The 57,671-nt window shown below is 34.7% G+C and carries 42 protein-coding genes (2 of these 42 cut by a window edge); 24 read left to right on the forward strand and 18 right to left on the reverse strand.

The features are described 5' to 3' along the window. The 5 genes from AC3Y25_RS15535 to AC3Y25_RS15555 form a co-directional block, all read left to right on the forward strand. Positions 1–178, forward strand: partial view of a YcxB family protein gene (locus AC3Y25_RS15535; RefSeq protein ID WP_489903346.1) — the end only. It extends 356 nt beyond the left edge of the window; only the last 178 of its 534 coding nucleotides appear in the window; its start codon lies off the left edge, out of view; it ends in the stop codon at positions 176–178. 107 nt (positions 179–285) lie between these two features. Continuing rightward, positions 286–774: a hypothetical protein gene (locus AC3Y25_RS15540; protein WP_489903347.1), complete on the forward strand. Its 489-nt coding sequence runs from the start codon at positions 286–288 to the stop codon at positions 772–774. Between the two features lie 202 nt (positions 775–976). Beyond that, positions 977–2,266, forward strand: coding sequence for a DUF4861 domain-containing protein (locus tag AC3Y25_RS15545; RefSeq protein WP_489903348.1), 1,290 nt, complete (start codon positions 977–979; stop codon positions 2,264–2,266). 25 nt (positions 2,267–2,291) lie between these two features. Beyond that, complete coding sequence (locus AC3Y25_RS15550; protein ID WP_489903349.1) at positions 2,292–3,614, forward strand: rhamnogalacturonidase; 1,323 nt, start codon at positions 2,292–2,294, stop codon at positions 3,612–3,614. Positions 3,615–3,921: 307 nt separating this feature from the next. Beyond that, positions 3,922–4,098 (forward strand): histone H1, encoded by a 177-nt coding sequence (locus tag AC3Y25_RS15555; RefSeq protein WP_008467640.1) that lies wholly within the window; start codon positions 3,922–3,924, stop codon positions 4,096–4,098. Between the two features lie 236 nt (positions 4,099–4,334). Here AC3Y25_RS15555 and AC3Y25_RS15560 read toward each other — a convergent pair whose 3' ends face one another. Further along, entirely contained in the window at positions 4,335–5,090 is a 756-nt protein-coding gene (locus AC3Y25_RS15560) for a response regulator transcription factor (RefSeq protein ID WP_489903350.1), read from the reverse strand. A gap of 222 nt (positions 5,091–5,312) precedes the next feature. On the opposite strand from AC3Y25_RS15560, the gene AC3Y25_RS15565 reads away from it, so the two are divergent. Then, positions 5,313–6,491 (forward strand): serine hydrolase domain-containing protein, encoded by a 1,179-nt coding sequence (locus AC3Y25_RS15565; RefSeq protein ID WP_489903351.1) that lies wholly within the window; start codon positions 5,313–5,315, stop codon positions 6,489–6,491. A gap of 151 nt (positions 6,492–6,642) precedes the next feature. Here the strand turns inward: AC3Y25_RS15565 and AC3Y25_RS15570 are convergent, their stop codons facing one another. Further along, a complete protein-coding gene (locus AC3Y25_RS15570; protein WP_250837173.1) occupies positions 6,643–7,683 on the reverse strand; it encodes a GntR family transcriptional regulator in 1,041 nt (346 codons plus the stop codon). Between the two features lie 388 nt (positions 7,684–8,071). Between AC3Y25_RS15570 and rhaT the strand changes: the two genes are divergently transcribed. The 7 genes from rhaT (at position 8,072) to AC3Y25_RS15605 (ending at position 17,266) form a co-directional block, all read left to right on the forward strand. Then, on the forward strand, positions 8,072–9,121 hold the full coding sequence (rhaT, locus tag AC3Y25_RS15575; RefSeq protein ID WP_250836435.1) for an L-rhamnose/proton symporter RhaT: 1,050 nt from the start codon (positions 8,072–8,074) through the stop codon (positions 9,119–9,121). A gap of 26 nt (positions 9,122–9,147) precedes the next feature. Next, entirely contained in the window at positions 9,148–11,292 is a 2,145-nt protein-coding gene (locus tag AC3Y25_RS15580; protein ID WP_489903352.1) for a bifunctional aldolase/short-chain dehydrogenase, read from the forward strand. Between the two features lie 202 nt (positions 11,293–11,494). Beyond that, positions 11,495–12,769: a sugar isomerase gene (locus AC3Y25_RS15585; protein ID WP_427874266.1), complete on the forward strand. Its 1,275-nt coding sequence runs from the start codon at positions 11,495–11,497 to the stop codon at positions 12,767–12,769. Between the two features lie 138 nt (positions 12,770–12,907). Next, positions 12,908–14,269, forward strand: coding sequence for an FGGY-family carbohydrate kinase (locus tag AC3Y25_RS15590; RefSeq protein WP_489903353.1), 1,362 nt, complete (start codon positions 12,908–12,910; stop codon positions 14,267–14,269). Positions 14,270–14,365: 96 nt separating this feature from the next. Further along, positions 14,366–15,106, forward strand: a complete 741-nt coding sequence (locus AC3Y25_RS15595; protein ID WP_489903354.1) for a (Fe-S)-binding protein — start codon at positions 14,366–14,368, stop codon at positions 15,104–15,106. 179 nt (positions 15,107–15,285) lie between these two features. Continuing rightward, entirely contained in the window at positions 15,286–16,686 is a 1,401-nt protein-coding gene (locus tag AC3Y25_RS15600; protein WP_489903355.1) for a lactate utilization protein B, read from the forward strand. Beyond that, on the forward strand, positions 16,679–17,266 hold the full coding sequence (locus AC3Y25_RS15605; protein WP_111289576.1) for a LutC/YkgG family protein: 588 nt from the start codon (positions 16,679–16,681) through the stop codon (positions 17,264–17,266). Before AC3Y25_RS15600 ends, AC3Y25_RS15605 begins: the two co-directional genes overlap by 8 nt. A gap of 69 nt (positions 17,267–17,335) precedes the next feature. On the opposite strand, the gene AC3Y25_RS15610 is transcribed toward AC3Y25_RS15605, so the two are convergent. After that, on the reverse strand, positions 17,336–17,668 hold the full coding sequence (locus AC3Y25_RS15610) for a YegP family protein (protein WP_489903356.1): 333 nt from the start codon (positions 17,666–17,668) through the stop codon (positions 17,336–17,338). Between the two features lie 145 nt (positions 17,669–17,813). Further along, positions 17,814–18,563 (reverse strand): DUF1349 domain-containing protein, encoded by a 750-nt coding sequence (locus tag AC3Y25_RS15615; protein WP_489903357.1) that lies wholly within the window; start codon positions 18,561–18,563, stop codon positions 17,814–17,816. Positions 18,564–18,697: 134 nt separating this feature from the next. On the opposite strand from AC3Y25_RS15615, the gene AC3Y25_RS15620 reads away from it, so the two are divergent. The 4 genes from AC3Y25_RS15620 (at position 18,698) to AC3Y25_RS15635 (ending at position 21,832) form a co-directional block, all read left to right on the forward strand. Continuing rightward, a complete protein-coding gene (locus AC3Y25_RS15620) occupies positions 18,698–19,441 on the forward strand; it encodes a response regulator transcription factor (protein WP_489903358.1) in 744 nt (247 codons plus the stop codon). Between the two features lie 55 nt (positions 19,442–19,496). Then, positions 19,497–19,967 carry a copper resistance protein NlpE gene (locus tag AC3Y25_RS15625; protein ID WP_489903359.1) on the forward strand — a complete coding sequence of 157 codons (471 nt, stop codon included), beginning with the start codon at positions 19,497–19,499 and terminating at the stop codon, positions 19,965–19,967. Positions 19,968–20,115: 148 nt separating this feature from the next. Then, on the forward strand, positions 20,116–21,240 hold the full coding sequence (locus AC3Y25_RS15630) for an XdhC family protein (protein WP_489903360.1): 1,125 nt from the start codon (positions 20,116–20,118) through the stop codon (positions 21,238–21,240). Next, positions 21,215–21,832, forward strand: coding sequence for a nucleotidyltransferase family protein (locus tag AC3Y25_RS15635; RefSeq protein WP_489903361.1), 618 nt, complete (start codon positions 21,215–21,217; stop codon positions 21,830–21,832). The genes AC3Y25_RS15630 and AC3Y25_RS15635 overlap by 26 nt, the downstream gene beginning before the upstream one ends. 370 nt (positions 21,833–22,202) lie before the next feature. On the opposite strand, the gene AC3Y25_RS15640 is transcribed toward AC3Y25_RS15635, so the two are convergent. Beyond that, complete coding sequence (locus AC3Y25_RS15640; RefSeq protein ID WP_489903362.1) at positions 22,203–23,372, reverse strand: cysteine desulfurase family protein; 1,170 nt, start codon at positions 23,370–23,372, stop codon at positions 22,203–22,205. A gap of 413 nt (positions 23,373–23,785) precedes the next feature. On the opposite strand from AC3Y25_RS15640, the gene AC3Y25_RS15645 reads away from it, so the two are divergent. The 3 genes from AC3Y25_RS15645 to AC3Y25_RS15655 are packed head-to-tail and all read left to right on the forward strand — an operon-like array spanning position 23,786 to position 27,613. Beyond that, positions 23,786–24,424 carry a 2Fe-2S iron-sulfur cluster-binding protein gene (locus AC3Y25_RS15645; protein WP_095930758.1) on the forward strand — a complete coding sequence of 213 codons (639 nt, stop codon included), beginning with the start codon at positions 23,786–23,788 and terminating at the stop codon, positions 24,422–24,424. Further along, a complete protein-coding gene (locus tag AC3Y25_RS15650) occupies positions 24,421–25,401 on the forward strand; it encodes an FAD binding domain-containing protein (RefSeq protein ID WP_489903363.1) in 981 nt (326 codons plus the stop codon). The genes AC3Y25_RS15645 and AC3Y25_RS15650 overlap by 4 nt, the downstream gene beginning before the upstream one ends. 7 nt (positions 25,402–25,408) lie before the next feature. After that, positions 25,409–27,613 (forward strand): xanthine dehydrogenase family protein molybdopterin-binding subunit, encoded by a 2,205-nt coding sequence (locus tag AC3Y25_RS15655; protein WP_489903364.1) that lies wholly within the window; start codon positions 25,409–25,411, stop codon positions 27,611–27,613. A gap of 326 nt (positions 27,614–27,939) precedes the next feature. Here the strand turns inward: AC3Y25_RS15655 and AC3Y25_RS15660 are convergent, their stop codons facing one another. From AC3Y25_RS15660 to AC3Y25_RS15715, 12 genes are all read right to left on the reverse strand, one after another. Next, positions 27,940–28,503 carry a DUF2911 domain-containing protein gene (locus AC3Y25_RS15660; RefSeq protein ID WP_489903365.1) on the reverse strand — a complete coding sequence of 188 codons (564 nt, stop codon included), beginning with the start codon at positions 28,501–28,503 and terminating at the stop codon, positions 27,940–27,942. Between the two features lie 99 nt (positions 28,504–28,602). Then, on the reverse strand, positions 28,603–30,402 hold the full coding sequence (locus tag AC3Y25_RS15665; protein ID WP_489903366.1) for a glycoside hydrolase family 2 protein: 1,800 nt from the start codon (positions 30,400–30,402) through the stop codon (positions 28,603–28,605). Between the two features lie 220 nt (positions 30,403–30,622). Then, complete coding sequence (locus AC3Y25_RS15670; protein WP_489903367.1) at positions 30,623–33,037, reverse strand: glycoside hydrolase family 2 protein; 2,415 nt, start codon at positions 33,035–33,037, stop codon at positions 30,623–30,625. Positions 33,038–33,108: 71 nt separating this feature from the next. Then, entirely contained in the window at positions 33,109–34,299 is a 1,191-nt protein-coding gene (locus AC3Y25_RS15675) for a glycoside hydrolase family 88 protein (RefSeq protein ID WP_489903368.1), read from the reverse strand. Between the two features lie 281 nt (positions 34,300–34,580). Beyond that, positions 34,581–36,101, reverse strand: a complete 1,521-nt coding sequence (locus AC3Y25_RS15680) for a RagB/SusD family nutrient uptake outer membrane protein (RefSeq protein WP_489903369.1) — start codon at positions 36,099–36,101, stop codon at positions 34,581–34,583. A gap of 12 nt (positions 36,102–36,113) precedes the next feature. Continuing rightward, positions 36,114–39,116: a SusC/RagA family TonB-linked outer membrane protein gene (locus AC3Y25_RS15685; RefSeq protein ID WP_489903370.1), complete on the reverse strand. Its 3,003-nt coding sequence runs from the start codon at positions 39,114–39,116 to the stop codon at positions 36,114–36,116. A 216-nt stretch (positions 39,117–39,332) separates the two neighbouring features. Beyond that, a complete protein-coding gene (locus tag AC3Y25_RS15690; protein WP_489903371.1) occupies positions 39,333–43,424 on the reverse strand; it encodes a two-component regulator propeller domain-containing protein in 4,092 nt (1,363 codons plus the stop codon). Between the two features lie 167 nt (positions 43,425–43,591). Then, positions 43,592–45,220 carry a hypothetical protein gene (locus tag AC3Y25_RS15695; protein WP_489903372.1) on the reverse strand — a complete coding sequence of 543 codons (1,629 nt, stop codon included), beginning with the start codon at positions 45,218–45,220 and terminating at the stop codon, positions 43,592–43,594. Between the two features lie 287 nt (positions 45,221–45,507). After that, a complete protein-coding gene (uxuA, locus tag AC3Y25_RS15700) occupies positions 45,508–46,692 on the reverse strand; it encodes a mannonate dehydratase (RefSeq protein ID WP_489903373.1) in 1,185 nt (394 codons plus the stop codon). A 29-nt stretch (positions 46,693–46,721) separates the two neighbouring features. After that, positions 46,722–47,534 carry an SDR family oxidoreductase gene (locus tag AC3Y25_RS15705; protein ID WP_427874243.1) on the reverse strand — a complete coding sequence of 271 codons (813 nt, stop codon included), beginning with the start codon at positions 47,532–47,534 and terminating at the stop codon, positions 46,722–46,724. A 146-nt stretch (positions 47,535–47,680) separates the two neighbouring features. Continuing rightward, the gene (locus tag AC3Y25_RS15710; protein ID WP_489903374.1) at positions 47,681–48,343 is read right to left on the reverse strand and encodes a bifunctional 4-hydroxy-2-oxoglutarate aldolase/2-dehydro-3-deoxy-phosphogluconate aldolase; all 663 of its coding nucleotides are present in this window, start codon (positions 48,341–48,343) and stop codon (positions 47,681–47,683) included. Positions 48,344–48,346: 3 nt separating this feature from the next. Further along, positions 48,347–48,796, reverse strand: coding sequence for a NanQ anomerase/TabA/YiaL family protein (locus tag AC3Y25_RS15715; protein ID WP_489903375.1), 450 nt, complete (start codon positions 48,794–48,796; stop codon positions 48,347–48,349). 184 nt (positions 48,797–48,980) lie between these two features. Between AC3Y25_RS15715 and AC3Y25_RS15720 the strand changes: the two genes are divergently transcribed. Then, entirely contained in the window at positions 48,981–49,988 is a 1,008-nt protein-coding gene (locus AC3Y25_RS15720) for a substrate-binding domain-containing protein (protein WP_489903419.1), read from the forward strand. Positions 49,989–50,194: 206 nt separating this feature from the next. Here the strand turns inward: AC3Y25_RS15720 and AC3Y25_RS15725 are convergent, their stop codons facing one another. Beyond that, positions 50,195–51,364: a BT3233 family polysaccharide utilization protein gene (locus tag AC3Y25_RS15725; protein ID WP_489903376.1), complete on the reverse strand. Its 1,170-nt coding sequence runs from the start codon at positions 51,362–51,364 to the stop codon at positions 50,195–50,197. A gap of 214 nt (positions 51,365–51,578) precedes the next feature. On the opposite strand from AC3Y25_RS15725, the gene AC3Y25_RS15730 reads away from it, so the two are divergent. The 3 genes from AC3Y25_RS15730 to AC3Y25_RS15740 all read left to right on the forward strand — a co-directional run. Further along, positions 51,579–52,223, forward strand: a complete 645-nt coding sequence (locus AC3Y25_RS15730) for an HAD family hydrolase (RefSeq protein ID WP_489903377.1) — start codon at positions 51,579–51,581, stop codon at positions 52,221–52,223. Positions 52,224–52,829: 606 nt separating this feature from the next. After that, complete coding sequence (locus tag AC3Y25_RS15735) at positions 52,830–55,757, forward strand: triple tyrosine motif-containing protein (RefSeq protein ID WP_489903378.1); 2,928 nt, start codon at positions 52,830–52,832, stop codon at positions 55,755–55,757. A 286-nt stretch (positions 55,758–56,043) separates the two neighbouring features. After that, on the forward strand, positions 56,044–57,671 hold the 5' end (the start) of the coding sequence (locus AC3Y25_RS15740) for a family 16 glycosylhydrolase (protein WP_489903379.1). The gene runs 1,684 nt beyond the window's last position; 1,628 of the gene's 3,312 nt are visible here — the first part of the coding sequence; the start codon lies at positions 56,044–56,046; the stop codon falls past the right edge of the window.

The following is a 57,671-nucleotide window of genomic DNA, read 5'->3' on the forward strand; positions in this document are numbered from 1 at the left end:
AAAACATAAATGGACAAAAATTGAAAAAGTTATTTCGACTAAAAATTTCTTATTTCTCTACGTAAAAGAAAGAAATGCTTATATAATTTCTATTTCAAAGAAAGATCACAATTGTCAAAAGATTGAAGAGTTGGTTTCGTTTGTTGAAAATCATGTCATGCATGTGATAAAAGTCTAATGCATTTTTAATAACCACATCAAAAAATACCTTATTCTGATTGTTTTATGGCTTATTGGAGCTACTGAATTGTCTATGCCACTCTAATTTTGCTACATAGTTTAGCAGTGAATCCTTCAATTAATCAAGGGTTTGCTCTTTTAAAAAACAAAAGGATGCAAAAGGAGCGAGTTTTAGTGGTTGATAATCAAGGTTTTTTTCTAAAAATGTTTAAAAGAAAACTTAAAGATGAGTTTGAATTTTTAGAAAAATCTTTTACTGATCAATGTGAAGCGACAATAAATCAATATGATCGAACTATTTATGTAGTTTATAGGAGAGAAGAATTGCTTAGTTTTTTACAAGAGGAAAAAAGAGCAAATACTCTGGTTTGTTTGTTTAATGGGCAACTTTACAGGAGCTTATCTTTTCTAGAGGGAATCAATAATTTGATTTTGTTTGATGAATCAAAAACGAGTCGTGAAATTTTTAAAGAAGTAAAGCTCTTTTTGAAAAAGAATTTAGATTTCAAAAAAGAAAAAAAGACAGTGAGGACATCAAATCCATCACAATCAAAGTTTAATGAATATTATAAAGCAATGTATTTTTTAATGTGATGTAATTTATTTTATTTTTTATATTTTTTTCGATCACATTATTTGATAGTAATGTGTTTAAATTGCAGGGTAATTGTTGTTCGTTATCCTGCTTTTTATTTTATTCTACTTTTTAGTTTTATTAAAAGTTTTTGATTTTTAAGTGTTATTATAACAATTAAAAATCTTAAATTGTTCTGAAAAAATAAAGAATAAAGAAAGTATGAAAAAAAGAGTTTTATTTTATCTTCCAATTACTTTAGTTACAGTATTATTAGCGAGTTGCAAAGTTTCTCAAAATGTATCAGAAAAAACAATTGTTTTAAAAAATAGTAGTTCTCTGGCGCTCTCGCAAAAAGCAATTTCTATTAAAAGAGAGAATATAGGAGAAAGCAATTTAAAAGGAGGTTTCCCTATTTTGCTTTCAAAAAAAGATACAATTCCAGCGCAGACAAACGATCTTAATGGCGATGGAAAATGGGATGAACTTTTCTTTACAACTGATTTTTCACCAAACGAAGAAAAAATCATTCAGTTAAAATGGTCTGATATAGATCCGAAGTTTACGATAAAAACCAGTGCACGTTTTGGAAAAAGAGAAGGAAAGGATCTTCCTGTTCATCCAGATACACAAGAGGTTTTAATGGCGAATCAGGTTCATAAAAAATTAGGTTATCAAAAATACCAGACAGATGGACCGACTTGGGAGAATGACAAAGTTGGTTTTAGACATTATCTAGACGGAAGAAATTCTAAAGATGTGTTTGGAAAAAAACTTCCGGGAATAACACCAGAAAACGTTGGGATAAATAGTAAAGGCGCGGTTGAAGATAATTATCACGTGATGTACGATTGGGGAAGAGATATTTTTCCAGTTGGGAATTCTGTTGGTTTAGGCGGTTATGCATTGCTGATTGATAATAAAATAAACCGACTTGGAATTTTAGGCAATGACACCATAAATAATGTAGAAAAGACGACTTTTAAAATTGTAGCAGAAGGACCGGTAAATTCTGTTTTAAGCTACCACTATCAAAACTGGAAAGCCTCTGAAAATCTTTATCAAGTACAGGAAATAACTTCTATTTGGCCAGGAATGTATGGTTATAAAAATACTGTTTCGATAGATGGCATTAAAGGTAAAGAAACATTTTTGGCTGCAATTTCTAATTTGAATAACAAAAATCCGCTACAGGTTATAGAAGCTGGAGATTGGATATGTCTAATTCAGCACGATTATTTGACTTATGAACGCCAATGGATTTTGGGAACAGCGATTTTAGTTCCTGCAAATATTTATCAAGGTTATATTGAAGCTCCTAAAACAGGACAGCTGACTGATTCGTATTTGGCAAAATTAAAAGTTGATAATAAAAAAGAGATCAGTTATTATGCGATTGCAGCTTGGGAATTGAGTGCCGATAAAGGTTTTAATGATTCTGCATTTTTTACTAATTATGTGACCAATTTGGCCAAACAGCTTTCTGCTAAAATAAAAGTCGAAATAAAGTAATTTGAAACGATAGGCTGTTGTACAAATGAGAGAGTTTTTTATTGTTTTAGCTTTTATAAGCGGATTGAATTTTTCTTTCTCGCAACAGGTAACTGATGTTTTTCCTGATGGCACCCCCATCAGCAGCTGGTTTAAAAATGATCAGAAATTGCAATTAAAGGATTTAGGAAAGCAATATCGTATAACAGATTTTGGAGCTAAAAAAGACAGCACAATAATCCAAACGAAAGCCATTCAGACAATAATTGATCTTGTATCGGCAAATGGTGGCGGTGTAATTGTAGTACCGAAAGGAGTATTTTTGAGTGGCGCTTTATTCTTTAAACCTAAAACAGCTTTATATTTAGCTAAAGGAGCAGTTTTAAAAGGTTCAGATCATATTATTGATTATCCAATTATGGCTTCAAGAATGGAAGGACAAAATCTGGATTATTTTCCTGCATTGGTGAATGCTTATGGGGTAGATCATTTTTCTATTTCGGGAGAAGGAACAATAAACGGAAATGGAAAAAAGTTTTGGGAAGCTTTCTGGAAAAAACGTGGTGAGAATCCTGATTGCACGAATCTTGAAGTCTCTAGGCCAAGATTAATTTTTGTATGGAATTCAAAAAATGTTCAGTTTCAGGATGTAAAATTGATTAATTCAGGATTTTGGACGAATCACTTTTATAAATGTAATAATGTAAAACTGCTGAATCTTTACATCTTTTCGCCACATATCGAAATTAAAGCGCCAAGTACCGATGCCATTGATCTTGATGTCTGCGAAAATGTTTTGATAAAAAACTGCTACATGTCCGTAAATGATGACGCAGTTGTTTTGAAAGGAGGAAAAGGCCCTTACGCAGATAAAGATCCAAATAACGGCCCTAATAAAAATATCATAATTGAGGATTGTACTTTTGGGTTTTGCCATTCGGCTTTAACCAATGGAAGTGAAGCGATTCACAATCGAAATATAATTTTTAGAAATAGCCAAATAAAAGGCGCTTCTAGAATGTTGTGGTTAAAAATGAGACCAGACACGCCACAGCGATACGAATATATTTTAGTCGAAAACATTCAAGGCGAAGCAGAAACTGGACTTGCCATTTTTGCGTGGCGACAGTTTTATGATTTGAAAAACCGTCAGGATATTCCTTTATCTTATGCCGATCAGATTACTTTAAAAAATATCAATCTTAAGTGCACTAATTTTTATGGTGTGGAAAAAGATCCCAATGTGAGATTGAGTAATTTTAGATTTGAAAATCTAAATATAGAGTCTGTAAAAACTAAGATGGATAAAAGCATTATAGACGGACTTGTTTTAAAGAATGTTTACCTAAATAAGACTCTTATTGAGTAAAATTTTCCTTTTTTGAGGAATTTTTCCACTCAAAAATTAACAAATAGAAGAGGTATGAGCCATCTTTTTGGATGAAACTAGTTTTAATTTAATACTTTCTGGAGAGTATTAAAACAGTTGTTATAAAAACACTTTTAAAGTAAGTGGTTGATTGCTAATATATTGTATTTGCTGGTTTTTAATAAAGAACAGAAGTCAATTTATTGTAAAGGAAATGAATGAAAAACTGCATTAAATTTAACAGCAAAATTGTTGTAACTATCACACAAACTTTTATTTTTGTGGCTTAATTTAACAATATATAAGCATGAAAGATTTATTAGTAAAAATCAACGCCGAAATTGAAACATTCAAAGCTGAAGCTGAATCTTTGACTGAAAAAGGAATTAAAGCTGCTGGACCAAGAGCACGTAAATCAACTTTAGAAATTGAAAAACTTTTAAAAGAGTTTAGAAAAGTTTCTATCGAAGAATCAAAAAAATAATACAACTAAAACCTCGTCAATTGACGAGGTTTTTTTTGTCGAAAAGTTGTTGAGAGTTAGGTGTTAGGGGGTAAGGGTTAAGAGTTAGGAATTAGGAATTAAGAATTAAGAATTAAGAATTAAGAATTAAGAATTTCTCTTAACTTCAAAACTTTGAACCTTTGTTCCTATGCAACTTTGCACCTAAAAAAAACTTAGAATCTTAGCATCTTAGAACCTTAGCATCTTAAAAAAAACTATATCCACTTTAGCTTCGTGGCAATGGAGCATGCTTCAGCGGTATTATTAACTTTCATTTTCTCCAAAATATTTTGCCGATGACGGCTTACAGTATTGATGCTAATAAATAGGAGCGTTGCAATCTCTTTACTTTGTTTTCCTGCTTGAAGCATTTTAAGAATTTCTTTTTCTCGTGCAGAAAGAAAGAATTCATTTTCCTTCACATTCTGTTTTACAATATTTCCAGTTGCAGTATTTATTATTGCACCTTCATAGTCAAGGGCTAGTGAAAAATCAAAATTATAAAAGCAAAGCGCCAATTCTACATCTTCGTACTGATTTGAAAAATAGAACATCTTGTGTAATAGAGATTTCCCTGCGGTTTCGTCATTCATTCTTAATTTACTGATTACACAAAAGTTTCTTCGTTCCTCAGTTGGAATCGTTTTTATGAACTGAAAAAAATGAAGTTCTAAAAGATATTTTTGCAGTACATCATCTGAGTTTAATTTGCCAAAAAGCTCTTCTTCCCAAATACTCTCAATTTCTTGCACTTGATCTTTTTTGAAAATTTCAAGTTCTTGAGCAATTTTGCCAGAATAGATGTAACTTTTATTGTTGTATAAATCGCTTAAAACGGCAATGCCATTTTCTAAATCAGCAAAATTCTGTGCCATTTCCTGACACGTTTTCAAAACCTTTTTATTATTTAAGTTTCCTGAGTTTTTTTGCTCCAAAAGCTGTTTGCTCAAATCATCTTTTATGTTTTTCATAAAAATGGTTATTTATAAGTATTGTCTTATGCTCTTCTGCCGAATATATTTGTATGATTATATGGATTGAAATATAATAAAAAATGGGGTTTAAAATAATTATAAAATTCTTAATCATTTTACTTGACTTATTATCAAGTTGTTTGAGATAAACGTATTGCTCAAAAGGCTCTGTGTGAAAGTTGAGTGAATTGATTAATTAATGCTTAATAAATCAAAATCATGAAAAATCTTCTTTTAATTATTTTTTTTATAAGTATAATTCCTGCTCAAGCACAAAATTCCACCATAAAAAGACTTGACGGAAGTACAATTTCAACCGATAGTTTGACCGCCACTATTGAAAACCTGATGAGCAAAGCCGATGTGAAAGGATTGGCTATAGCCGTGTTTAATGCCAAAAAACCTGTTTACATGAAGACTTTTGGCTTTAGTAATGTCGAAACCAAAAAGAAGTTAGAGCTGCAGACCAATCTTTATGGAGCTTCTTTGAGCAAAGCGGTTTTTGCTGTTTTGGTTATGAAACTAGCAGAAGAAGGAGTCATAACCTTAGACAAACCACTTCAGGATTATCTTCCGAAACCAATTTATGAATATGATTTTAAAGTATGGCACGAAGATTTTACAGAATTAAAATCATATCCAGAATATAAAAAAATAACTGCTAGAATGTGTCTCGATCATACTTCTGGCTTGCCGAACTGGCGTTGGTTTGAATCTGATGAAAAGCTCAAAGTTAAGTTTGAGCCAGGAACTAGATACAGTTATTCGGGTGAAGGGCTTACGTATCTTCAGGTCGTTTTGGAAAAAATTACTGGAAAAACCTTAGAAGAAATGGCTCAGCAAAGGATATTCAAACCTCTGGGAATGTCAAATTCAAGTTATAAATGGCAAGAAAAATTCGAAAAAGATTATGCTTTCGGATATGATAATGATGGAAAAATTCAAGAAAAAGACAAAGACAATGCACCCAGAGGAGCAGGAACGCTAGAAACTACAATAGAAGATTATAGCAAGTTTATAACGGCAATTTTGAATAAAAAAATATTGAATGCTAAATCATACAAAGAAATGTTTAGTCCACAGATTCGCATTCATTCTAAAAATCAGTTCGGACCAGGAGCATTAGAAGATGGAAACTGGAATGACAAAACAGAACTTTCATACGGTCTAGGCTGGGGATTAGTAAAAAGCCCGTATGGTTATGGCGCTTTTAAAGAAGGGCAAGGTTCAGGTTTCCAACACTACGGAATTGTTTTTCAAGATAAAGGAACTGCAATGGTCATCATGTCGAACAGTTATCCAACAGGAAAAATAATTAAGTATTTACTGGAAACAGGAATAAAAGACACCTATACACCATGGGAATGGGATCAATATATTCCATATGATAAAAAATGAGTTTCTAAGTTTCTAAGTTTCTGAGTTTCTAAGTTTCTGAGTTTCTAAGTTTCTAAGTTTCTGAGATGCTAAGCTTCTAAAGCGCTAAGAAAAAAAACTCAGTATCTTAGTATCTCAGTATCTCAGTATCTTAGAACCTTAGCATCTTAGATTAGATCGAATTTCTATCAATAAAATTAAAAGGTACTTTTACCTGACCTTTTTCTTTGTTCAAAATCATTCTCGCAGCGGTTTCTCCCATAACATTAAAATCGGTTGACATTACAGTAATGCCAAGTAAATCTTTTAAAGGGGTATCGTTGTATGAAATGACACCGATATCTTTTCCTAAAACAAACTCTTCATCGCGAATCTGTTTTACTAAATTTACCAGATCAGATTCTTCAATAGTGATAAATAAATCTCCTTTTTTCAGAATCATATCATCGTAAACTTCACTCAGAATTTCAAAATTGATTTCGTGTTCCACACAGAATTTTCTAAATCCGTGCAAAATTCTTCGCGGATAAGGATAAACCGCTTTGTCTGGATATACTAGAATTAAACGTTTGTATTTTGAGATTTTAGAAAGACCTTCTTTTAATGCATTATAAATGTCATTTTCAAAATCCTGGTAAATCTTAATGACATCGTTACCTGTTCCTAATTTTATATTATCTAAAACTACGAGTTTTTCTTGCGGGATTTTTTTAATGGCATTTACAACATCATCAGTAAAGCTCAAATGTTTTAATTCATCTGTTTTAAAGTGCGTTGTAATAACATAATAATCGTAAGCGCCTTCAAACTTATCTAAGATATTTAAGAATAAAGTCTCATCACAGTGATAAATCTGTAGATCAACATGTGCATTTGCGCCCAAAGTATCAATAAATGAGCTGTAGGTTTTCATTTTATACGAACTCAATTTATTGGTCAAAAACAAAATATTGACCTTAGATTCCAATTTTGTTCGAGTAATGTAATAGCCTTTCCCTCTAATGGAAGAAATGATTTTTCGCTCTTTTAAAATATTATAGGCTTTCTCAACAGTATCGCGAGACATATAGAATTCTTCGCTGAAACTATTTATAGAAGGAATTTTTTGATTGATTTTTAAATTTCCGTTGGCGATGTTCTGCAGAATAGAGTCAACAATTTGTTTGTATTTGGGAACTCGAGAGTCTTCGTCTATTTTAATAAGTTTAATCATGTTCATTGTGAGGAAATTTATCCCGCATTTCAGCGAAACTCATTTTAATTCTAAATATTTTTTAAAAAATCTCTTTTTTCAAAAAGAATCTAATTCACAGAATCATTTTTGTCATAAAAAAGAGAATTCGTCAAGGCTTGTAATCTTTTTTTTATGATTTCTAAATTTTGACCTTAATGTAGAATCAATAATTACGAAATCGATTGCTAAAATAGCCATTTTAAATTTATTTACCCAATAATTGTAGGCCGTTATTTCTAATAATCTTTAGTTTTAACAAAAAATATAAAATCTGTAAAGGATAGTACAGGACAGTTTTGTTTTTGACATTCTCTTATTTTACAAAACCAAATCACTATCTAACAAACCAAAAACTAAAATTTATTAAATGGAATCATTATTAGGAATCATTTTTCATTCTATCGGAGGATTTTCTTCAGGTAGTTTTTATATGCCTTTTAAAAAAGTAAAAGACTGGGCTTGGGAAAGCTATTGGCTTGTAGGAGGGTTTTTCTCTTGGCTGATCGTGCCGCCAATTGCAGCGTACTTAACGATTCCAAATTTTACAGAAATTATTGCAGCAGCTTCTCCATCAATAAAAACCTTCACTTTTACAATGGGTTTAATTTGGGGAATTGGCGGTTTAACTTATGGTTTGGGCGTTCGCTATTTAGGAATGTCTTTAGGAAATTCAATTACGTTAGGATTCTGCTCTGCATTTGGAGCTTTAGTTCCATCCATTTATTATGATATTGTTCCAACAGAGGGTAAGATTTCGTTTTCTCACATGCTTACGAATACTGGCGGTCAGATCGTTTTATTGGGTGTGGTGGTATATCTAATCGGAATTGCCATTTCTGGAAAAGCAGGAATGCTGAAAGAGAAGGATTTTGCAACAGGTCACGAAGATAAAGATAAAGATTTCAACTTAGTAAAAGGTTTGATTGTAGCCGTGATTTCAGGAATTTTAAGTTCCTTCTTTAATTACGGAATCGAAGCTGGAAAATCTATGGCAGAACATGCTGTAGTAAATGGTGCAAATCCGTTATTTCAAAACAACGTGACTTATGTGGTTTTGCTTTGGGGAGGATTAACGTCCAATTTTATCTGGTGTCTATATTTGAATTTTAAAAACAAATCAATTAAAAATTACACCGACAAATCGACTCCAATTACTAAAAATGTCTTGTTTTCTGCTCTTGCTGGAACCATGTGGTTTTTACAGTTTTTCTTTTACGGAATGGGAGAAAGCAAACTTGGAAATGGTGCAAGTTCATGGATTCTGCATATGGCAACCATCATTTTAACAGCAAACTTTTGGGGATTTTATTTGAAAGAATGGAAAGGAGTTTCTAAAAAAACTCTAAGAACTTTTTTCTGGGGAATCGGACTTATTATGCTTGCAATCGTTTTGGTAGGAATTGGTAACTCATTATAAATACAAGAAATAATTTAAAATACTATATGTCGAATACAAACACAATTAATAATATGAATTTTAAGCATGTAAGCTACCTTTGGGATGAAGCTAAGGCAGCCGCATTAGCAGGTGATGAAGTAGCGCTTTTTATTTATCGTTCTAACTTGTTAGGGGCTGATTTAAGATTGACCAATTATGGAGGTGGAAACACTTCTGTGAAAATTACAGACAAAGATCCTCTTACGGGAGAATCTTCTGAAGTAATGTGGATTAAAGGTTCTGGTGGAGATATCGGAACGTTGACAAAATCAGGTTGTGCGGCTTTGTATTTAGACAGACTTCGTAATCTTGAAAATGTTTACAGAGGAATTGAATTCGAAGACGAAATGGTAGAATTATTCAACCACTGTATTTTCGATTTAGCGTCAAAAGCGCCTTCTATTGATACACCTTTACATGGTTTTCTTCCGTTCAAACATATCGATCACTTACATCCAGATGCGGCAATTGCTATTGCTGCTGCTAAAGATGGAAAGAAAATCACAGAAGAATTATTTAACGGAGAAATTGGTTGGGTAGGCTGGCAGCGTCCAGGATTTGATCTTGGTCTTCAGTTGAGAGCTTGTTTGGAAGAAGCAGAAAAAAACGGTAAAAAACTACGCGGAATCATGTTAGGTTCTCATGGTTTATTTACTTGGGGAGATACTGCGTTTGATAGTTATATTAATACGCTGGAAGTAATCGAGAAATGTGCTTCTTACTTAGAAGATAATTACGGAAAGAAACGTCCAGTTTTTGGAGGTAAAAAAATCGACAGTCTTCCAGAAGCAGACCGTAAATTAAAAGCAGCAAAAGTAGCGCCAATCTTAAGAGGTTTCTGTTCGTCAGAGCGTCAGATGATTGGTCATTATACAGACGATGCAAGAGTTTTAGAATTCATTAATTCTAATGATCTTTCAAAATTAGCTCCATTAGGAACTTCTTGTCCAGATCACTTTTTGAGAACTAAAATCAGTCCATTGGTTTTAGAATTGGATCCAAACGAAGATTTGTCTGATGTTGCAGCTGTTAAAGCAAAATTAACTCCTGCTTTTGAGGCTTACCGTGCCATGTACAAAGACTATTACAATGCCTGTAAAAAATCAAACTCGCCAGCAATGCGTGACCCAAATCCAGTTGTGATTTTATATCCAGGAGTTGGAATGTTCACTTTTGCTAAAGATAAAACAATGGCGCGTTTGGCATCTGAATATTATATCAATGCAGTAAACGTAATGAAAGGCGCTGAAGCAGTTTCAGAATATACTTCTTTACCGCACCAAGAAGCTTTTGATATTGAATATTGGTTGCTAGAAGAAGCAAAATTACAGCGTATGCCAAAACCAAAAGCATTGTCTGGAAGAGTAGCTTTAATTACTGGTTCTGCGGGCGGAATTGGTAAAGCTATCGCTAAAAAATTCGCTCAAGAAGGTGCTTGTGTCGTAATTAATGATATTAATGAAGAGCGTTTGCAAGGTGCATCTGCTGAGTTTATTAAAGCTTTTGGTAAAGATGCCGTTTCTAGCACTTTATTGAATGTTACAGACGAAGTAAGCACAGAAAAAGCATTAGACGAAGCTTCTTTAGCTTTTGGAGGCGTTGACATTGTAGTGAATAATGCTGGAATCAGTATTTCTAAATCTATTGCAGAACATACTCTTGAAGAGTGGGATAGATTATATGATATCTTGGTAAAAGGACAATTTATTGTTTCTAAAGCAGGAATCGAAGTAATGCGCAAACAAGGTTTTGGAGGAGATATTGTAAATATCGTTTCTAAAAACGCTGTAGTTGCTGGTCCGAATAATCCTGGTTATGGTTCGGCAAAAGCAGCGCAAGCACACTTAACACGTTTAATGGCTGCAGAACTTGGAGCTGACAAAATTCGTGTCAATACAGTAAATCCTGACGCTGTAATTTCAGACTCTAATATTTGGTCTGGCGGATGGGCAGAAGGTCGTGCAAAAGCATACGGAGTTACAGTTGAAGAACTTCCGGCTTACTATGCAAAACGTACGTTATTAAATGAAATCATATTGCCAGATGATATTGCTAACGCTTGTTATGCTTTTGTTGGAGGTTTACTTGGTAAATCTACAGGAAACGCATTAAACGTAGACGGTGGCGTAGCCATGGGCTTTTATAGATAAAGATTGTTTAGGTTTTTTATATAAGTTTGTTTAAGCAAAAGTGGTTTTTTGTGGTCTAGCGTTCGATTCTTTCGAACGTTAGATTTTTTTAGCATATAACAATTCGCTTTAACAAAGAAAACTTAACAAAAAAGTGAAGTAAAACAGGAGTTCACAGCTTATAAAGTTATATCTTGTAAACTCTATTAAAATATCAATAACTATGTTAATCGGATCAAACCACATCGAATCTCATAACGAAGATTTAATCAAAAAACACCAGAATAAATTAGTTTTTACAGCCTCAGAAATTAATGGTACAGAGGCAATTATTCAAAAATTAATCGATTTTCAAATTGCAATTCCATCTTGGGCTTTAGGAACAGGAGGAACAAGATTTGGACGTTTCGCTGGAGGAGGAGAACCTCGTTCTTTAGAAGAAAAAATTGAAGATGTTGGTTTGCTTCACAAATTAAACAATGCTTCAGGAGCCATTTCACTTCATATTCCGTGGGATATCCCGACTGATTATAAAGCAATCAGAACACTTGCCAATCAGCACGGGTTAAAATTCGATGCTATGAACTCGAATACTTTTCAAGATCAAGCAAGCTCTGAGCACACTTACAAATACGGTTCTTTACAAAATGTAAACAAAGCGGTTCGCAAACAAGCAATTGCTCATAATATTGAAGTTATTAAACACGGAATCGAATTAGGTTCTGAGTCTTTAACCATTTGGTTAGCTGACGGTTCTAACTTTCCAGGACAGTTGAACTTCAGAAAAGCATATCAAAATACTTTAGAAAGTTTAGAGGAAATCTACGATGCATTGCCTTCAAACTGGAAATTATTTTTAGAATACAAATGTGCTGAGCCTAACTTTTATTCTACGACTGTAGCAGATTGGGGGCAGTCTTATTCGTATGTTAAAAAGTTAGGCGACAAAGCGCAGACTTTAGTCGATTTAGGGCACCATCTTCCAAACGCTAATATTGAGCAGATTGTTTCTTTATTATTGATGGAAAACAAATTAGGAGGTTTCCACTTTAATGATTCAAAATACGGTGATGATGATTTAACAGCTGGAGCTTTAAAACCATATCAATTATTCTTGATTTTCAATGAATTGGTTGAGGGAATGGATGCCAGAGGAATGAATCACGCCAAAGATTTAGGTTGGATGATTGACGCTTCTCATAACATCAAAGATCCATTAGAAGATTTACTGCAGTCTGTTGAGGCAATTATGATTGCTTACGCACAAGCACTTTCTGTAGATAGAAAAGCATTGGAACAAGCGCAAGAAGAAAATGATGTGGTCAAAGCACAAGAAATTCTTCAAAATGCTTTCCGTACAGATGTTCGCGCATTAGTTGCCGAAGCGCGTCTTCGTTCTGGAGCGGCTTTAAATCCTGTAGCATTATACCGTTCGATTCAAGTAAGACAAAATCTTATTGAAGAAAGAGGTTTAAAAACAATGGCCACTGGGTTGTAGTTATAAGTTATGAATTATGAGTTATAAGTCGAGTCTTTTTGTGTTTTGTACTAAAAACATAAAAAGACTTAGCTTAAACATAAAAAATCATAATTCAAGAACTCATAACTTATAACTCATAACTCATAATTAGAATAAATGAATGTAGTTGCGATTTTTGATATTGGTAAAACAAACAAAAAGGTTTTTTTATTTAACGAAAATTATAAAATTGTCTGGGAGAAATCGGTTAATCTGGAAGAAACTACAGACGAAGACGGATTTCCGTGTGAAGATATCGAAGTACTTAAAAATTGGATTTTAGATCGATTATCTGAAATAAAAGAGCTTAAAGATTATGTTTTAAAAGCCATCAATTTTAGCACTTACGGAGCAAGTTTTGTTTATATAGACGAAAACGGAAAAGTTTTAACTCCTCTGTATAATTATTTAAAAGATTATCCAGAAGAATTAAAATCTCATTTCTATGAAAAATACAAAGGAGAAAAAAAGTTTGCTGTAAAAACAGCTTCTCCTGTTTTGGGCAGTTTAAATTCGGGAATGCAGATTTACCGATTGAAAGAAGAAAAACCCGAAATTTTTGAAAAAGTAAAATACTGCTTGCACTTGCCGCAGTTTTTAAGTTTTCTTTTAACGAATGAAGCCTACGCTGATATTACCAGTATTGGCTGTCACACCAATTTGTGGAATTTCAAAAAAATGAAATATCATAAATGGTTGAAAGAAGAAGGTATTTCAGATAAAATACCACCAATTCATTTTGGAAAAGATGTCATTATGACTCGCGATAATCTGGCAATTGGAGTTGGTCTTCACGATAGTTCATCGGCCATTATTCCGTATACAATCAATTTTACAGAACCTTTTGTATTGTTGTCTACAGGAACTTGGAGTATTTCTTTGAATCCTTTCAATAATAAACCTTTGACTTTTGACGAATCGCAAAACGATTGTCTGTGTTATATGCAGTACACAGAGAAACCTGTAAAAGCGGCTCGTTTATTTGCAGGAAACGAACACGAAGTGCAAACCAAGCGTTTGGCGCAGCATTTTAATGTTCCAGTTGATACTTACAAAGAAGTTTATTTTGACAAGAAAATCGTAGCCAATTTAAGAGCGCTTAATTATCAAATTTTTTATCCAAAAAAATACAATTTTGATATCTTGAAAGAATGCCCTTTTCAAAAAAGAGATCTTTCACATTATAAAAATTACGAAACAGCCTATCACCAATTAGTGCTGGATTTGGTAGAACAGCAGGTTTTTTCTACCAATTTGGTCATTCATAACAGTCCTGTAAAAAAGATTTTTGTAGATGGCGGTTTCAGTAAAAATTCCATTTATATGAATTTATTGGCAGAAGCTTTTCCAGATATTGAAGTCTATGCTGCTTCGATGGCGCAGGCGAGTGCTTTGGGTGCAGCTTTGGCTATTCACGATAATTGGAATCCGAAACCAATTCAGAACGATTTAATTGACTTGAAATTCTATAAACATTAGGTAAAAACGATCTGTATGTTGTAAATTTGCTGAGAAACGTATTTTTTACATTTTTACAGTACACGCCAAAATGAACAACACACTAAATACTACAACATGAAAATTGGACTTTTTATACCTTGTTATGTCGACCAATTTTATCCTAAAGTAGGAATCGCAACCTACGAATTACTACAAAAATTAGGTTGTGACGTCGAATTTCCGATGGGGCAAACTTGCTGCGGACAGCCAATGGCTAATAGCGGTTATGCGCATTTAACGAAAGGATGCGACGCCAATTTTATTGCCAATTTTTCTGGATTTGATTACATAGTTTGTCCTTCTGGAAGTTGTGTTTTGCATGTAAAAGACCATTTGCATGACGAAAAAAAAGAAGAGAAGGCAACAGCAATTCGAAATACAGTTTACGAACTTACGGAGTTTATAACCGACGTTTTAAAAATTGACCACATTGACGGTAGATTTCCTTTTAAAGTGGGAATGCACGTAAGCTGTCACGGTCAGCGCGGATTAAAGCTTTCGCAAATGTCTGAATTAAACGCACCATTTTTCTCTAAGCCTGAACAATTATTACACAATATTGAAGGGCTTGATTTGGTGGCTTTAACGAGAAAAGATGAATGCTGTGGTTTTGGAGGAACGTTCTGCGTTACCGAAGAAGCAGTTTCTGTAAAAATGGGGCAAGATCGTATTAAAGATCACGAAAGTCATGATGTGGATTATATTACGGGTGGAGATATGTCTTGCTTAATGCATTTGGACGGAATTCTAAAAAGACAAAAAAGCAGAATCAAAACCATTCACATTGCTGAAATATTAAATTCACTCGAAAACTAATTTTTTTTCTACCATTAAGATATTAAGTAAATTAAGTTTAGTGTTAAATATTTATTGGTAAAAAAATAAGAGATTTAAGTAAGCTTAATTTTCTTTTCACCGTTAAGAAATTAAGTTCATAAAGTTTAGCTTAATTTACTTAATGCCTTAATGGTAAAACAACTTTTAACCGACAAAAGATGTCATCAGAAAAAATAATACCGCACAGCGAATCCGCAGCAAAATTTAATAAAGACGTAGAGCGTGTCAATTGGCATGATGAAACGCTATGGTTTGTGCGTGCTAAAAGAGATAAATCAGCACATCAAATTGAGGATTGGGAACTGTTACGTGAAACCGCTTCTCAAATTAAATTTAATGTGCTTTCTAATATTCATGATTATTTAGTTGAATTTGAAGCGAATGCGCAACGAAACGGAATAATTGTACATTGGGCAGCTGATGCCAAAGAGCACAACGAAATTGTGCATTCTATCATGGCTAAACACGATGTAAAGCAAATGGTGAAATCCAAATCGATGCTTACAGAAGAATGCCATTTAAATGATTATTTAGCCGAAAAAGGAATTGAAGTTATTGATTCTGATTTAGGTGAATATATCGTGCAGCTTCGTAAAGAACCACCGAGTCATATTGTACTTCCGGCGATTCACTTAAAAAAGGAAGATGTAAGCGAAACTTTCCACGAACATTTAGGTACAGAGAAAGGAAATTTCAATCCGCAATATTTGACAGAATCTGCTCGCCATAGTTTAAGAAATACTTTCTTGACTAGAAAAGTAGCTTTAACAGGAGTCAATTTTGCGGTTGCGGAAACAGGGGAATTTGTGGTTTGTACCAATGAAGGAAATGCCGATATGGGCGCGCACTTAGCAGACGTTCATATCGCTTGTATGGGATTCGAAAAACTGATTCCGAAAAGAGAACATTTAGGTGTTTTCTTAAGATTATTGGCAAGAAGCGCAACTGGACAGCCTATTACCACTTTTTCAAGTCATTTTAAGAAACCAAGAGACGGAAAAGAAATGCATATCGTAATTGTAGACAACGGAAGAAGCACACAATTAGGAAGAGAAGATTTTAGAAATTCATTGAAATGTATTCGCTGTGGCGCTTGTATGAACACTTGTCCAGTTTACAGACGAAGCGGGGGACATAGTTACCATAATGCGGTTGCAGGACCAATTGGTTCTATTTTGGCCCCAAATTTAGATATGAGCAAAAATGCCGATTTGCCTTTTGCAAGTACGCTTTGCGGTTCTTGTACCAACGTTTGTCCGGTGAAAATTGATATTCACGATCAATTATACAAATGGCGTCAGGTTTTGGTAAAAGAAGGGCATACGCCAACTGCCAAAACGGTTGCGATGAAAACGATGGCGACGGTATTGGCGAATCCAACAGTTTTTAATATTGCTGGAAAATCGGGAAGATTTGTAATGAAGAACGTTCCAGGAATGGTCAATAATAAAATGAATAAATGGTACGATCAGCGCGAAATGCCAGATGTTCCAGAAGAATCTTTTAGAGAATGGTACAAGAAAAATTCGAAAGAATCTAAAAATAAAAAGAATGAGTAGTAAAGGCGAAATTTTAAAAAGAATAAAACTGAATCAGCCGAATGAGGTTGCAGAACTGCCTGATCTAAATCTTTTAGGTTCTGAACAATTTGATGTATTAGAAACCTACAAAACAGTTTTAAAAGGAATTGGAGGCGATCCTGTGGAAGTTGCTGATTATAATGAAATTATCAATTACATTAAATCCAATTATAATCTGGAGAAACGATTAATTACAACACTTCCAGAACTTTCTGAAATTGCTTCTTTAGATTGGAAAACAGTAGATCCGCATTCGCTTCAAGATGTTGAATTAACGGTTGTAAAAGCACATTTTGGAGTGGCAGAAAACAGCGGACTTTGGGTTACAGATGATATTTTAGGACAGCGTGTTGCACCTTTTATCGCGCAGTATTTAGCGATTATCGTTCATAAAAAAGATCTTGTGCCAACGATGCAGCAAGCGTATCAGAGAATTGGAAACATGGAATATGGTTTTGGAACTTTCATCGCAGGTCCGTCAAAAACAGCCGATATTGAGCAATCTTTGGTTCTTGGTGCACATGGAGCAAGAGGGTTGATTGTGTTTTTATTGGATTAATAAACCACATATTTATAAAGAAAAAGCGAGGAATGTTCCTCGCTTTTTTATTTCTAAAACAGTTTTTAATTAAGCTGTCTGATCATCAATTGTTGCATCTGGAGCATTTTTCTTTACAGATTCGATTCCATTTTCTCTTGCAGATACGCTTTCGTACATTTCACTAGAGCCAATAATCTGACCATTTCCAGCTTTTAGATTAAAATAAGGTTTTCCGCTTTTAGATTCTAATCTATCATAACGATCATCGTCTGGGGCATTTTTTTTAACAGATTCAATACCATTGTTGCAGGCCGCTTTTGTAGTATAGCCTTCACTTGTTAAAATAGTTTGGCCATTACCAGCTTTTAGATTGAACTGGAACTCTCCATTAGATCTAGTAGTGATTACAAATTTTCCCATGTAGTTTATTATTAAAGTTAGGTAATATTTATTTTGCTATAGATAAAAATACAAAACTTAGTAATATAAATCATACGTCAATTTGAAAAAATAATTATGTTAACAATAACAATTTGTTTTTGTTCAATAACTTAAAAGATCAAGATTAGATTCCTAAGCGAAAATCAGAAACACTTTTTTCTTCCAGATTAATTTCTTCAAAAATACTTTGTGTTCCTTTGTCTACTGGGCATTGTGTGCTAATTCCCATCCAGATTTTTTTAGGGTAATTGTTTTTGTATAAACGAACCATTTGCCAATTCTTTTTATCTAACGAATAATAACTGGCGACTGTTTTTGTGTCAGAAGAAATTTTCATGTAAACAAAAGGCTGTTTTACAATATCGTGATTGTTATCATCAGAAGTACCCATTGTACGAACTGTTACAACTCGATGATTTCCTCTTTCATCTTGTTCGAAACAAAATTTTTGATAAAAACTATCATTCACATAAATATATAAAACTCCTGCGTTGTATAATCCTTTTTCTGTAAACTCAGGCGTAACTTTCGCGGTAAGCGTAAAAGGCTTTGTATTGTCTACTTCAGATAAAAGCATCGGCGCTGTTGTATTCGATAATTTTCCGTCTGGATCAGAAAAATAATCAGATTTCTCGCCAGCTTTAAAAATGACTTTTTCGTGAGCTTCGGTTTTTATTAACGTATCAGCACCGTTCACTGCTTTTGTAAAATGTATAGAAGATAATTTAATATTGCAAGGAGAACCATTTACAAATGCAGAATCGGTTTTGGTTTCTTCTTTCATGGCTGTTTTTGCAGTTTCGTTTTTAGTATTGCAGCTCGTTAAAGCAGAAAGACCAAGGAGGATAATGGCATTGTAAAAAAATGTTTTCATAGATTATTTTTTTGGGATAGAAAGTGATATTTTTAGTTTTCCAAAAATAGAATGGCTTCAATAAAGAGGCAATACCTAAAATTAACCAATTATACTTTCCAATGCCTCAAAATTCTTCAATAGAAAACCAATTAATGACTACGTTTTTAGAACAAAAATTTGAAATTGGAGAATCAAATGATATCGAAATGTACAAACAATTTGTTATCAATTATGTCAAAATAGAACAATGTGTAGCCGTTTTATCCGATTATCAATCCGACAAAAGTTATATTTATGCTGGAAGTTTCGGTTCTATTTTCGGACTTCCAGATGAAAATGCTGTAATTGATTCTGCTTTTGAAGAATGTATTTTTACTAAAATCAATTCAGTCGATTTGGTTGAACGTCACGTTTTAGAACTCAATTTTTATCAGTTTTTAAAAGAAATTCCAAAAGAAGAATATAGTAATTACAGTACCTTCAGTCGTCTGAGAATGAAAGATTCTAACGGTAAAATCACGCACATAAATCACCGTACGATTTATTTGAACACATTTAATAACGGAAGTATTTCTCTTGCCTTATGTTTATATCTGCCATCAACAGATTTGCAGCCTCGAACTGGAATTGACGGGAAAATTTTTAATATTCAAACGGGCGATGTAATCGAACCAGAAAAGTATAAAAACAATACAGAAAATATACTTTCAAAAAGAGAAATAGAGGTTTTGACCAGTGTAGCAAAAGGAAATAAAAGTGAACAAATTGCAACAGAAATGCATATTTCGGTTTACACTGTAAGACGCCACAGACAAAATATTATTGAAAAACTAAAAGTAACCAATACTGCAGAGGCCGTACAGACTGCTATTATTATGGGAGTGATATCGCTGTAGATTAAATTTATTGTTCAGGTAAGAATATTCCTTATATTTGAAGAAAAAAAATATTATGAGAAAAATAATTATTCTTGCTTTTGCATCGGCTCTTATAGCGTCTTGTAATTCTAAAAATAGTAAAGATGAAAATAATGCTGTTTTGACAGATACTATTGCTAGTAATGAAAAAAACGAACCAGATGATACTATTTCTGTTTATGAAGGAACGCTGCCATGTGCAGATTGTGAAGGAATAGAAACGGTTCTAAAAATTGATATTGCAGACAATACATTTCAATTATCTAGTACATACAAAGGGAAACAGCCTGAAAAAAACTTTAAAGAAAAAGGTAATATCAATACCGAAAGAGGTTTAGAGAAAGATCTTGATGGAACAATCTATATCTTAAACTGGGATAAACCAGAAAAAGATCAGATTTATTACGGTTATTACAGTAAAAATCCCGAAAAACTATATCTGTTAGACAGAAACAAAAAAATAATAAAGTCTAATCTGAATTATTTTTTAGAATTAAATGAATAAAATAACATAGGCAGTTTAAAAAGGACTTTTCAAAAAGAATATTACAAACTTAAATGACTTTGCAGTGTTTAAGTTTGTAATATTTTTTTACTTTTAGGCAAATAAACAATGTCATCAATATTAAGTTTCTATTGATGAAGAAGTATCTATGAAAGAAATCAACGAAATTCTTAAAGCCTATTCGCAAGCAAAATCCGAAGGAAAAAAAACAGCTCTAGCAACGGTCGTTAAAGTTGAAGGTTCGTCATACCGACAGCCTGGCGCTCGCATGCTGGTTACAGAAGATGGAGAATTGACCGGTGCAATAAGTGGTGGTTGTTTGGAAGGCGACGCGTTACGAAAAGCACTTCTTTCAATCCATCAAAAACAAAATAAATTAGTTACTTACAATACGAATAACGAAGATGATGCAGAAGTGGGTTTACAGCTCGGATGCAACGGAATCGTTCATATTCTTTTTGAATATATTGGCGAAGAAGTTTCAAACAACCCAATTCAGATTTTGCAGCAATTGGAATTAGAAAGAAAAGAAGCTGTAATTGTAACCGTTTTTTCTTTGAAAAGAAATGCTTTTCAGATTGGAACAACTTTGTTTTTTAGAAAAGACAGTCCTGTTTTAAATCATAATAACGAAGTTTTAAATGTAATTTCGGATGTAAAAGAAGTGCTGAAAACTAAAACTTCTGTAGTGAAAAAACTTCAGGAAGAAAACGACAACGAAGCTTTAATCGAATACATAAAACCTTCTATTTCGCTTGTAATTGCTGGCGCAGGAAACGACATTCAGCCTTTAGTAAAAATGGCTTCAATTTTAGGCTGGAAAATTACTATTGGAGAAGGACGCGCAACGCATGCAACTAAAAAACGGTTTCCTAAAGCCGATCAAATTTCGGTGGTAAATCCAGAACAATTTTTAGAGAATATTGTTATTGACAATCAGACCTATTTTGCTTTAATGACGCACAATTACAAATACGATTTAGCTGTTTTAAAAGTGTTGCTAAAAACCGATTTCCATTATATCGGAATTTTGGGTCCGAAGTCAAAATTCAACCGAATGCTGGACGATCTTTCTATCGAAGGAATAACAGTAAACGAAGAGCAGATGAAAAGTATTCATACTCCAATTGGGCTCGATATTGGCGCAGAAACATCAGAAGAAATCGCTTTGTCGATTGTTTCCGAAATAAAAGCGATAGCTTCAGTAAGAATAGGAACGTCGCTGAAATATAAAGAAGGCAAAATACATGATGAAATTCATTATGGAGAATAGATTTCAAAATAAAACAGGCATTATTATTTTGGCGGCGGGGAATTCTTCCAGATTAGGCAGACCGAAACAATTGCTGGAATATAAAGAATCCACTTTGCTGAAAAACACCGTTTCAGAAGCTTTGAAGGTTGAAAATTCATTTGTAATAGTCGTGACAGGTTCAAACCATGATTTAATCGAAAAAGAGCTTAATTTAACTGATATAACATTTGCATTTAATTCGGAATGGGAAAACGGAATGTCTTCTTCAATTGTAAAAGGAATTAAGGAATTATTGCTTTTAAATCCAGATTGCGAACAATGCATTTTAGCAGTTTGCGACCAGCCTTTTGTAACGGTTTCTGTCTTTGAAAATTTAATTTTTGAGTCTAATAAAACCAAAAAAGGAATCGCAGCCTCAGCTTATTCTGAAACTTTAGGAACGCCAGTTTTATTTCATAAAAAATACTTTCAAGAACTTCTAGAGCTAAAAGGTCAAGAGGGTGCCAAAAAGCTCATTAAAAAATATACAGAAGATGTAGTTTCAGTTCTTTTCGAAAAAGGGAATATTGATATTGATACCGAGGAAGATTACTCTAAGTTGATTTCTTGATTTTGCCACAAAGGCACTAAGACTCTAAGTTTTTTATTTTTTGTAATCTCGAAAAGTCGCAGAGAAGCGAAGGGCAAAGGGACAAAGTTGCAGAGTGACAAAGTTTTTTTACACGGCTTTTCTAGATGCAGTTTGTCATCCTGACGAAGGAAGGATCACACGCGGGAGTTGACAAAGATTGAGGATTTACTTTATGGAGTTTCTAGTGTGATCCTTCCTTCGTCAGGATGACAAAAATTAACTTTGCGTCTCTGCGACTTTGCGAGATTAAAACATACAAAAAGAAAAAAAACTTAGAGTCTTAGCGCCTTAGTGGCAAACTAACAGGAAGCAATTTATAAAAACTTTGCGTCTCCGCGACTTTGCGAGATTAAAAGTATAAAAAAAGAAAAAAACTTAGCGCCTTCGTGGCAAACTGCCTAGCGAGACTCAAAAAACGCTCAACAGCAATATCAATTTCCTCAGAAGTAGTAAATCTTCCCAAACTAAAACGAATCGAACTAAAAGCCTCTTCATCAGACAAGCCCATTGCTTTTAAAACGTGAGAAGGCTTAGAAGTAACCGCAGAGCAAGAAGCGCCATTAGAAACAGAAATATTTCCCAAAGCCAGAATCAGCTGTTCTGAATTCACGTCTGGGAAACAAATATTAGAAGTATTGTAAATTCTGTTTTCTATATTTCCATTTACAAAAGAACCTTCAAATTGTAACAAACCTTTTTCAAGTTTGTCTCGTAATAGAGAAATTCTATTTTGATCTTTTTCTAATTCATTTACAGCAATTTCCGATGCTTTTCCTAAACCTATAATTCCGGGAACATTTATCGTTCCGCTTCGTAATTTTCTTTGTTGTCCGCCTCCGAGAATTTGAGGAGACAATTTTATTTTGGCTTTCGCCGAAATATATAAAGCACCAATTCCTTTCGGACCGTAAAATTTATGTGCAGATAAAGTCAAAAGATCAATTCCGAGTTTTTTTACATCAACAGGAATTTTTCCAACCGCCTGTGTCGCATCACACATAAAAAGTACATTTTTGGCTTTCAATATTTTAGAAATCGCACTAATGTTTTGTATGACACCAGTTTCATTATTAGAAAACATTCCAATGAAAACCAATGTTTTATCTGTAATTATTTCTTCTAAAAGTTGAAGACTTATAAGTCCATAGGAATCAGTAGGAAGATAAGTTACTTCAAAACCAATGCTTTCCATAAAGTGACAGGTTTCCAGAACCGCTTTATGTTCGGTCTGAATGGTAACGATATGTTTTCGGTTTTGATCGGCTAAACCTTTAATTGCGAGATTAATTGCCTCAGTCGCACCCGAAGTAAATATGATTTCTTCTGCATCGGCATTTATTAAATCTGCCGTTTGCCATGCAGCGTTTTCAATAGCTTCTTTTACCGTCAATCCCGCTAAATGTGCTCCTGTTGAATTTGCATACAAATCGGTAAAATACGGAAGGATTGCATTCACAACACGCTCATCAACACGGGTCGTGGCATTATTATCAAGATAAATGATTTCTTGTTGTGGCATAATTTGGGCTTAGTTCAGTAAAAATACAATTTCAGAATTAATCTACGTGAAAAAATTAACCGCAAAGGCGCAAAGGGTTTTCGCAAAGAACGTAAAATTTTAATGTGTATAATTTTTGTTTCTCGCAGATTTTGCAGATCTAAACAGATTTTTTATTTATTTCTATCATAAAGAATCTGTGTAAATCTTTTCATCGTATTCAAAATCTGCATTATCTGCCAAATCTGCGAGAGAAAAATAACTTAGCGAACTTTGCGAAAACCCTTTGCGCTCTTTGCGGCTAAAAAAAAAGGAAGAAATTGTAATTATTCTAAATAAGAGTAATGTTTGAATTTTATAATTTTTTCTTACATAAGATCGCTAAATTTGTTAGAATGACAAAAGCGAATTTGCTAATTTAACAAATAGATTGAATGGCTTCTAAAAAAACAAACCAGAATAAAGTAACACCCGAAGATTCCAATTCGCGTCGTGACTTTATAAAGAAATCAGGACTTTTTACCGCCCTTGCCCTGACGCCGCCTTCATTGGTTATGGCTACAGAAAAGAAATGGGATGAAAAAATAGCGGAATATTTAGAAACAGTACCGCTTTCTATTGAAGTAAATGGCACAAAACACAATCTGAATATTGAGCCAAGAACTACGTTGTTAGATTTGCTTCGCGAACAGTTACAGCTTACTGGAACCAAAAAAGGATGTGACCACGGACAATGTGGAGCATGTACGGTGCATGTAAATGGAACTAGAATTTTGTCGTGTCTGTCTTTGGCAACGATGCAGCAAAACGCACAGGTAACTACGATTGAAGGACTTTCGAAAGGAAAAAAACTGCATCCAATGCAGGAAGCTTTTATCAAGCATGATGGTTTTCAGTGCGGCTATTGCACTCCAGGACAAATCATGTCAGGAATTGCTTGTATCAAAGAAGGCCATGCTAATAGCAGAGAAGAAATTAGTGAATATATGAGTGGTAATATCTGTAGATGCGGTGCTTATCATAATATCGTTGACGCCATAACGGAAGTGAAGGAAGGAGGGAAGGAAATATGAAAAACTTTCAGATAATTAAAGCTTTGTCGTCTTCTTCGGCAATTACAGGAAAAGCAAAAGATGATTCTTCTATGTTTATTGCGGGAGGAACCAATCTGGTGGATTTGATGAAGAAGAATATCGTCGCTCCAGATAAATTAGTAGACATTAACGGATTAGACTTAAAGAAAATAGAATTTTTAAAAGGAAAAGTTTCGATTGGTGCATTGGCAAAAAATAGTCAGGTTGCGGAAGATGCTTCTATTAAAGAAAAATATCTTTTGTTGGCGTTAGCTTTAGCTGCTGGAGCTTCTCAGCAAATTCGTCACATGGCGACAGTTGGAGGTAATATGCTGCAGAAAACGAGATGCTCTTATTATTACAACACCGATATGCCTTGCAACAAACGTGTTCCAAAAAGCGGATGTGGTGCAATTGGCGGTTCTAACCGAATGGCGGCTGTTTTTGGAACTTCGGATAGTTGTATTGCTGTTCACCCAAGTGATATGTGTGTGGCTTTGGCGGCGCTCGATGCAACAGTTTTGGTAGATGGTCCAAAAGGAAAACGAGAAATTAAGTTTACTGATTTTCATAAACTTCCTGGAAATACACCAGAAAAAGACAATACACTTGACAGCAGAGAATTGATTACTGCTGTTGAAATTCCAGATAATAATTTTACTAAAAATGTGCATTATCTTAAAGTTCGTGACAGGACGAGTTATGCTTTTGCATTAGTGTCTGTTGCTGTGGCTTTAGATGTAAAAAATAATACCATAAGTGATGTCAGATTGGCTATGGGAGGTGTGGCACATAAACCATGGCGACTGACTGAAACAGAAAAATTTCTGAAAGGAAAAACAGTTTCTGAAGATCTATTTAAACAAGCAGGCCATTTGTCTATGAAAGGGGCAAAAGGATTCGGGGATAATAATTTTAAAATAACGCTTGGAGAGAATGCAGTAGCAGAAGCACTTACAATAGCATCATCAAAATAATTAAATTATGAGCAAGACAAGTAATATTAATAGAGTTGACGGATTTGCTAAAGTAACGGGTTCAGCGACTTATTCGGCAGAATATAAAACAGCAGGCGTTGTTTATGCTTGTTTGGTAGGAAGTACGATTGCGAAAGGAAGAATTAAAACCATTGATACTAAAAAAGCGGAATGGGCGCCAGGAGTTTTGGCTGTAATTACGCATTTAAATGTGGATAAACCTGCTGGCTACGAAAAAGCAAAAGACAAGCATAATTTTGGTCAGCCCTTGCAGATTTTCAAGGATGATTCGGTTTTGTATTACGATCAGCCGATCGCTTTGGTAATTGCCGATACTTTTGAACGTATGCGATATGCGGCGAGTTTAATTAAAGCCGATTATTTTAAAGAAGAACATTCGACAGAACTTAAAAAAGCAGCTGAAAAAGAAAAGAAAGTCGAAACCGATAAAGGAAATGATTACCATCGTGGTGAACATGATGGTTATAAAAATGCTGAGGTTATTTTGGAAACCGAATATACGATTCCAACCGAGGTGCATAACCCGATGGAACTTGCCAATATCATAGCAAAATGGGAGGGAAACAAACCAATTTTATACACAAAAAGTCAAGGTGTAGAGGGAACGCGTAGAAGTGTTGCCGGAGTTTTTGGAGTGCCTGTTGAAGATGTTGAAGTTCATGCGGAGTATCTTGGTGGCGCTTTCGGAATGGGATTACACACCTGGCCGTATGAAATTGCGGCATTAATTGGTTCTAAGAAATTAAATCGTCCGGTAAAATTAGTTTTACACCGTGAGCAGATGTTTACCAACGTAGGTTTTAGACCTTACACGATTCAGAAAATGGGTCTTGGCGCAACAAAAGCCGGAAAACTGACTGGATTAACTCATGAAGCGGTTGCAATGACTTCAAGCTATGAGGATTTTATGGAGGGTACCGTAAACATGTCCCGATTTATTTATGATTGTGCCAATGTTTCGACACGTTACAGAATTGTGCCTTTGGATACCTGCACACCAATTTGGATGCGCGGGCCGGGCGAGGCGACAGGTTCTTTTGCCTTAGAAAGTGCAATGGATGAAATGGCTTATAAATTAAACTTAGATCCGATTGAATTTCGCAAACTGAATTATGCCGAAAAAGATCAGGAACAAAATAAACCTTGGAGCAGTAAATTTCTTTTAGAATGTTACGAAGGAGGAATGGAACGTATTGGCTGGAAAAACCGCAAAAATGAACCCGGTTCTGTTAAAGAAGGAAACTGGCTAGTGGGTTACGGAATGGGAACTGGAACTTTCGGCTGTTATCGAAGCCCAACTTCTGTAAAGGCAAAATTTTTGGCTAATGGAGATTTGGTATTGCAATGCAGTGTAAATGATATGGGACCCGGAACGGCAACCATGATGACTGCTATTGGAGCCGAAGTAATTGGTTTGCCAGCTGAAAATGTAGTTATCGAAATGGGAAAAAGCGGATTGCCAAAAGGCCCAACGCAAGGTGGTTCGGCAACGACTTCGTCTGTTGGTTCTGCTGTTCATGATGCTTGTAATTTATTGCTGAATAAAATAATTGAATTGGGAAGTAAAAATTCTGCTTTAAAAGGAATCGCTTTTACAGATTTAACTTTTGAAAATGGTGCAGTTTCTTCTAAAAAAGACAAATCTAAATCGGTTACATTAGCGGCGCTCTTAAGTAGTAATAAATTGGAAGATTTTGAAGTAGAAAATCTTTCTAAAGCCGCAGAAGAAGCGAAGAAATATTCCATTTATTCGTTTTCGGTTCATTTTGTAAAAGTATTAGTGAATCCGAATTTGGGTAAAATAAGATTGGCTCATGTTGTGTCTTGTGCTGATATTGGAACCGTAATCAGCCAAAAAACTTCTGCAGGGCAAATGTTTGGTGGAGCAGTGGGAGGAATCGGAATGGGATTGATGGAAGCTTTAGAAATCGATCATCGTTTTGGTCGTCCAATCAACAATAATTTCGCTGATTATCATGTTCCTGTAAATGCAGATATAGAAAAACAAGAAGTGTTCTTCGTTAATAAAAAAGACCCAATCAGTAACCCAATGGGAACAAAAGGTTTGGGAGAAACAGCTTTAGTCGGAATGGCGCCTGCAATTGCAAATGCCGTTTTTAATGCAACTGGAAAACGTGTTAGAGATTTACCAATTACATTGGATAAAATTATTGAGACCGCAAAGGTTTAATCATAAAAAACAATTACAATAATCCCTTTGAGAATAAGAACTTAAAGGGATTTTTTTTGTGAAATAACCTCATTTTTGTCATTTCGACGAAGGAGAAATCTTCGCGAGAAACTCGACAAAGAATGGATTATTACTGCGGAGCTACTTACGGAGATTTGCTTCGCCTGTTCGCTAGCGCTCGGGTCTCCTTCGTCGAAATGACAAGATTGCGTGATAAAGCTTTAAGATCTTGCATAAATCTTGATGTCTTTTGAGTAAATAAAAAAAGTCGCAAAGCTTAAAAAAACTTTGCGACTTCGTGCCTTTGTGGCATATATCATCAAAACTTATTTAACCGTAATGGGTAATTCAACAGTTGTTTTATCCCATCCAATAACAAGATTTGTTACATTACCTTGAGTTGTAAATGCAATAGATAAAGCTTCGATAGTTTCGCTTACAGATTTAACTGGAACAGAAACTCTCACAACGTCTTTGCTTTCATCATAAGCATAACCACCCCATAAATCCAATTCTTTATTGATAATGATCGTCCATTTATCTTTTTCTGGAATAGCAAATAAACTGTAATATCCTGCAGGAACTTTTTTACCGCCAATAGTTACATCTTTGTAGAATTTAATCTCTGTATTTTCATTAGCACCAACTCTCCAGATTTCTCCAAACTTTACAACATCGCCAAAAATAGTTCTTCCTTTTGCAGAAGGTCTTGCGTAAGTAACTTTGATAACCGGATTTGGATTATCTGTTTTTTTGAATTTAACTGCCTTGTTTGGGAAATAAGAAATATCAACAGGGCTGTTGTCTAATGGAGCAAATTTCACCACTTCTTGTGCCTGAACTGTAAAGGCAGCAAACAATGTAACTGCCAGTAAATAAATTTTTTTCATAGGATTACAATTTTTAGAATAACTACAAAGTAAGTTAATAATGAAGAAAAATCATATAATTTACAGTTTGTTTTTTGTTAATGAATTGGTAATAACGAATTAATTCTGAGACTCCTTTTTCTTTTTAGCATACCAATCCTGCATAATGTAAAAAGCTTTTTTCTTTTCACCATCATTTGAAATTAAGCCTTTACGATTGTAACCGTCCTGAATACCTGGAAGCAATCTTTTCGGAGATCTAAAATCAACCAAAATCCATGGACTTGTCCCGCTTAAGTGAGGAATCTTTTCAATCATTTTTAGATTCTGAATGTATAAATATTCCTGATATTCCTCTGTCCAACGTTCGTTTTTCTCTCCATGAAAGCCCGCTTTTGCATCACCTCCAAATTCAGAAACGAAAACAGGTTTGTTGTATGGTGTAGTCCAGAATGTTTTTTCAGCATTTTCTAAGTTACCGCCGTACCAGCCTAAATATTGATTGAAAGCAATAATGTCAAGCGATTTGCCAATTTCGTCGTCAATCTTTCCGTTATGCGTTAATAAAGCGGCGCTAATTAACCTTGTATTATCCAATGATTTTGTATGATGGACCAAATTCGTGATAAAAGTATTTCGAGCGTCAGAAACCGGAGTTTCATTTGCCATAGACCAGATCACAATACTCGCTCTGTTTTTATCTCTTGTAATAGCAGCTGTTAATTGATTTTGGGCATTTTGATAGGTATTTTTATTAGTAAATTCAACAGTCCAGTAAACCGGAATTTCTTCCCAAACCATTAATCCCATTTTATCAGCTTCTCTAACCATGTTTTCGTTATGCGGATAATGTGCCAGACGAACATAATTGCAACCTAATTCTTTTGCCCAATTTAGTAAACGTAGCGCATCTTCTTCAGAATTAGCACGTCCGCCTTTTGCATTTTCTTCGTGAATAGAGATTCCTCTTAAAAAGACTGCTTTTCCGTTTAATAAGATTTTATCACCTTGCGTTTCAATTGTTCTGAAACCAATCTTGTCGTTTAATTTTTTTCCGTTAAAGTCTACATCATATAATTTCGGATTTTCTGGCGACCAGTAAGAGATCTTTTTTGCTGGAATTTCGAAGTTTAAAATTCCATTACTATCGGCTTTTCCTTTGTAATTGATTTTTAATTCAGGAATAGCAATCGAAATCTGATTTTTTGATGCATCTAAATTGTTGATCTTGATGAATCCTGAAATAACATTCGCATTGCCTTTTTTCAGCTGAATGTTGTAATCTTCCACAAATGAAGATTCCTCTTCAATTAAAGTCACATCGCGCGTGATGCCGCCATAATTCCACCAATCAGTATTAACAGTCGGAACATCTTCTTTATGGCGTGTATTATCCACTTTTATAACCAAATAATTGTCTTTTGGCTGAACAATCGAAGTCACTTCGTAATTAAATGGCGTAAAACCGCCTTCGTGAGTTCCTAGTTTCTTTCCGTTTAAATAAACATCAGCTTTATAGTTGATAGCGCCCAAATATAAAAACAGACGTTTGTTGGCTGTTAAATTATAATCGAAAGACTTTTTAAACCATACATTTCCTTCATAATATTTCAGTTCTGGAACCTGCGAATTCCAATCGCCAGGAATCGTAATTGTTGGCGATTTATCAAAATCATATTCTACCAATTCCTGTTTGTTTTGAGCATGATAATTCGTGAAAAATGCTCCTTTTGCTGGTTTTTCCTGTTTGTCGTATTGATCCAGATGAAAGCTGTAGAAACCTGTTTGATATGGATCAATTATATAATTCCAAATTCCGTTTAAAGAAGTGGTATTTCGGTTTGATACGTTAGAAATTAAACCTTGTGCTTGCCCAATTGCGAACGAGGTTAGGAATAATAATGTTAGAATTTTTTTCATTGTAAATTTGTTTATTATGTGTTTTGCCACAAAGGCGCTAAGACGAGAAGTTTTTATTTAAAGCCATATATTGTTAGGATTAAAATGATTTTATTTCACGCAGATTTTAAAAGATTTCAGCAGATAAACGCAGATATTTATAATAATAAAATCTGCTATAATCTGCCAAATCTGCGTGAAATAAAAAAAAACTTTGCGCCTTAGTGGCTAGAAAATCTTTTTACTCAACTGGAATCTTCAAATATTCCCCTTTAAAACTCTGGTTCAACGCCGTCATTTCAATCGCATTGCCAGAGCCGTCAGGGATAACCTCTATAGAAGCTTTTCCGTTTGCCATTCTAATAGATTCACTTCCCGTTGGTGTTCCCTGGTTTTTTAATGTTTTTCCGCCTTTTAGACATTGAAAATAGACACTCGCTTCATAATCCAAACAGCGTAAATTATTATTATCAATTGCAATTGCCGTAACCAGATAATTGCCGTTTTTTAATTTTTCTGATGATAATTGCAGCGAAGAAGCCGTATCATTTTTATTGAAACGATAATTGACTTTTATGGTATCAGAAACTGTTTTCCCATCTTTATTTTTACCAATGGCAATTAGGACATTTTCTCCTTTTTTAAAATTGACATCCCAAGTTAAACCATTTGCAGGATAAAGGGAAAGATTACGCTGTTTTTCTCCCAAAGATTTCCCATCATGAAATAGCGTTACTTTTTCGCAATTGCTGAAAACACTGATGGTTCTTGGCGTATTTTCTGGACCTTGACGTTCTGTCCAAGTATGTGATTCGATATAAGCGAAAGGTGCTGCCGCCCAATAACTTTTAAAAACATAATACGCATCTTTCGGAATTCCGTTTCGATCCGTAAGACCTTTTTGGTTCATATACGGAATATCGTCTTCTGGACGTAACGGCGTTGCAAAATCCTTAAATGCCCACTGAATATTTCCCACAAACGTTGGGTCATTCTCGGATATATGCAAATGCCAATCAAACAAATCAACTATATAATTTTCGCTCCAGTCGCCAATTTGGGCAATGTTAGCCACTTTAGTTTGTACAATGGCTTCTTCCCAACCTTCAGCTTTTATTACATTTTCGCCTGTTACAGGATTTTCGCTGTGGCGTCCTACGTGACTGTCTCCGCCATATTCAGCATGAATAAAATGTTTGTATTCTTTTTTATAAACATCAATTGCTTTCTGGTAGCTTTTGTAACTTCCAGAATACCAGCCCGACCAGATAGAAGGAGAGAATACATCTACAATATGCGATCCTTCATAATATTTTCTAATAGCCGTTTTTCTTGTAGGATCGAGTTTATGAGCGATATCATTCAGTTCATTTAAAAACACATTGGTTTTATCGGCATTATCTCCATCAGGGAAATCCGGAAGCCAGTTAATTTCGTTTCCTAAAGACCAGATAATAATACTCGGATGATTGTAATTTTGATTGATGATTTCTGCCAGCATGTTTTTGGTATTCGTTTTCCAGACATCATTACCAATTCCGCCACGGCACCACGGCAATTCATCCCAAACCAAAAGACCAAGTTCGTCGCAAGCTTTATAAATCTCTGGATCTTGCGGGTAATGCGCTAAGCGAACAAAATTAGCGCCCATTTCTTTAATCGATTTCATATCGGCCCAATGCTGTTCGTTGCTCATTGCAGCACCAACTCCCGCTTGTTCTTCATGACGATGTGTACCGCGAATCAATAGACGTTTTCCGTTAAGGTAAAACGGACCATGATCTTTAAACTCAAACCATCTAAAACCTACTTTTTCGGAAACGCTATCTCTAATTTGATTTTTTTCTGATAAAACAGCAGTCAGTCTGTATAGATTTGGTTTTTCGGTATCCCAAAGTTCTGGATTTTTAATGTTTTCAAAAGTGATGGTTGAGTTTTTATCTGAAACGAAAACCGTTTTACTTGCCACTTTTTTCCCTTTCGGAGTTTTAAGTGTTACTGTTAACGATAAATCTTTTGAATTATCGGGGGTTACAAAAGTAGAAACAATTTGCACCGAAGCTTTTTTGGCAGAAACATGAGGAGTTGTAATTTTTATATTTTCGATATGATTTTTGTATTTCGAAACTAGCCACACATCGCGCGTGATTCCGCCATAAATAAAGAAATCGCTTTTTTGAGACGGAATAATTTCAATATCATAACTATTATCCACACGAACAAAAATATCGTTGTTTCCTTCTTTAATAAAGTTGGTAATGTCTATTGAAAAAGCAATATAACCACCAATATGCGAACCAGCTTCTTTTCCGTTTACATATACTTTTGTGGTTACATTTGAACCTTCAAAGTATAATGAATAAACACGGTTTTTATCGATTTGCGCAATATTTAATTTCTTCTGATACCAACTGGCATCGCGTCTGTATCCTGGATAGAGGTCGGTTGCATCTTCGGCATTCCAAGTGTGCGGTAAGTTTAAAGAAGTCCAGTTGGAGGCTTTTTGCGCTTCGTTTAGTTTTTGAGTGTCATTTTCTAAATAAAGCCAGTTGTCATTGATGTTCGTCTTTGTCTGAGCAAAACTGCTGCTCAGACAAATTTGAAACAAAACAAAAAGCGCAAAAATTGAAAATGTATTGTGTTGATATTTCTTCATGTGTGTTTAGGTTCAGAGGTTCAAAGGCTCAAAGATTCCAAGGTTCAGTAGTACAAAGGCAAAAAGCTTTGCTACTTTGTTCCTTTGCCACTTTTTCTTAAAAGAGCTTCCAAAAAATAATAATCGGCGTAGATTATAGGTTCGTCAATTTCATCATGTTTTGGCCAGTTTCCTGTACTGTGATCAAATAGGAACGGTGCTTTAATTTTAGTATCTAAAATATATTTATCCGTTTGTACCGAGGCCATCAGTTTATCGGCGAAAGCCAGATAACTGTCATTTTTGGTATAACTATGCAATTCATATAAAGCAGATGCCATTACCATTGCAGCCGAAACATCGCGTGCTGAATTTGGTATACTAGGATCTTTAAAATCCCAATATGGAATTCCATCTTCTGGAAGGTTTTTATTTGTTATAAAAAACTTGGCAGTTGCTTCGGCTTGTTTTAGATAAGCAGGATCTTTTGTATATCTATACGACATAGTAAATCCGTAAACTGCCCATCCTTGGCCGCGTGCCCAAACCGAATCGTCATTGTAACCTTGAAGTGTGGTTTTCTTTCTAACTTCGCCCGTATTTGGGTTATAATCGATAACGTGGTAACATGAATTGTCTTCTCTAAACTGATTTTTCAAAGTTGTATTGGCGTGTTTAATCGCAACATCGCGGTATTTTGGATTTCCAGATATTTTGGATGCTTCAAAAAGCAATTCCAGATTCATCATATTGTCGATGATAACTGGATAATCCCAAATTTCTTTGTTGAAATCCCAAGAACGAATCGAACCCACTTTTGGATTAAACCTTGTGCACAAAGTTTCGGCGCCTTTAACAATTACCGCTTCGTATTCTTTCTTGTTTTCCACTTTCAGCGCTTCTCCAAAACTGCAAAACACTTTAAAACCTACGTCATGCGAATTACTATTGACACTTTCTTTTTTGCTGAAAGGAGTCCATTTTTGAGCTTGTTCTTTAAATTTTGAATCGCCTGTTAATCGGTACAATTGCCACAGATTTCCAGCAAAAAAGCCGCTTGTCCAATCTCTAGACGGCACTTTGCGAATCTCAAGAGTTTTTATATTCATACTTCTCGGCATAGACATCGAATCGACTGGATAATCGAGTAACATTTTGTAACGCGTTTCCAGTTTTTCTGTCGCTGCTGAGGTAGTTTTTGTTTGAGTATTAATTCCGGATTTGCACGCTGTTACCAGCGATGCAAACCCAAGAATTAAAGAAATGAAACTGACATTCTTCATATTAAAATAATATATATTGTGATCGTGATTTTTAGACGCGGATTGGACGGATTCGCTATCGCGAACACGCTGATTTACACGGATTTTTTTATTTCACGCAGATTTGTACAGATTGAAGCAGATTTAAAATAGATTTTTTTGAATAATCTATGTTTATAAGATTATTGAAATTTTAAAATACGTTTAAAAATCTGCGTTCTCTGCTAAAATCCTTTTTTGATCTGCGTGAAACTAAAACATGATAATCATTGCAATAACAAATCAGTGGCATCCGCGTTCAATTAATAACCAGGATTATTTGGTTTTAAATTCGGATTAATAGCCAACTCTGTTCCAGGCAGCGGCCACAAATAATCTTTGTTTGGATCAAAATTAGCATGTGGTTCTAAGCCATCTGGTCCAAATACTTCGGGTCCGATTTTAAGTCTTTTAATGTCGTACCATCTTATATATTCAAAAGCCAATTCTAATCTTCTTTCGTCAATAACCATTTTTCTGAAATCTGCCTGAGATAAGCCAGGAGTTACGTTTGCTGGAAAAGAAACTAATTTACCCGCTTTGTTTCTTGCTCTTGCACGAACACGGTTTACATAACCATTAGCTTCTGTTGTTCCCGGATTAATTTCGTTTAAAGCTTCTGCTGCCGTCAGCAAAACTTCTGCAAAACGCATGGTAATGTAGTTGTGCTGAGAAGTTCTTCCATTAGCACCTGCTTTTCCTGGAAAACGGAAATATTTGGCAATGTGTGGGCGTGGTGCTTTTTCGTTATCGCTTGACGGATAGACTTGCAAAGCTCCACCTGGTCCCGTTTTCTTTCTAATAATGGTATCAAAACTTACCGCTCTTCTATAATCTCTCTGATCCCAAGTATTGAAAACTTTTAAAGATGGAACAGCAACAGAGAATCCTTGTCCGTAGCTATAACTGTCATCTTTTAACGATCCAGTAAAAAACGCGGTATAATCCTGACCGTAATTTCCTGATGTTAAGTTATTAAAGTCAATTGTAAAAAGGGGCTCTTTTAAAGTAGCTGTTTTAGTAGCGTTAAATAAATCCTGAAAATCAGCATCCAAACCTAAACCAAATTTAGCTTCGTTGGTAATTACAAATTTTGCTTCATCATATGCTTTTTGAAAATTTCCTAAAGTCAAATAAACAGACGCTAAATATCCTGCAGCAGTACCTTTTCCAGGAACAGCTTTTACTTTTGGTTTATCCTCTAGCCATTGTTTCGCAAATTCTAAATCGGCAATAATTTTTGGATAAACATCTGCTTCTTTTGTTTTTCCAATCGAGTTTACCTGATTCACATCATTCACCACAAAATCAACATACGGAATATCACCAAAAAGGCGCACTAAATGATAATAAGCAAAAGCTCTTGCAAAATACGCTTGAGCTGCAATAGCGTTGACTTTTGCTGGATCGCCAGGTGTTTTTTTAGCACCTTCAATCGCCTGATTTGCGGCTGTGATAATTACATACGATTGAGGCCAAAAGTTTGCCACAAGCGCGTTGGTATCATTCATTGACATATCGTTTACATCAATACGAGCCGCTTGCGTTGTTCTGTCGCCAATATCAGACATGTCGTCACGAAGCATAAGGGCAATTGTAAATTCTCTTCCCCAATAATTATTGTGACCAATGTTGGCAAAAGCACCGTTTACAGCAGCCTGCAAATCGTCTGTATTATTAAAAAAGTTCTCTGGACGAATAATTCCTATTGGTTTTTCTTCTAGATCAGAACAGCTAAAAAACGCCATTGTTCCAAAGCAAAGAAGAGCTATATATTTTTTCATAATTGTTTTAGATTAAAATTTTAAATTGAATCCTGCTGTAAATGTTCTTACGTTTGGATATCCTCCATAATCCAATCCTAAATTGGTATTACTTCTAGAATTCGTGTCGTTCAAGTAATTCGTTTCAGGATCTGTTCCTGGATAATCAGTAATGGTCCAAAGGTTTTGTGCACTGATGTAAAAACGAACTTTGCTTAATCCCATTTTAGAAACAACTTTTTCATCTAAACTATATCCAATAGAAACGTTTTTTAAACGGATATAACTTCCATCATAAACAAATCTTGAAGTGATTCTTTTTGTTCTCGCTGCATTTGCAGGAACATTTGTATCGGTATGAGTTGGTGTCCAAGCATCTAAAACTTCAGTTGTAGCGTTGTTATTTCCAGAAGCCAATTCCATCAAAGTATAGTTTAAGATTTGACCTCCTTGCGAACCTTGAAAGAAGATATTCAAGTCAAGATTTTTATAAGTGAAATCATTGTTGAATCCGAAGATGAAATCTGGGTTTGGATTTCCGATGATTGTTTTATCTTGAGAATCCAATTTTCCGTCACCATTTACATCTCTAAATTTTTCACCACCTGCAACAGTTTCAAAGTTTCCTGGCAAAACCGCTTCGCCTTGCTGAATTACGCCGTCATAAATAAATCCGAAGAAAGAACCTACTGGCTGTCCAACTCTTAAAATCTGCGATTCTGTTGCTAAGAAATGCCCAGGAGCAGAGTTGATTAAAAGATCTTTGTTATCAGCCAATTTTAAAACTTTGTTTTTGTTTGAAGATATATTAAAGTTTGTTGACCAAGTAAAATCAGAACCAATAAAGTTTCTGGTATTAATACCTAATTCCCATCCTTTATTTTCTAATTCACCCACGTTTTGAAGCTGAGAAGCAATTCCAGAAATTCCAGGAAGCGGTCTGTTGAACAATAAATCTTTGGTAATCGTTTTATAATAATCTGCTGTAATACTAATTCTATTATCAAATAAACCTAAATCAATTCCGTAATCCTGCTGATACGAAGTTTCCCATTTTAAATTCGGATTGTCTAGTGAAGTCAGCTGAACCGCATTGGTAATCACGTCACCGCTTACATAATAGATTTCAGAAAATCTAGAAAGAGTAGAGTAGGCACCAATTGATGGGTTTCCTGTTGCTCCGTAACTTGCTCTTAATTTTAAGTTTGAAACCGTTTTATTGTCTTTTAAGAAGTTTTCTTTACTAATATTCCATCCGATTGCTCCAGAAGGAAAAGTTCCGTATTTGTAGTTTTTACTAAAACTAGAAGAACCGTCTCGTCTTGCTGTGAACGTTAGCAAATATTTATCTGCATAATCAAAATTCAACCTTCCGAAAGCAGAGATTAATTCCGTTTCTGATAAACCAGAATCTGGTTTTAAGAAAACAGTTCCAGCACCTAAATTTCTATAAGAATTTGTATTTGTCAAGAAACCTCTTGAAGCGGCATACGAATTTTCGTTTTTGTTTTTCTGGTAAGAATATCCTCCAAGAACTGTCAGCATTCCTTTATCGATAATTTCACGTTTGAAAGTCAAATAATTCTCTGTCAGGAAAGAAGAAAATCTTGTGTTGTTTACAGAAGCTTCTCCTTTGATGTTTTTTCCAGCAATTAAAGTGGAAGGAATAAATCTTCCTGTTTGTGAATTATTATCGGTTAAACCTAAAGTAGTTTTAAAATCAAGATCTTTAGTAATTTGATATTGAGCGAAGAAATTGTTTCGGTTTACGATAGAAACAGTTTCCAAAATATTTTCCATTGCAGTGGCGTATGGATTGTCAATATCGTCACCAATTGGAGCAGTCGTTGTATAAGTTCCGTCTGCGTTGTAAATTCCTTTATCTGGCATAAAACGATAAGCAGAAGCAATTACACCTGCAGCACCAGTTCCTCCAGCACTTGTCTGACTTACGATTCCTTCTTTGTTCTGCTTGCTTGTAAAAGTGTTTAAACCTACTTTAAATTTTGGAGTTAAATCGGCCTCAAGATTTCCAACAATCGTGTATTTGTCAATTCCAGAATTGATTACAACTCCATTTTGGTTGAAATACGTTCCAGAAACATAATATCTGATATTTTCAGATCCGCCTGAGAAAGACAATTGCGTATTCGAAATCATTCCTTCACGATAAATTTCATCTTGCCAGTCTGTATTTGCAGGACCTTGCGTGTGCGTAGTAAAACTTTTTCTATAAGCCGCAAATTGATCTGCATCTAATAAATCTAATTTATTATTTACGGATTGAATAGAAGTCGAATTGCTAAACTCAATTACTGGTTTTCCTGGTTTTCCTTTTTTAGTTGTTACCATGATAACTCCATTAGATCCACGAGATCCGTAAATAGCAGTTGCTGAAGCATCTTTTAAAACTTCAATTGAAGCAATGTCCTGAGGAGCTGGCATAGAAACACCTGCAAAACCATCAACAACAATCAGTGCATCTCCGCTGGCGTTAATCGAAGTTCCTCCACGCACTCTAATTTTTGTAGGAGCTCCAGGTTCACCCCCATTATTGGTCATTACCGAAACACCCGCTGCACGACCTTGTAAAGCTTGTTCTGCATTTAAAACAGGAAAAGCTGTCAGTTCTTTTGCCGTTACAGAAGATACAGAACCCGTAATGTCACTCTTTTTACGTGTACCGTAACCCACTACGATTACTTCGTCAAGCGCTTTTGTATCTGGTTTTAAACTTACATTGATAACATTTTTAGTTCCAACTGGAACTTCAACCGTTTGAAATCCTACGAAATTGAAAACTAAAACAGCATTTTTCTCTCCTACAACTACAGTATAATTTCCGTCCATATCGGCAGAAGCGCCTACAGAGGAGTTTTTGATATAGACATTAGCACCAGGAAGCCCGAGCAAATCTTCGCTGGAAGTTATTTTTCCAGTTACTTTTCGTTCCTGTGCATGCATCACGATATTTACCAGTAAAAAAGATACTAGAAAACACCATTTAAACGATTTGTTTTTGTGGTTTGTAAACATTCATTTTTTGGTTTTAAGGTTAATAAGTTAGATAAAGTAGAAAAGCAATAAACTCATTCCGATTATGATGATGACAAAGAAAATTTGCAGCAATAAGAATTTTGTTTTTTTGATTTTCATATCGCAAATGTATAGGCCAAAAAAGAAATAGAAATACAAAAAAGGGTATCTAAAAATACAGATACCCTTTTTAAAGCCTTTAAAAATGCGGATTTATCAAAGTACAGTCGAAGATTTATAAAATTTATCGGCGTATTGAGATGGAGTTTCGCCGTACTTTTTCTGAAAGCATTTGCTAAAGTATTTCGGATTGTTGAAACCGACTTTATAACTGATTTCGGAAACGGTTAATTTATTTTGTTCTAATAATTGAGCCGCACGTTTTAATCTTATTTCATGAATAAATTCATTTGGCGTGCAATTGGTCCAAGCTTTAATTTTTAGAAATAACATCGTTCGGCTTACGCCTAATTCGGAACAGAAAAACGGAATATCAAATTGTTCGTTTGAAATGTTTTCTTCTACAATCTTGAATGCTTTTTTCAGTAATTCTTCGTCTAGAGAAGAAACCGTAATTTCTGACGGAATAAAACTGTCTTCGCTTGAAAATTTGATTCTCAAACGTTCAGTCGTGTTCAAAAGGTTTTTAACGCGAAGCCTGAATTCCATTAAATTGAATGGTTTACTAATGTAATCATCGGCACCGCTTTCTAATCCTTCAAATTTGTAAACCAATGAAGATCGAGAAGTCAGCAGAATAACTGGAATATGGCTGGTTTTGATGTTTTCTTTGATTTTTGAACACAATTCAGTTCCCACCATTTCTGGCATAATAACGTCGCTGATAATAAGATTCGGAACAAATTTCAATGTTTTTTCCAGAGCAATTTTACCATTTTCGGCTTCAATAATGTTATAATCTTTTTTTAGAAGGTTTTTCATGAACTTTCTCAAAACTTTATGATCTTCGACAATTAAAATGGTCTGCTTTTCTTCGTTTACAATTAAATCTTCAATGTCATCATTTTCTACAATTTCTGAAGTTTCTAATTGAGCTGCATATTGTGCAATATCGTCACTGATTTTAAAATCAGGAATAATTTCGTTGTCCAGAAGATGTTCGCGCCCAAGCGGTAAAGTCACTTTAAAAATAACTCCGCCAGAAGGTTTATTGGTAACATCAATTTTTCCTTTATGAAGCTCGACAATGTTTTTTACAATCGAAAGTCCGATTCCAGTTCCTTTATTATAATTTTTCTGAACCTGATTGTGTGTTGGAACTTCAAAAAACAGATCGAATATTTTGTCAATATGTTCCTCGGCAATTCCTACACCGGAATCTTCAACGGCGATAAAAAGATTCTGTTGGTCTTGATTGATTTTAATTTTGATCGAACCGCCTTTTGGAGTATATCTAAAAGCATTTGAAATCAGATTATAAAATACGCGTTCCAGTTTATAGCGGTCAAAATAAACTAGAATCTCTTCGTTTTCAGTTTCAAACAAATACTCATAACCGCCATCTTTGGCGTATTCGATAAATGAAAGAAAGATTTCTTTGGTAAATTTGACAATATTTCCGTTTGCAGATTCCAGCGTAACCTGATGATTTTCCAGTTTTCTAAAATCCATTAAACGGTTAATCAAACTCAAAAGGTGATTCGCGCTTCCTTCAATAACCAAAAGCTTTTTATACATTTCGTTGGTTCCATTGTAATCGGCTAAAATTTGCTGTAACGGACCTAAAATCAAAGTTAAAGGCGTTCTGAATTCATGCGAAATATTGGTAAAGAAATCTAGTTTCAGCTTGTTGTTTTCTTCAATACGCTGCGTTTCCAGATATTCTAGTTCGAGTTTTTGTTTCAATCTCGCTTTCGATTTCATAATCCAAATCAAGCCATATAAACCTAAACCAATTATGATTCCGTAAAGCATAAATGCCCAAATACTGCGCCACGGAGCAGGATTTACAATAACGGTTAAAGTCGTTGGAGCCTGATTCCAAACGCCGTCATTGTTGGCGCCTCGAACCTCAAAAGTATAAGTGCCCGGATTTTGAATCGCAAAATTAGCTTCACTGTTTTTAGTCGTTGTCCAGTTATTTTCCAAACCAACCAAACGATAACTGTATTGGTTATTTTTGGATCGAATGTAATTTGGAATCGCAAAACTGATCGAGAAATTTGCCTTATCATAATCCAAAGTGATCGTTTTAGTATAGCCGATGCTCTGTTCTAAGATTCCGTCTTTATCATGCGCATTTACTGTCTCGTTTTTAATTTTCAAATCGGTAATTAAAACCTGTGGAGCATACTTATTTAAGGAAATTTTTGTGGCATCGAAAAAAGTTGCACCCGACGGACTTCCAAAATAAAACTGATTGGAACCTAATTTTAAAGCCGAATTATCGTTGAATTCATTACTCGCCAAACCATCTTTCTGATCGTAAATTACAACCGATTTTTTAATTGTATTGTACTTGATAATTCCCTGATTAGTACTGATCCATAAGTTTTTATCATCGTCTTCTAAAATCGAATGAATAGAGGTAATAACCGTATTTCCAATTCTAAGATTGATTCTGGTGAACTTTTTTCCGTCAAAAACATGAAGCCCTTTCGCTTTTGTCCCTACCCATATTTTATTCTGAGAATCTTCAAACAAAGTCAAAATATCATCGCCAGATAAAGCCGAATGATCATAAAAGAAATGTTGTATTTGGTATTTCTTAGAATCAAAATTTTGAAGCGAAATACGATTTAAACCATTTTGTGTTCCAAGCCAGATTGAATTTTGTTTGTCGATCAAAATACTGCGAACCATATTATTGGTTAGAAAAACAGGTTTAGAAGTATCATTTCCAATAATTTGGAAGGTTTTGTCTAATGTGTTGTAACGAATTAAACCTTTGCCAAAAGTTCCAATCCATAAAATTTTATTTTCAGCTTTAAGAGAATAAACACCGCTTTCTTTCAGTAATTCGGTTAAATCAGATGCAATTCTATTATCTTCCATTCTTTTGGAAATGGTATTGTAAGCCGATAATCCTTTCGAAAAAGTTCCAATCCATAAAATATGATCGTCTGCAAGACACATGGCTTTGATATCATTTTTATGAGTTTGTCCAGTTTTACTATTGATATAACTTACAGCTTCGGTAGTTGTATTGTAAATGCTAATTCCACCACCTTCAGTTCCAAAATAAATGTTTTGGTTTTTATCTGCAATAATCGAACTCACCACATCAAAACTCATCGGAATCTTTTTAGAATTCTGATTGTAATTGGAGAAATTGACATTCGAAACGTCCCAAAGATTTACGCCTTTGTAATAACAACCAATCCAAATAGAACCTTTTTTATCCATAAAAATAGATTTTACTTTGTCGATTCCGTTCGCATTATTGCTATTATTGATTTTTTGAATATTTTTCTCTTTGCCTAAAATATAAATTCCGTCATAAGCGCCAACCCATAGAGAACCTTGATTATCAATTACTAAAGAACGAATGTCGGTATTGATTTCGCGGTATTTTACAGCCGGTAAAAAAGAAACAAAAGCTTTTTCTTTTAGATCGAATTTTAAAAGGCCTTTGTTTTTTGTCCCAACCCATAAGCTGCCATCTTTGTCCTCAATAATCGATTGAACGTTTAGTAAGTCAGTTGTGTTTAATGGATAATTTTTAAAAGATAATTTACCATTTTTTCGACTGGTCAATTGGCATAAGCCTTTTGTAGTTCCAATCCAGATTTCGCCTTTTTTAGTTTTTAAAATGCTGAGAATATTATTGCTTGGAAGAGTAGAAGCATCATCATCGGAATGAAATACGGAAGTAAATAATCCTGATTTTTTATTGAAAATCGTTAATCCTTTTGAAGTTCCAAACCACATTTCGCCTCCAATTTCTCTCATGCTCCAAACTGCATTATTGCTAATGGTATGATTTGCTTTGGTATGAAGATATCTTGTAAAACGATTCGAGACGGGATCATAGCAATTTAGTCCGTTGTAAGTTCCTACCCAGATTTTTCCTGAATTGTCTTCTTCAATGGCTAAAATATCATTGTTGCTGATCGAAAATTTATCAGTTGCATCATTCCTGAAAATTGTAAATCGGCTTCCATCATATTTATTAAGACCATCGCGGGTTCCAAACCACATCTGGCCAAATTTATCCTGATGAATGGCAATAACAGAACTCTGTGAAAGCCCGTCTGTCGTAGAGAAATTTTTAAGACGGTATTTATTTTGGGAAAACAAATTTCCGAAAACAAATACAATTGCGAGAAAAGCTATTTTATATTTCATAGCGTTTAGTTTTGTTTTTTTGCCACAGATTTCACAGATTATAAAGATTGTTTTTCTGTGTGTTGAAAATTAGCCACGAATTCACGAATTGTTCGAATTAATTTTTTTAATAATTCGTGAATTCGTGGCTAAAAAAAATCATTTTAATCTGTGGCAGATATTTTAGCCTATTTCAAACGTTTATTTAATTGATAATCGTACAAAGAAGGAATCTTCTCAATCGGAATGTTTAAAAATTCAATATAAGGATCGATGTCGTATTTGATTTCAAATTTTGTATTTCCGTGAACACCAATAATTCTGGCTAAAGCGCCGTCTTTCATTCCGTACAATAAAACTGGTTTTGATGCATCTGGATTTTCAACTTGAACATTTAAATTCCAAAATGTACTGAAAGGCCCGTGAGAAGGTTTCCAGTAATCGGCTCCGCCGCCTCCAAACAAAGCATAACTGTTGTTTTTATCGGCTTTTAAATGAACCGTAATATTGTCAAACAAGTTTTGATGATTGGCTCCTGAATGCTGATCTAGAAGTGGGTCAGTAAATATCTCGCAGTTTTGATACACATTTTTAGTTGCAAAAGTGTTGAAACTTAAAGGATGGACGGCAGAATTATAGATTTTGAGATTCTTAACCAAAATATTGTGCACGCCGCCTAAAGTTACCGTGTAATGCGATAAATGCGGTCCATCGGTTGTAATATCTTGAATGGTAACATTAGCAACTTCTTCGGCTAAAATTCCGCTGTCGGCATTGGTGATTTTCACATCTTTAACCCAACTATTGAAAAGACGAGTCAAGAAGATACCATTATTGCCAGGTTCTACGTGATGTGCAACTCTCGGAATATCAGGAAACGTAAAACGAAGATGCTCGATACCGACTTCGTTTAAATGTTTCCACTCAACCAATTGCGCCTGGTAACTTGGTTTAATTGAAATGGTTAAAGGTGTTTTTAAAGTAATTTTTGAACCAGAGATTTTAGTAATTTCAACCTGTTGTCTCACAATGGGAAGTTTTGGAAATTTCCAATGATGCGAACCCGGTTTTACTTTTGCTCCTTGATACAAATCGTTGATGATTTCGCCATTTTCGCCATCTTTATTAAAAAGCTGCAATTCTACAACATCGCCGACTTTTAAACCTTTTATGTCAGAAACCGTAATAATATGTTCGCCCATTTTCCCCGAACTGACTTTCGCCAGCGGATTAGATTCTGGTTCGTATTTATCCAGATATGATTTTACACGTTCGCCCGGAACTTGCGTCCAGATAAAACCTCCAGACCAAGCATATTGCGAGAAAGGCAAATCAATATTGTTTTCTGCTTCACGCTGTCTTTTATCAAAAGTGGTTAAATATTCGCGAAGTTCAGCCAAAACATCAGAATCTTTAAGATACATCATCGGTCGTGGGCAATAGATTTCAGTTCCGTTTTCGCCAGAACCTGCACCGCGAAGTACAAAATTGCTTCTTTCGATATAGAGAATTTCACTTAAGATAATGCGTCCAGCTGGCAATTGTAAAATTACATTCCCTTCAACAGCATTAGCGGCTTTAAAGGCTTTTAAAAGCGCTTTTGAATCGTCTAAATCGTCATTTGCTTTTACACCAAAATCAACTGCATTGATGACTTTTCCATTGGTTTCAGGAATCTGGCTTTCGCCGAAATGATACCCCGCATAACTAAAATCTGGAAGATAATTCGTTTTTGAAGTGATAATTTTGGGTATTTCCTGTGCCAGCAAAGTATTTATAAAAAAGCCACAGGATATAAGAATGGCTTGGCGAATCATGGTTTTGTGGTTGTTCGTGGTTAGTTAGTTTTTTTGTTTTGCCACGAAGGCTCTAAGACGCTAAGATTTTTTAAAGCTTTGTGTTTTTAGTCTCGCAAAGTCGCTGAAACGCAAAGTTTTTTGTTTCACACAGATTTAAAAAGATTTAAGCAGATAAACGCAGATAATTTATTCAAAAAAAATCGGCTATAATTTGTCAAATCTGCGTAAAAAAAAATCTTTTTAATCCTTTTAATCTGTGGCTTTTTAAAAAAAAAATACGTCTTAGCACCTTCGTGGCAAACAAATTATAAAGATCGTTTGATCCCTAATTCCAATCCTCGCAATTCTGCTAAACCTCTTAAACGGCCAATTGCAGAATACCCCGGATTTGTTTTTTTCTTCAAATCATCCAACATTTGATGTCCGTGATCTGGACGCATTGGTAATTGACTGTTATTTCTTTTTTCAACTTCCAAAATGGCTTTTACAACTTCGTACATATCAACATCACCTTCCAAGTGATTTGCTTCGTAAAAACTTCCTTCTTCATCACGCTGCGTGCTTCTTAAATGGATAAAATTCATTTTATCGCCATGACGTCTCACAATTCCAGGCAAATCATTATCAGCGCGAACGCCGTAAGAACCTGTACACATTGTAAATCCGTTTGATGGAGAAGGAGCGGCGTTTATTAATTCCATCAAATCTTCTTCGGTACTTACGACTCTTGGTAAACCTAAAATTGGGTAAGGAGGATCGTCTGGATGAATGGCCATTAAAACCCCTTTGCTTTCAGCAACCGGAATAATTTCTTTTAAAAAGTGGAAAAGATTATTCTTTAAAGCCTGTCTGTCAATATGATTATAAGCACTTAAAGTAACCAAGAAATCTTCCACAGAATAAGCTTCTTCGGCACCAGGAAGTCCAGCCAAAATGTTCTGTTGTAATTTTACTTTATCTTCGGCAGTCATGGTTTCAAAATAGCTTTTTGCTTTTTGTTTTTGTTCTTCAGAATATTCGTTTTCTGCACCTGGTCTTTTTAAAATAAACAATTCAAAAGCAGCAAAAGCATTAATGTCAAAACGTAAAGCTTTTGATCCGTCTTCCACTGTATACGATAAATCTGTTCTCGACCAATCTAAAACAGGCATAAAGTTGTAACAAACACATTTAATACCGCATAAAGCTAAATTGCGAATGCTTTCTTTATAATTTTCAATGTATTGCAGATAATTTCCAGTCTGTTTTTTAATGTCTTCGTGAACAGGAATGCTTTCTACAACCGACCAAGTTAACCCAGAAGCGCCTTTTTTAGGATCACCGTTTTCGTGTTCAATTTCAACTTTTCGTTTAATGATTTCGTCAATGCTCCAAACTTCTCCATTTGGAATGTGGTGTAAAGCCGTTACAATTCCGGTTGCTCCAGTTTGTTTGATATCTTGTAAAGAAACAGGATCATTTGGCCCGAACCATCTTAATGTTTGTTCCATTTTGTATTATGTTGTTTTGTGAGTTAGTTTTAAATGCTTGTTGCAGCAAATCCGCCGTCAACTTTTAAGATAGTTCCTGTTACGAATTTTGACATATCGCTGCATAAAAATAAAAGCGCACCGTCAATATCTTCTGGAGTTCCAAATCTTCCCATTGGCGTATGATCGATAATTTTTTCGCCTCTCGGAGTCAGCTTTCCTTCTGGAGTTAGCAATAAAGCGCGGTTTTGTTCGCCAATAAAGAATCCAGGAGAAATAGCATTTACACGAAGTCCTTCTCCATATTTTTGAGCCAATTCAACCGCCATCCATTGTGTAAAATTGTCGATTGCCGCTTTTGAAGCCGAATATCCCACAACTCTCGTTAAAGGTCTTTGTGCCGAAGCCGATGAAATATTGATGATGTTTCCTGATTTCTGTTTCGCAAAAAGTTCGGCAAAAACCTGAGTTGGAAGCATTGTTCCGATAATATTCAAATCGATAACTTTTTGCAGATCATCGCTTTTCATATCGTAAACCGCTTGATCAGGCTGAATCGTTGCGCCCGGCATATTTCCGCCCGCGGCATTAATTAGAATATCAAGACGTCCGTATTTTTCAACAATAAAATCTTTGGCTTTTTCTATTTCTTCCTTATTTAAAACATTCGCTTGAACTGCAAAGCCTTGTCCGCCGTTTGCTTCGATTGCTTTTACTGTGTTTTCGGCTTTTTCCAATGATTGCGAAACGATTCCGACAATTACGCCTTGTTGTGCCAAGGTATTTGCAAATCTGCTTCCTAGAACTCCAGCACCACCTGTTATTAAGGCAATTTTTCCTTTTAAATTAAATATTGAATCCATTTTAATTTCTAATTTTCAATACTTTAAATTCCAAATTCCAATTTGGAAATAAAGTACATTTTTGTATAATTAATTTTTACTTTTTTGATTTATTTAGCCCCATCAGTTCGTATTGAGTTTGGAATTTGGGTTTTTAAATTTGGAATTTAACTTTTGATTGTTTCTATCAAATCCAAAACCTTTTTGGTTTCCTTTTCGATTGTCTCGTAAGCACCATATTCCATTACTTCTTTGCTAATTAATTTGCTTCCCATTCCCACAGCAGACACACCCGCGTTAAACCAAGTTTCAATGCTTTCGCGTGTTGTATCAACGCCTCCAGTTGGCATAAAAATTAAGTTTGGAAAAACATCTTTGATGGCACTCATAAAATCTGGCCCTAAGATGTTTCCAGGGAAAAGTTTAATAAATTTTACTCCTGCATTTTCGGCTGCGATAATTTCAGTTGGAGTCATGCAGCCTGGAGCGTATAAAACTTCTTTGGAAATTAAAAACGAAGCAATTTCAGGAACAAATCCTGGGCTTATAAAAAAGTCAGCTCCTGTTAAATGATACGTTTCTGCTTGCGCTAAATTTTTGATGGTTCCAATTCCTAAAAGCATTCCTGGCATTTCCGCGTTTCTTACTTCAATCATTTTTTTGAAATTGGAAAGCGCTTCTGGACCACGGCTTGTATATTCTACTGCTCTAATTCCAGAGTTATAAAGTGTTCTTAAAATCGTGATGCTTTTGCTTTCGTCTGCATTAAAATACAATGGAAGCATTCCTTGTTTTACAATGACATCAATCGAATTCTGAATAGTGCTCATGACTTATATTTTTACTTTAATAACGATTTTTTTCAGTGTTCCTTCGCCAATCATTGCGGTATGAACATCTTCTGGAAACAGAATAGCGAATTGTTTTTCCTGCATTTCAAAAAAAGTATCTGGTGCATCATGGAAAAATCTAACGTCTCTTTCATCGCTGTAGTCGCCATTCGGATTCACGCATTTTTCTCTCGGTTTCCATGCAAAAGTTTCGGGTCCTTTAATCGAAATTTGAATATCGATGTTTTTATCATGACATTCAAATCCTTTTATGGCTTCTTCTTTTGTATTTCCTTGTTCAACAATTACAATTAGTTTTAAACCTTCTCCAATTTCAAAAGCGCCTTCTTCAAGATTGGCAATGTCATTCTGATTTACATAATCAAAAGCTTTTTTGAAATTTGGATGCAGACCGTAGTATTTTGGTGCATTTTGTAATGAGTCTAGTATCATTTTAATTGATTATTATTTTTATTTTTCAGTGTTATATGTATATTTGCGTGTACGCACACGGTGTTTTACAAATGTATGCAAAAAGTGATGTAAAACAACTTATTTTTAATAAAATAAATTAATTTTAACCGACTGCTTTTATTTTTTTAACTTAAAAAGAATCAATATCATAACAATTAAAAAAATTGCCGAACTAGCTAATATTTCTGCCGGAACCGTCGACAGGATTATACACAAACGCGGACAAGTAGCACAGGAGACCGTAGATAAGGTTAATGCAATAATTGAAGAGTTTGGTTATACCCGAAATATTTTGGCAAGTAATCTAGCACTGAACAAAAAGTTTCATTTTGCAGTTTTCCTTCCAAAATCGGAAACTTTAGAATATTGGAAAAGTCAGACGGACGGAATAGAAAAAGCAGCTTTGGAATTCAGTAAATTCGGAATCGTATTGGATTATTTTTTCTACGATTATAATTTGGCATCGTTTAAAGAATCGGCTCAAAAAGTATTGGAATTTGATTGCGATGGTTTGTTGTTTGCACCAATTTTTTACGAAGATTCTGTTCAGTTTTTAAAGGAATATGAAAAAAAGAATATTCCGATTGTGATGATTGATTCGAATATTTCTGAAGAAAACGAACATGCTTATGTAGGGCAAGATGCTTTTCAGAGCGGTTATTTGGCCGGAAGATTAATTAGTTTTGCGGTGAAAAATGAGCGACAAGTTTTAATTTTTAAGATTACGAGAGAAATCGAAAGTACTTCTGTGTATCAGCAACGTATAAAAGGTTTCTATTCGTATTTTCAAGACCACGATGAATTGACCAATTTTAAATTTTCTGAATTTACCTTAAAAGATTCAGGAATCGATCAATTGAGTTTAGAAATGTTTTCTGGTGTAAACAGTGTTTTTGTACCCAATTCCCGAGCGTATATTGTTGCCGAATTTTTAGAAAAAAACAATATAAAAGGTGTTCGAATTATTGGTTTTGATTTATTGAAAGAAAACATTGAATACTTAAATAAAGGCGTAATTGATTTTTTAATCAATCAAAGACCCGAAGATCAAGGTTATATGGGTATTAATTATTTGTATAAGAAATTGGTTCTACAGGAAGAGACGGAGCGAACGCATTATATTCCGTTGGAGATTATTTTGAAGGAGAATTATTTTCCTGTTAGGAAGTAAAGTTTAGAGTTATACCTGACAGGTTTTTAAAACCTGTCAGGTATTGTTACACAATTACAAATAGGTTTGATATCATAGCCCGTGGTTTCAACCACGGGAACACAATAATGCGTAATATCAATTCGTTTCCCGTGGTTTCAACCACGGGCTATGTTTAATTAAGAAAACAAAAACTTTGATTCTTAGAGTCTTAGTGGCAAAAAAAATCACTTTTTAATCTTCACAATCAAAGGATTATTAATCTTTTCCGCAAAAGAGCTTAAATATTTTTCCCATTCTTGTTTAGTTTGAAACGGACTTCCTTTTTTCCACCCAAAACCGACATAATAAATGGCTTTATTGTTCTTAACCACAATATTTCCGTACAGATTACTTAGATCTTTTTCGTCTGTAACATGATTGTCAAAGCTAAGCAAAGTATTTTTTGGAGCCACAAGACCAATACCAATTTCAGAATCGTCGATTGGCTCCCAATAACTTAGCCAGCCTTCTTTTACATTTGTTCCGATTGTTCCTTTTTTATCATGAAGCGTTAATCCGGTAGCAATTTGCTTGGTTCCCGTAATATTGATTTCAAAGCGAGAAAGCTGACTTCCGTAATCTAAACTGATTAATTTTGATTCGGTTATTTTATTGCCTTTTGCGTCCCAATCGGCATAAGTCAGAATAAAACTCGTTCTGATAGGCCCTGTTGTAATGGTTTTCCATCTGATGAAATTTTTAGAGAAATAATATTTTCCATCTACATTTACGGCAATTCCACCCACACCTCGGCTGTCACCTACGTGAAAGTTATCCAGACCTTCTCCAGTATCTTTATGATACGTTCCGGTTCCGTTTGTGGCTTTTTCGTACCATTTATTAATTATTGGATAATCTACTCTTTTTAGCCAAGCATCGATTCCGCTGGTTAGAGTACCTCCAGGAATTTTATCTTCAACCATTTTTTGAGCCACTGGCCCGTAAGTTCTAAAAGCTACTTTGTTGTTTTCCCAAGCATAATCGTCTGTACGTTCTGGAACAAATCGAGAGTAGCAGCTAACTACTTTTGAAGCATTTGGATTTGTTCCAACTAATACTTCAAAATCCTGTTTAGAAGCAGCTTTGATTTTGGGCTGAAAAAGCAAAACATCTGCATTTCCATCGCCATCATTATCTACGGTTTGAGTTTCTAAGAAAGTATTACTGCTAATGTCTTTTACGGCATAGTTTTCAAGTCTCGAATCGGCATTTAATCCAAGGGACTTTTTAGTCAATTCGATGGTTTCAAATTCTCTGTCCACTTTTAAAGAGTTGGAAATTGTGATGATTTTATTCTGAGAAAAAGCTGTAAAATGGGCTGTCAGAATGGTTATGATAAAAAGATGTTTTTTCAAAATTCTTCGTTTTTTAATATTTCAAAAATTAGGTTTGATAGGATTATAAAAGTACAAATCAAAACGGAATTGAAAATACAGAATAGGAGTAATTCTGTACAGAAGTTTGAAAATGAGCAGAAAAGCTTTATGAAAGAACTAGATTATTTTTTGTAATTTACATTTCCTGATTTTGACTTTAGGAGAATTTATAAATAAATGAAAATCAATAGAAATGGTTAAATGCATAATTTTCGATTGTGACGGAGTATTGGTCGATACTGAGAAAATCGGTAACGGAATATTGTTGTCAATGGCGCAAGAACACGGATTCGAAATGGAATTGGAAGATGCGTATCGCTATTTCAATGGCCGAAATCTCAAAGATTGTTTCAGACATATTGAAGAAGCAATCGATCAGAAACTTCCAGAAAATTTTGAAACAGAATATCGCGAAAAGAGTTTTGAAGCTTTTAAAACTAAGGTAAAACCAATGGAAGGAATTGTTGATTTTATCCGAAATATCGAAAAATTAAAAATTCCATATTGCGTTGCCTCTAGCGGACCAGTAGATAAAATTCGTTTGAATCTTGAAGTGGCTGGATTGCTGGATAGATTCGAAGATAGAATATTCAGTTCGTATCAAATTGGGAGCTGGAAACCCGAACCAGGAATATTTCTTCACGCTGCTGCAGTAATGGGTTTTGAGGTAAAAGAATGCATTGTTTTAGAGGACAGTAAAGCTGGCGTTAAAGCCGGAATTTCGGGAGGATTTAAAGTTTATGGTTTTGCGAATGGTTTCAATAATGATGATTTAGAAGAAGAAGGAGCAGAGCTTTTTTATACTTACAAGGAGCTAAGCGAGAAACTGGGATTTTGAGTTTTTGTTTTAGGTTTGTTTTGTTTCAAGTTTCAAGTTTTAAAATAAACCCGACAGGTTTTTAAACCTGTCGGGTTTATTTTATAAAAAAAATATTCCGTTAGGAATATCTGGTCGGTAGAAAAATAAAAACGCATTTGCACAGTGTCCTGTAGGGACACCTATTTTGTGAAATGAATTTTATTTGCGTATTCAAACGTTCCTACGGAACGTGTACCTCCGAATCTAATTAAAAAAATCTACCAACCAGACATTCCTACGGAATGAATAACATCTTTTTGAACCTTGTCATAGTTCAATTATCAAATTACCACATTCTCTAATTACCACATTCTCTAATTACCACATTCTCTAATTATCAAATTCTCTAATTGCCACATTTTCTAATTATCAAATTCTCTCATTAAAATGTAATTTGTTGCATTAAAATAAATTTTTATATATTTGAGTTTCGACATTCTCTTTTTTGGTTTGGTAATATTGAATAATTGTTATTACTACATTTAAAAAGGAATGTTTTTTTACCTAGAAAATGGCTTTTCCCAAAGAGTCTTTTTTAGGCAGTGATTTCCCAAAGTCACTTACTAACCTACAGACACAAACAGAATGATGAAATTTAAAACTAGAATTTTACTTCTATTCCTATTATTTTCTCCAATTATCCATTCCCAAATTAAAAAGATTGGTGTTCCTTTTATAGCCAATTATAGTCCGAAGACCTATAAAGCTGCGTCAGAAAATTGGGATGTTTTGCAAGATTCCAAAGGCATGATGTTTTTTGCCAATCATTTTGGTGTTATGCAATTCGACGGTGTGCGTTGGGCGATTGTAACACAGCCAGAAAACCGAAGCATGGTGCGGTCGATGACAATTGATAAAAGCGATAAAATGTATGTGGGTGCGCAAGGTGATTTCGGGTTTGTGATTCAGCTTCCAAATGGGCAATATCAATATACTTCTTTAGTAAAACTGCTTCCTAAATCGGCTCGAAATTTTGGGGATGTACTTCATACGGTCATTCGAAATAATGAAGTTATTTTTTTCTCTTACGAAAGGATTTTTATTTACAAAAACAATACAATCAAGGTAATTAATGCCAAAACCTCTTTTGATGATTTCTTCGAAGTGGGAAAAGAAATCTATGTTACAGGCAATGGAAAAGGATTATTAAAGCTGAAAGGAAATGATTTAATTCCAGTTGAAAATAGCCAGCAGTTTGTTGGATTGCAGGTTCGAAAGATTTTTCAAACCAAAAATGGACTTTTAGTTTTAACTCAAAAAAATGGTCTTTTTACTTTCAATCAAAATCAAATAAAACCATTTATAACCGAAGTTGATCCTTTATTAAAACAAAATCAGATTTCGGCAGGAATTGAACTTTCGGACGGTTATTTAGGAATCGGAACCCGTCAATCGGGGTTGATAGTTATTGATAGTGAAGGACATTTGATTCAGCATATTGACAAACAATTGGGACTTCAAAACGAATATGTGACCAATTTTAAAATCGATAAGGAAGGCAATCTGTGGGTCACACTCAAAGGCGGAATTTCATTAATTCAGATTTCATCTCCTTTATCAAAAATTATAGATAGTTCTAATTCTGAAACCAAAATTTACTGCAGTCAGATTTATCAGAATAAATTGTATATCGGTACAGACAATGGTGTGTTTTGGCTCGATTGGGAAGCTTATAAAAGCGGAAAAAGAGAAAATGTAACGTTTCAGTATGTTTCTGGAATGTCTGAAAATGTTTGGAATGTGGGAGTTTTTGGCAATTCGTTGTTAGCATTTGAAAAAAATGGCATATTTGAAATCAGTGGAAATTCCGCGAAAGCGTTAGCCAAAATTGATGGTGCTTGGCAAGGAATCCTAATCCCGAATCATCCTGATTTACTTCTTGTTGGCGGTTATACCGGATTGTACCTTCTAAAACAAATAAACGGTTCGTGGGTTTTTCAGCATCGAATAAAAGGGTTTGAAGAAAGCAGCAGAATTATGGAAACTGATAAACAGGGAAACATTTGGATTGCGCACGGTTATAAAGGAATTTATAAATTGAAATTTAATGCAGTATATGATTTGGTTACTGATATTCAGTTTTATAATGACAAAAATGGATTTCCGTCGAGTTTGTTTTTGAATACCTTTAAAATCGATAATCAGATTTTGTTTGGAACCACAAAAGGCGTTTACACACAAGATGTATATTCAAAAAAAATGATTCCAGATCCCGTTTTCAAGAAATATTTGGGATTAGAAAATCATATCCGATTATTAAAACCAGATCAGCAGGATAATATATGGTACATTTCTGGTGAGAATACAGGAAAAATGAGCAAACAGAAAAACGGAAGTTTCAAGACAGAAGAACTTTCCTTTCGAAAACTTCGATACCTATATGTTCCTGGATTTGAAAATATACAGACGACAAAAAGCGGTGATGTTTTTTTTGGTACACAAGAAGGTTTAATTCATTATAGCGCCATTAAAAACAAGAAATATCAAACAAAATATAAAGCCGTTATTTCTGAGGTAAAATGTATTTTTCCGAAAGACAGTCTGCTGTATTCCAGCCGTTATGATGTGCTGCCAAACAAAACGGGATCAATAAATGATAAACTTTCGACTGTATTGTCTTATTCTAATAATGCGCTCCATTTTTCTTTTGCATCGCTTTGTTTTGAAGATGCCGATGCAACAAAATACGAATATTGGTTGGAAGGTTTTGAGCCGACATGGTCAGATTATAGTCTTCAGACCGAAAAAGAATATACCAATTTGCCTGAAAACGAATATGTTTTTCATGTAAGGGCAAAAAATATGTATGATGTGGTCAGCGAAGAAGCTGTTTTTCGATTTGAAGTTTTACCGCCTTGGTACAGAACTTTTTGGGCATACTTATTTTATTTTACGCTTTATAGTATTGTAATTTATTTAATTGTGAGATATCAGAAATCTGTTGCTGAGCGTCAACGCCATCAATTAATAGAGAATCAGGAACGAGAATTGCTTCGAAGCCGTGCGGAACTTAACGAACAGAAACTGACGTTCGAACAACAGAATATGGCTATTGTGCGAGAGAATCTGGAAACGACGATAAATCTTAAAAATGCTAAAGTAGCTTCAAATACAGTTAATTTGATTCATTTAAATGAAATTCTACTTTCTATTAAAGAATTGATCGGACAGATTGATAAGAAAAATGATCCGAATATAAACTTTAGCCTGTTGACGAAAATCAATAAATTAATTGACCACGAATTGCAGGGAGACAAACATTGGAATGAATTTGAAGAAATCTTTAATCAATTGCATGATAATTTTATGCAGCGACTAAAATCGAGTTACCCAGAATTGACTCCGCGCGATATGCGATTGTGTGCGTATTTGCGAATGAACTTCAATACAAAAGAAATTGCTCCGCTTTTAGGAATTTCTGTTCGTGGTGTTGAAGATACCCGTTATCGCATTCGTAAAAAATTGCAACTTCCATCAGATACAAACATCACCGAATTTATTCTCAATTTTTAATTTTTTTCATTTAAGTGAAATTTTAAGTGATTTTATGCATTTCATCGATGATTTGTTACATTTCTTCGATAGTACCGTAGTCAAACCGTACTCCAAAATGTAAGTCTTGCCTGATTTTTTAGTTAATATTGCTTTGTTATTGTCGGAAAATACAAACTATTTTTTTTAAATGGTTTTTATTGAAGAAATAACATTTACTAACTAAAACCTATTTAAAATGAAGCAAAAAGACTTTTTTTTCGGCCGACCACCGAAAAGCAATTCCTATTTATTAAAACAATTTTGCGTGGCAGTTTTATTTCTACTGCTGCCATTTCTTAAAACCCAAGCCCAATGTAATACATTGGTCTGGTCTGATGAATTTAATGGCACTACGGTAGATTTGACCAAATGGCAAAGCATCTCAGGAAATGGCTGTCCGTCGCTCTGTGGATTTGGAAATGCCGAAGCACAGCGTTATGATCCGAATCAGGCGACAATTGTAAAAGAAGGTGCAAACAGCTATTTGAACATTCAGGCAAAGTATGAGCCGAATGCTTCATTTCCAGATCAGCCTTATGCTTCTTCAAAATTGACTACAGAAGGAAAGTATTCTTTAAAATATGGCAGGGTTGAAGCCCGTATGAAGTTATCTAATGGGCAGGGAGCATGGCCAGCTTTTTGGATGCTTCCTGTAAACGGGAACTGGCCGTATACTGGTGAAATTGATATTATGGAAGCCAAACACAGAAATCCGCAATCTGTAGACGGAACGATCCATTATGATGGAAACGGATATCATTTTACAGGCAGAAGCTACAGTTCTCCAACAGATTTATCTTCAGATTTTCATGTTTATGCGGTAGAATGGGGACCAAATTTTATCAAATGGTTTGTTGATGATGTTTTATTTCATACCGCAACTCCAAATACGACCGTTAATGGCGGATGGCCTTTTAACGATAGTCAGTTTTATATCATTTTAAACCTTGCTGTTGGTAGTGCAGGAACACCTTATACCAGTGTAAATGGAGCGGGAGTAGCGCCAGTTCCGGGTGATTTCCCAGCAAAATTACAAGTCGATTATGTTCGGGTTTACGATGGGAGTTTTAAATATGCGGTAAGTGGCGATAACAAAGTTTACCAAAATGAAACTAGTAAAACCTATTCTGTAAATGCAATTGCGGGGGCGACCTATAACTGGACTGTTCCAGCGGGAGCAACAATTGCATCAGGACAGGGAACAAATTCAATTACTGTAAATTGGGGAACTTCTGGAGGAGATGTTTCTGTAGCTGCAACAGTTTCTGGCTGTAATGTCAATACTTACAAACTGGCTGTTACAACTGAGCCAGCATTGCCAGTTGAAAAAATACATGAAGATTTCCAGAGTAATCGAAATGTATTGTATCCTGTAAAAACGGGAGTTTTGACAGAAGCTGTTGCGAATCCTTCAGCTACAGGAATTAACACTTCTGCTTTAGTTGGAAAATATGTTCGAAATTCTAGTGAATTGTATGATGTTTTGAATATTAGAAACGTAACCATTACCAACGCGAACGATTATGTTTACGGAAGAAAAAGACTTTCGTTTGATATTTATACTTCGGCTCCTGTTGGAACAAAAATTTCGATGCAGTTAGAAAACAGCAATGTTACGACGGCAACCAATTATCCTTCGGGAAGACATAGCGGTTTTAAAGCTACTACAACAGTTCAGAACAAATGGGAAACAATTGAATTTGAGTTTGAAAAAGTAATCGATCCAAATACGAGCGCATTGGCGATTAATAATGTTGTGATTCTTTTTGAATCGAATTCTAATTCTGGAGCGACGTATTATTTTGATAATCTGCTAACAAAAGCAGCGCCAGAGAAACCGATTATTGCCACAGATGTTTTGCAAAATTATGATGGAGCAAATAAAATTATAAA

It is taken from the genome of Flavobacterium sp. LK-23 (assembly GCF_058135255.1).

What these genes read in the sequence shown, in the direction of transcription:
- AC3Y25_RS15545 (WP_489903348.1), top strand. Translation starts at nt 977, where the DNA reads ATGAAAAAAAGAGTTTTATTTTATCTTCCAATTACTTTAGTTACAGTA.
- AC3Y25_RS15550 (WP_489903349.1), top strand. Translation starts at nt 2,292, where the DNA reads ATGAGAGAGTTTTTTATTGTTTTAGCTTTTATAAGCGGATTGAATTTT.
- AC3Y25_RS15555 (WP_008467640.1), top strand. Translation starts at nt 3,922, where the DNA reads ATGAAAGATTTATTAGTAAAAATCAACGCCGAAATTGAAACATTCAAA.
- AC3Y25_RS15560 (WP_489903350.1), bottom strand. Translation starts at nt 5,090, where the DNA reads ATGAAAAACATAAAAGATGATTTGAGCAAACAGCTTTTGGAGCAAAAA.
- AC3Y25_RS15565 (WP_489903351.1), top strand. Translation starts at nt 5,313, where the DNA reads ATGAAAAATCTTCTTTTAATTATTTTTTTTATAAGTATAATTCCTGCT.
- AC3Y25_RS15570 (WP_250837173.1), bottom strand. Translation starts at nt 7,683, where the DNA reads ATGATTAAACTTATTAAAATAGACGAAGACTCTCGAGTTCCCAAATAC.
- rhaT (WP_250836435.1), top strand. Translation starts at nt 8,072, where the DNA reads ATGGAATCATTATTAGGAATCATTTTTCATTCTATCGGAGGATTTTCT.
- AC3Y25_RS15580 (WP_489903352.1), top strand. Translation starts at nt 9,148, where the DNA reads ATGTCGAATACAAACACAATTAATAATATGAATTTTAAGCATGTAAGC.
- AC3Y25_RS15585 (WP_427874266.1), top strand. Translation starts at nt 11,495, where the DNA reads ATGTTAATCGGATCAAACCACATCGAATCTCATAACGAAGATTTAATC.
- AC3Y25_RS15590 (WP_489903353.1), top strand. Translation starts at nt 12,908, where the DNA reads ATGAATGTAGTTGCGATTTTTGATATTGGTAAAACAAACAAAAAGGTT.
- AC3Y25_RS15595 (WP_489903354.1), top strand. Translation starts at nt 14,366, where the DNA reads ATGAAAATTGGACTTTTTATACCTTGTTATGTCGACCAATTTTATCCT.
- AC3Y25_RS15600 (WP_489903355.1), top strand. Translation starts at nt 15,286, where the DNA reads ATGTCATCAGAAAAAATAATACCGCACAGCGAATCCGCAGCAAAATTT.
- AC3Y25_RS15605 (WP_111289576.1), top strand. Translation starts at nt 16,679, where the DNA reads ATGAGTAGTAAAGGCGAAATTTTAAAAAGAATAAAACTGAATCAGCCG.
- AC3Y25_RS15610 (WP_489903356.1), bottom strand. Translation starts at nt 17,668, where the DNA reads ATGGGAAAATTTGTAATCACTACTAGATCTAATGGAGAGTTCCAGTTC.
- AC3Y25_RS15615 (WP_489903357.1), bottom strand. Translation starts at nt 18,563, where the DNA reads ATGAAAACATTTTTTTACAATGCCATTATCCTCCTTGGTCTTTCTGCT.
- AC3Y25_RS15620 (WP_489903358.1), top strand. Translation starts at nt 18,698, where the DNA reads ATGACTACGTTTTTAGAACAAAAATTTGAAATTGGAGAATCAAATGAT.
- AC3Y25_RS15625 (WP_489903359.1), top strand. Translation starts at nt 19,497, where the DNA reads ATGAGAAAAATAATTATTCTTGCTTTTGCATCGGCTCTTATAGCGTCT.
- AC3Y25_RS15630 (WP_489903360.1), top strand. Translation starts at nt 20,116, where the DNA reads ATGAAAGAAATCAACGAAATTCTTAAAGCCTATTCGCAAGCAAAATCC.
- AC3Y25_RS15635 (WP_489903361.1), top strand. Translation starts at nt 21,215, where the DNA reads ATGATGAAATTCATTATGGAGAATAGATTTCAAAATAAAACAGGCATT.
- AC3Y25_RS15640 (WP_489903362.1), bottom strand. Translation starts at nt 23,372, where the DNA reads ATGCCACAACAAGAAATCATTTATCTTGATAATAATGCCACGACCCGT.
- AC3Y25_RS15645 (WP_095930758.1), top strand. Translation starts at nt 23,786, where the DNA reads ATGGCTTCTAAAAAAACAAACCAGAATAAAGTAACACCCGAAGATTCC.
- AC3Y25_RS15650 (WP_489903363.1), top strand. Translation starts at nt 24,421, where the DNA reads ATGAAAAACTTTCAGATAATTAAAGCTTTGTCGTCTTCTTCGGCAATT.
- AC3Y25_RS15655 (WP_489903364.1), top strand. Translation starts at nt 25,409, where the DNA reads ATGAGCAAGACAAGTAATATTAATAGAGTTGACGGATTTGCTAAAGTA.
- AC3Y25_RS15660 (WP_489903365.1), bottom strand. Translation starts at nt 28,503, where the DNA reads ATGAAAAAAATTTATTTACTGGCAGTTACATTGTTTGCTGCCTTTACA.
- AC3Y25_RS15665 (WP_489903366.1), bottom strand. Translation starts at nt 30,402, where the DNA reads ATGAAAAAAATTCTAACATTATTATTCCTAACCTCGTTCGCAATTGGG.
- AC3Y25_RS15670 (WP_489903367.1), bottom strand. Translation starts at nt 33,037, where the DNA reads ATGAAGAAATATCAACACAATACATTTTCAATTTTTGCGCTTTTTGTT.
- AC3Y25_RS15675 (WP_489903368.1), bottom strand. Translation starts at nt 34,299, where the DNA reads ATGAAGAATGTCAGTTTCATTTCTTTAATTCTTGGGTTTGCATCGCTG.
- AC3Y25_RS15680 (WP_489903369.1), bottom strand. Translation starts at nt 36,101, where the DNA reads ATGAAAAAATATATAGCTCTTCTTTGCTTTGGAACAATGGCGTTTTTT.
- AC3Y25_RS15685 (WP_489903370.1), bottom strand. Translation starts at nt 39,116, where the DNA reads ATGTTTACAAACCACAAAAACAAATCGTTTAAATGGTGTTTTCTAGTA.
- AC3Y25_RS15690 (WP_489903371.1), bottom strand. Translation starts at nt 43,424, where the DNA reads ATGAAATATAAAATAGCTTTTCTCGCAATTGTATTTGTTTTCGGAAAT.
- AC3Y25_RS15695 (WP_489903372.1), bottom strand. Translation starts at nt 45,220, where the DNA reads ATGATTCGCCAAGCCATTCTTATATCCTGTGGCTTTTTTATAAATACT.
- uxuA (WP_489903373.1), bottom strand. Translation starts at nt 46,692, where the DNA reads ATGGAACAAACATTAAGATGGTTCGGGCCAAATGATCCTGTTTCTTTA.
- AC3Y25_RS15705 (WP_427874243.1), bottom strand. Translation starts at nt 47,534, where the DNA reads ATGGATTCAATATTTAATTTAAAAGGAAAAATTGCCTTAATAACAGGT.
- AC3Y25_RS15710 (WP_489903374.1), bottom strand. Translation starts at nt 48,343, where the DNA reads ATGAGCACTATTCAGAATTCGATTGATGTCATTGTAAAACAAGGAATG.
- AC3Y25_RS15715 (WP_489903375.1), bottom strand. Translation starts at nt 48,796, where the DNA reads ATGATACTAGACTCATTACAAAATGCACCAAAATACTACGGTCTGCAT.
- AC3Y25_RS15730 (WP_489903377.1), top strand. Translation starts at nt 51,579, where the DNA reads ATGGTTAAATGCATAATTTTCGATTGTGACGGAGTATTGGTCGATACT.
- AC3Y25_RS15735 (WP_489903378.1), top strand. Translation starts at nt 52,830, where the DNA reads ATGATGAAATTTAAAACTAGAATTTTACTTCTATTCCTATTATTTTCT.